Origin of the sequence: Corynebacterium pseudodiphtheriticum DSM 44287 (assembly GCF_000688415.1) — a bacterium.
Lineage (GTDB): Bacteria > Actinomycetota > Actinomycetes > Mycobacteriales > Mycobacteriaceae > Corynebacterium > Corynebacterium pseudodiphtheriticum.
Map to the genome: position 1 here is coordinate 403,701 of NZ_JIAH01000005.1, position 57,671 is coordinate 461,371.

The 57,671-nt window shown below is 56.4% G+C and carries 49 protein-coding genes and 2 pseudogenes (2 of these 51 cut by a window edge); 19 read left to right on the forward strand and 32 right to left on the reverse strand.

The features are described from left to right. Both O146_RS0102540 and O146_RS0102545 read right to left on the reverse strand, forming a co-directional pair. On the reverse strand, positions 1-835 hold the 5' portion of the coding sequence (locus O146_RS0102540) for a C40 family peptidase (RefSeq protein ID WP_021351853.1). 182 nt of this gene lie to the left of the window's left edge; only the first 835 of its 1,017 coding nucleotides appear in the window; its start codon is at positions 833-835; the stop codon falls past the left edge of the window. Between the two features lie 12 nt (positions 836-847). Next, positions 848-1,219: a hypothetical protein gene (locus O146_RS0102545; protein ID WP_021351852.1), complete on the reverse strand. Its 372-nt coding sequence runs from the start codon at positions 1,217-1,219 to the stop codon at positions 848-850. A gap of 89 nt (positions 1,220-1,308) precedes the next feature. Between O146_RS0102545 and upp the strand changes: the two genes are divergently transcribed. The 5 genes from upp (at position 1,309) to O146_RS0102570 (ending at position 9,117) form a co-directional block, all read left to right on the forward strand. Then, complete coding sequence (gene upp, locus O146_RS0102550) at positions 1,309-1,944, forward strand: uracil phosphoribosyltransferase (protein ID WP_027017579.1); 636 nt, start codon at positions 1,309-1,311, stop codon at positions 1,942-1,944. A gap of 210 nt (positions 1,945-2,154) precedes the next feature. Continuing rightward, positions 2,155-2,616 carry a helix-turn-helix domain-containing protein gene (locus O146_RS10860; RefSeq protein ID WP_064834571.1) on the forward strand — a complete coding sequence of 154 codons (462 nt, stop codon included), beginning with the start codon at positions 2,155-2,157 and terminating at the stop codon, positions 2,614-2,616. A gap of 107 nt (positions 2,617-2,723) precedes the next feature. Further along, entirely contained in the window at positions 2,724-3,914 is a 1,191-nt protein-coding gene (locus O146_RS0102560; protein ID WP_023019062.1) for an amidohydrolase, read from the forward strand. Positions 3,915-4,116: 202 nt separating this feature from the next. Beyond that, positions 4,117-5,523 carry an NAD(P)H-quinone dehydrogenase gene (locus O146_RS0102565; RefSeq protein WP_021351848.1) on the forward strand — a complete coding sequence of 469 codons (1,407 nt, stop codon included), beginning with the start codon at positions 4,117-4,119 and terminating at the stop codon, positions 5,521-5,523. Positions 5,524-5,688: 165 nt separating this feature from the next. Then, the gene (locus tag O146_RS0102570) at positions 5,689-9,117 is read left to right on the forward strand and encodes a pyruvate carboxylase (RefSeq protein WP_027017580.1); all 3,429 of its coding nucleotides are present in this window, start codon (positions 5,689-5,691) and stop codon (positions 9,115-9,117) included. Positions 9,118-9,148: 31 nt separating this feature from the next. Here O146_RS0102570 and O146_RS10865 read toward each other — a convergent pair whose 3' ends face one another. From O146_RS10865 to O146_RS0102590, 4 genes are all read right to left on the reverse strand, one after another. Beyond that, on the reverse strand, positions 9,149-10,255 hold the full coding sequence (locus O146_RS10865) for an ABC transporter substrate-binding protein (protein ID WP_155896218.1): 1,107 nt from the start codon (positions 10,253-10,255) through the stop codon (positions 9,149-9,151). A gap of 245 nt (positions 10,256-10,500) precedes the next feature. Continuing rightward, on the reverse strand, positions 10,501-11,001 hold the full coding sequence (locus tag O146_RS0102580) for a GNAT family N-acetyltransferase (RefSeq protein WP_021351845.1): 501 nt from the start codon (positions 10,999-11,001) through the stop codon (positions 10,501-10,503). Positions 11,002-11,059: 58 nt separating this feature from the next. Next, complete coding sequence (locus O146_RS0102585; protein ID WP_027017581.1) at positions 11,060-12,838, reverse strand: acetyl-CoA carboxylase biotin carboxylase subunit; 1,779 nt, start codon at positions 12,836-12,838, stop codon at positions 11,060-11,062. Between the two features lie 181 nt (positions 12,839-13,019). Continuing rightward, a complete protein-coding gene (locus tag O146_RS0102590) occupies positions 13,020-13,910 on the reverse strand; it encodes a sulfurtransferase (RefSeq protein ID WP_027017582.1) in 891 nt (296 codons plus the stop codon). A 120-nt stretch (positions 13,911-14,030) separates the two neighbouring features. Between O146_RS0102590 and O146_RS10870 the strand changes: the two genes are divergently transcribed. Continuing rightward, positions 14,031-15,194: a Cj0069 family protein gene (locus O146_RS10870; RefSeq protein ID WP_051619225.1), complete on the forward strand. Its 1,164-nt coding sequence runs from the start codon at positions 14,031-14,033 to the stop codon at positions 15,192-15,194. Between the two features lie 17 nt (positions 15,195-15,211). Here the strand turns inward: O146_RS10870 and O146_RS0102600 are convergent, their stop codons facing one another. From O146_RS0102600 to O146_RS0102650, 11 genes are all read right to left on the reverse strand, one after another. Beyond that, the gene (locus O146_RS0102600; RefSeq protein WP_023019069.1) at positions 15,212-15,694 is read right to left on the reverse strand and encodes a DUF3151 domain-containing protein; all 483 of its coding nucleotides are present in this window, start codon (positions 15,692-15,694) and stop codon (positions 15,212-15,214) included. A 59-nt stretch (positions 15,695-15,753) separates the two neighbouring features. Beyond that, a complete protein-coding gene (locus O146_RS0102605; RefSeq protein WP_024272631.1) occupies positions 15,754-16,392 on the reverse strand; it encodes a Maf family protein in 639 nt (212 codons plus the stop codon). Continuing rightward, on the reverse strand, positions 16,385-16,588 hold the full coding sequence (locus O146_RS0102610; RefSeq protein ID WP_021351839.1) for an acyl-CoA carboxylase epsilon subunit: 204 nt from the start codon (positions 16,586-16,588) through the stop codon (positions 16,385-16,387). The genes O146_RS0102605 and O146_RS0102610 overlap by 8 nt, the downstream gene beginning before the upstream one ends. Before the next feature lie 45 nt (positions 16,589-16,633). Beyond that, on the reverse strand, positions 16,634-18,226 hold the full coding sequence (locus tag O146_RS0102615; protein ID WP_023019071.1) for an acyl-CoA carboxylase subunit beta: 1,593 nt from the start codon (positions 18,224-18,226) through the stop codon (positions 16,634-16,636). A 52-nt stretch (positions 18,227-18,278) separates the two neighbouring features. Further along, positions 18,279-18,497: an acyl-CoA carboxylase subunit epsilon gene (locus tag O146_RS10875; protein WP_023019072.1), complete on the reverse strand. Its 219-nt coding sequence runs from the start codon at positions 18,495-18,497 to the stop codon at positions 18,279-18,281. Positions 18,498-18,550: 53 nt separating this feature from the next. Next, the gene (locus tag O146_RS0102625; protein WP_023019073.1) at positions 18,551-20,170 is read right to left on the reverse strand and encodes an acyl-CoA carboxylase subunit beta; all 1,620 of its coding nucleotides are present in this window, start codon (positions 20,168-20,170) and stop codon (positions 18,551-18,553) included. A 160-nt stretch (positions 20,171-20,330) separates the two neighbouring features. Then, a complete protein-coding gene (locus tag O146_RS12745; protein WP_023019074.1) occupies positions 20,331-20,504 on the reverse strand; it encodes a hypothetical protein in 174 nt (57 codons plus the stop codon). A gap of 5 nt (positions 20,505-20,509) precedes the next feature. Continuing rightward, positions 20,510-21,382, reverse strand: a complete 873-nt coding sequence (locus tag O146_RS0102635; RefSeq protein ID WP_023019075.1) for a carbohydrate ABC transporter permease — start codon at positions 21,380-21,382, stop codon at positions 20,510-20,512. Continuing rightward, on the reverse strand, positions 21,383-22,441 hold the full coding sequence (locus tag O146_RS10880; RefSeq protein ID WP_023019076.1) for a carbohydrate ABC transporter permease: 1,059 nt from the start codon (positions 22,439-22,441) through the stop codon (positions 21,383-21,385). It abuts the gene before it with no gap. 1 nt (position 22,442) lies between these two features. Continuing rightward, positions 22,443-23,675 carry an ABC transporter substrate-binding protein gene (locus O146_RS0102645; RefSeq protein WP_244266799.1) on the reverse strand — a complete coding sequence of 411 codons (1,233 nt, stop codon included), beginning with the start codon at positions 23,673-23,675 and terminating at the stop codon, positions 22,443-22,445. Between the two features lie 263 nt (positions 23,676-23,938). Next, entirely contained in the window at positions 23,939-25,060 is a 1,122-nt protein-coding gene (locus tag O146_RS0102650) for an ABC transporter ATP-binding protein (protein ID WP_023019078.1), read from the reverse strand. A 32-nt stretch (positions 25,061-25,092) separates the two neighbouring features. Between O146_RS0102650 and O146_RS0102655 the strand changes: the two genes are divergently transcribed. From O146_RS0102655 to O146_RS0102685, 7 genes are all read left to right on the forward strand, one after another. Further along, on the forward strand, positions 25,093-25,842 hold the full coding sequence (locus O146_RS0102655; RefSeq protein WP_021351829.1) for a biotin--[acetyl-CoA-carboxylase] ligase: 750 nt from the start codon (positions 25,093-25,095) through the stop codon (positions 25,840-25,842). Further along, positions 25,842-26,357, forward strand: a complete 516-nt coding sequence (locus O146_RS0102660) for a hypothetical protein (protein WP_021351828.1) — start codon at positions 25,842-25,844, stop codon at positions 26,355-26,357. Before O146_RS0102655 ends, O146_RS0102660 begins: the two co-directional genes overlap by 1 nt. A 158-nt stretch (positions 26,358-26,515) precedes the next feature. Then, on the forward strand, positions 26,516-27,763 hold the full coding sequence (locus tag O146_RS0102665; protein ID WP_027017588.1) for a 5-(carboxyamino)imidazole ribonucleotide synthase: 1,248 nt from the start codon (positions 26,516-26,518) through the stop codon (positions 27,761-27,763). Between the two features lie 76 nt (positions 27,764-27,839). After that, positions 27,840-28,388 (forward strand): 5-(carboxyamino)imidazole ribonucleotide mutase, encoded by a 549-nt coding sequence (purE, locus tag O146_RS0102670; protein ID WP_021351826.1) that lies wholly within the window; start codon positions 27,840-27,842, stop codon positions 28,386-28,388. 185 nt (positions 28,389-28,573) lie between these two features. Beyond that, positions 28,574-29,569, forward strand: coding sequence for a bile acid:sodium symporter family protein (locus tag O146_RS0102675; RefSeq protein WP_027017590.1), 996 nt, complete (start codon positions 28,574-28,576; stop codon positions 29,567-29,569). A gap of 59 nt (positions 29,570-29,628) precedes the next feature. After that, on the forward strand, positions 29,629-31,254 hold the full coding sequence (locus O146_RS0102680; RefSeq protein ID WP_023019081.1) for a succinic semialdehyde dehydrogenase: 1,626 nt from the start codon (positions 29,629-29,631) through the stop codon (positions 31,252-31,254). A 279-nt stretch (positions 31,255-31,533) separates the two neighbouring features. Next, positions 31,534-32,844, forward strand: a complete 1,311-nt coding sequence (locus tag O146_RS0102685) for an alpha/beta fold hydrolase (RefSeq protein WP_369707194.1) — start codon at positions 31,534-31,536, stop codon at positions 32,842-32,844. Positions 32,845-32,880: 36 nt separating this feature from the next. Here the strand turns inward: O146_RS0102685 and O146_RS0102690 are convergent, their stop codons facing one another. The 8 genes from O146_RS0102690 to O146_RS0102725 form a co-directional block, all read right to left on the reverse strand. Further along, positions 32,881-34,410 (reverse strand): ATP-binding cassette domain-containing protein, encoded by a 1,530-nt coding sequence (locus O146_RS0102690; RefSeq protein WP_244266794.1) that lies wholly within the window; start codon positions 34,408-34,410, stop codon positions 32,881-32,883. Then, complete coding sequence (locus O146_RS0102695; protein ID WP_023019084.1) at positions 34,407-35,243, reverse strand: ABC transporter permease; 837 nt, start codon at positions 35,241-35,243, stop codon at positions 34,407-34,409. The genes O146_RS0102690 and O146_RS0102695 overlap by 4 nt, the downstream gene beginning before the upstream one ends. Further along, positions 35,240-36,202: an ABC transporter permease gene (locus tag O146_RS0102700; RefSeq protein ID WP_035000479.1), complete on the reverse strand. Its 963-nt coding sequence runs from the start codon at positions 36,200-36,202 to the stop codon at positions 35,240-35,242. Before O146_RS0102700 ends, O146_RS0102695 begins: the two co-directional genes overlap by 4 nt. Further along, positions 36,199-37,731, reverse strand: coding sequence for an ABC transporter substrate-binding protein (locus O146_RS0102705; RefSeq protein WP_051619209.1), 1,533 nt, complete (start codon positions 37,729-37,731; stop codon positions 36,199-36,201). The genes O146_RS0102700 and O146_RS0102705 overlap by 4 nt, the downstream gene beginning before the upstream one ends. 30 nt (positions 37,732-37,761) lie before the next feature. Beyond that, a complete protein-coding gene (locus O146_RS0102710) occupies positions 37,762-38,814 on the reverse strand; it encodes an LLM class flavin-dependent oxidoreductase (RefSeq protein ID WP_081820539.1) in 1,053 nt (350 codons plus the stop codon). A gap of 53 nt (positions 38,815-38,867) precedes the next feature. Continuing rightward, on the reverse strand, positions 38,868-40,271 hold the full coding sequence (gene brnQ / locus O146_RS0102715; RefSeq protein ID WP_023019088.1) for a branched-chain amino acid transport system II carrier protein: 1,404 nt from the start codon (positions 40,269-40,271) through the stop codon (positions 38,868-38,870). Between the two features lie 106 nt (positions 40,272-40,377). Next, complete coding sequence (locus O146_RS0102720) at positions 40,378-41,526, reverse strand: MalY/PatB family protein (protein ID WP_027017596.1); 1,149 nt, start codon at positions 41,524-41,526, stop codon at positions 40,378-40,380. 104 nt (positions 41,527-41,630) lie between these two features. Next, positions 41,631-43,514, reverse strand: coding sequence for an ABC transporter ATP-binding protein (locus O146_RS0102725; protein WP_027017597.1), 1,884 nt, complete (start codon positions 43,512-43,514; stop codon positions 41,631-41,633). 232 nt (positions 43,515-43,746) lie between these two features. Here O146_RS0102725 and O146_RS0102730 point away from each other — a divergent pair, with 232 nt between their 5' ends. Continuing rightward, a complete protein-coding gene (locus O146_RS0102730; protein ID WP_023019091.1) occupies positions 43,747-44,310 on the forward strand; it encodes a hypothetical protein in 564 nt (187 codons plus the stop codon). A 117-nt stretch (positions 44,311-44,427) separates the two neighbouring features. On the opposite strand, the gene O146_RS0102735 is transcribed toward O146_RS0102730, so the two are convergent. Genes O146_RS0102735 through O146_RS12110 form a run of 3 tightly spaced genes read right to left on the reverse strand, consistent with a single transcriptional unit; the run spans position 44,428 to position 48,191 of the window. Next, positions 44,428-45,759 carry a carboxylesterase family protein gene (locus tag O146_RS0102735; protein WP_023019092.1) on the reverse strand — a complete coding sequence of 444 codons (1,332 nt, stop codon included), beginning with the start codon at positions 45,757-45,759 and terminating at the stop codon, positions 44,428-44,430. A gap of 3 nt (positions 45,760-45,762) precedes the next feature. Further along, positions 45,763-46,527, reverse strand: a complete 765-nt coding sequence (locus O146_RS0102740) for a hypothetical protein (RefSeq protein WP_023019093.1) — start codon at positions 46,525-46,527, stop codon at positions 45,763-45,765. A gap of 5 nt (positions 46,528-46,532) precedes the next feature. Next, on the reverse strand, positions 46,533-48,191 hold the full coding sequence (locus O146_RS12110) for an LGFP repeat-containing protein (RefSeq protein WP_051619210.1): 1,659 nt from the start codon (positions 48,189-48,191) through the stop codon (positions 46,533-46,535). Between the two features lie 450 nt (positions 48,192-48,641). Between O146_RS12110 and O146_RS13205 the strand changes: the two are divergent. Beyond that, a pseudogene (locus O146_RS13205) lies at positions 48,642-49,229 on the forward strand (transposase); the annotation flags it as partial. Here the strand turns inward: O146_RS13205 and O146_RS12715 are convergent. Further along, entirely contained in the window at positions 49,172-49,423 is a 252-nt protein-coding gene (locus O146_RS12715; RefSeq protein WP_021351808.1) for a helix-turn-helix domain-containing protein, read from the reverse strand. The pseudogene O146_RS13205 and the gene O146_RS12715 sit on opposite strands and share 58 nt — an antisense overlap. A 244-nt stretch (positions 49,424-49,667) precedes the next feature. On the opposite strand from O146_RS12715, the gene O146_RS13210 reads away from it, so the two are divergent. Continuing rightward, the gene (locus O146_RS13210) at positions 49,668-49,994 is read left to right on the forward strand and encodes a DUF6968 family protein (RefSeq protein WP_375543267.1); all 327 of its coding nucleotides are present in this window, start codon (positions 49,668-49,670) and stop codon (positions 49,992-49,994) included. 97 nt (positions 49,995-50,091) lie between these two features. Here O146_RS13210 and O146_RS12370 read toward each other — a convergent pair. After that, positions 50,092-51,371 (reverse strand): annotated as a pseudogene (locus O146_RS12370) (IS256 family transposase). A gap of 408 nt (positions 51,372-51,779) precedes the next feature. Between O146_RS12370 and O146_RS0102775 the strand changes: the two are divergent. From O146_RS0102775 to O146_RS0102790, 3 genes are all read left to right on the forward strand, one after another. Continuing rightward, entirely contained in the window at positions 51,780-52,034 is a 255-nt protein-coding gene (locus tag O146_RS0102775; RefSeq protein WP_023019099.1) for a hypothetical protein, read from the forward strand. 293 nt (positions 52,035-52,327) lie between these two features. Continuing rightward, positions 52,328-54,157, forward strand: a complete 1,830-nt coding sequence (locus tag O146_RS0102785) for an AMP-dependent synthetase/ligase (protein ID WP_023019100.1) — start codon at positions 52,328-52,330, stop codon at positions 54,155-54,157. A 320-nt stretch (positions 54,158-54,477) separates the two neighbouring features. Next, the gene (locus O146_RS0102790) at positions 54,478-55,161 is read left to right on the forward strand and encodes a hypothetical protein (RefSeq protein WP_027017600.1); all 684 of its coding nucleotides are present in this window, start codon (positions 54,478-54,480) and stop codon (positions 55,159-55,161) included. Between the two features lie 22 nt (positions 55,162-55,183). Here the strand turns inward: O146_RS0102790 and O146_RS0102795 are convergent, their stop codons facing one another. After that, the gene (locus tag O146_RS0102795) at positions 55,184-56,224 is read right to left on the reverse strand and encodes a CNNM domain-containing protein (protein WP_023019102.1); all 1,041 of its coding nucleotides are present in this window, start codon (positions 56,222-56,224) and stop codon (positions 55,184-55,186) included. A 3-nt stretch (positions 56,225-56,227) separates the two neighbouring features. After that, a protein-coding gene (locus tag O146_RS0102800; RefSeq protein WP_027017601.1) for a hemolysin family protein crosses the window boundary here: on the reverse strand, positions 56,228-57,671 show its 3' portion. It continues 17 nt past the right edge of the window; 1,444 of the gene's 1,461 nt are visible here — the last part of the coding sequence; its start codon lies beyond the right edge, outside the window; the stop codon is at positions 56,228-56,230.

Sequence of the window (57,671 nt, forward strand, 5' to 3'; positions counted from 1 at the left end):
CGGCCTGTTCATGTGCCAAACGGGGAATATCTACTCCGGCTTCGCCCCAGGCCCATTGAGTGAATCCAGAGCAATCGAATCCGACACCAGGTGTGGTTCCGCCCCATTGGTAGGGCGTTCCCAGCTGGCTTCGGGCAGCAGCAACGGCTGCGCGCCCGGCGGCGGCACTGGCATCATCTGTTGCGTTGTCTGTCGGGTTATCAGTTTCTGTGCCAGTTGGAGTGCCAGCTTGAGCGCCAGTTCCTTCGGTGGTTTCTAGTGCTGCTGGTACAAAATTTGCTTCAGGGAAAGCAGCGTTATTGTCCGGGCTGTAAGCAGTCCCATTGCCTCCGGTGCTGGCGTACTGCGCTGGACTAGGAGGTGTTGCAGTGGGTGAAGCATCATCGAGTGCAAACGGTTCTTCGGCGATACCGTGCAGCTGCATAGCCAATGCAGAAAGCTGTTCGTCCAACTCGTTGGCTGCCGTTTCCGCTTCCGCCATGTGGCTGCGTGCTAGGGCGTCAAGCTGCGCGATAGCGCCTGCAGCGGCACCTGGGACTGGTTGCAGTGCTGTCAGTGCTACAGGGGCAGCCTGTTGGAGAAAGGAGTGCCCAATTCCCAATAGATTTTCTGCAGTGGTAGTTATCGCTACTTGTGCCTCGGCGGTGATTTCTGCGATGTGGTGATTATTCCCGTCGATCAGTTTTGCAGCTGCCTCAATATCCGCAGCGCTCGCACCACTGATGGCGGCCAATTCACCAGCAGCGGAGACATCCGGCATGATGGGTGCAGAAAAATCACCTAGCTGCGCGGGAGCGAGCTCACTGATGCGGTTGATAGTTTCCAAGACGTTCATCAGCCCGCCTCCTTATCCATTAGAGGAGTGTTGGTTAGAGAAATTGTCGCTGGTTGAGGTACTTCGGCCAGGCAGGGCGTCGGCAAGCGTATTCGATTCGGCGATCGTGCTGGATTCTGCCAATTGGGCATCACGGACCATGGTGAAACCAGAATCCGCAGCTTGCTGTAAACGCCGTGCTAACCGGCGCGAATGTGTAGCAGTTATAGTCGTGGCGCGTTCTAAAGCGGTGCGGAATTCCTGCTGGCCCTGCTGGCCATCTGCTTTGGCGGCAACGGAAGGCTCGGCCATTGGTGGGGCAGGTTCACGGATGCTACCTGCGGCTTTTTCTAGGTCGTGGGATAGAGCAGTGGCATGGTCATAAGCAAAAGTGAACGTCGTCATGCCCCATTAGACAGCGGTGAATGCACAATGGTTCCCACGAGTTTCCACCGGCAGCCACAAAGCCAGCCCCATGGCATAGCATGGGCACTATGGATATCACCGTGGTAGAACACCCCCTGGCCGCCGCGCGTTTGAGCTTGCTGCGCGATCAACGCAGCGACAATGCAGCTTTTCGCGCAGCATTGAAAGACTTAGGCTCCATGCTGGTGTATGAAGCCGCACGCAACTTAGACATCGACGAGTTTGCCCTGCACACCCCGGTTGCCGAAACCACCGGCACCAGGCTTTCGAACCCGCCGATTATCGTGCCGATCATCCGCGCCGGGCTAGGCATGGTAGATCCAGCATTGGCAATGATCCCGGATGCACAAGTTGGTTTCATCGGGATGGCGCGGGATGAACAAACTCACGAGCCAGTTCCGTATTTGGAAGCTCTACCGGATGATTTGAGCGATCGCACGGTCTTCCTGGTCGACCCGATGTTGGCAACTGGTGGCTCTTTGCTGCATTCACTGCGCCTGTTGGCTGATCGAGGTGCGCGTGACATCACTGCGGTGTGCATCGTCTCTGCTCGCCCGGGTGTGCAGGCCCTCGAGGAGTCCGGTTTGCCGGTGCGTCTGGTCACCGCGGCCATTGACCCGGAGCTTAACGACGACGCCTATATTGTTCCTGGGCTTGGCGATGCTGGTGATCGCCTGTATGGTCCGCGCAATATTGATCTCTAATTCCCCGTGCCCGTGGGCTGTAGGCAAACGCAAAAACACTAGAGCGCTAAAACACTAGAACGCTAGCCCGAATTGGCGGCAACGCCAGCAAACGCGAGCAAATCCTAGCCAGCCCTAGGCCAAGCCTCACCCCGCGTGGCAGCTGCGCGTGTGGTTCCGCTCATACTAGAGTGGGAGCGCATTGCAGTTGTTTTCGGGGGAGGATACGCAATGGTGGAATATCACCGCTGGTATTGGACAAGCTACGGACACGCACTAGCTAATAATCTGCGGTCCTTGCGGGAAATGCGCGGGCTATCGCAGACCCGGTTAGCGCAATTATCGGGGCTTTCGCGCAACCTTATTTCTAACCTGGAACGTAACGAATCTGGAGCTAAAGCTGCTGATCCCGTGTTGTCCACGGTGTACAAGCTGGCACAGATTCTGTATGTTCCGCCAGGCGTGCTGTTGCCCGGGGTAGATGAGGTGATTGCTGGTCCGTGTGCGGCGACCACCCCGCATTTGCAGGGCAGGTGGCCCGTTGCAGAGCATGACACAGCCCCGTTTAGCCCGCTGTATTTGGCGCGGGCAGTCACCGATGAGCTTCCGGAATTCGCCGCACCAGAACCGTTAGGAACAGCGGAAATCACGCCACCCAAGCGGTCCCCGGGAGAACGTCGCAGGAAAAGATAACAGCGTATAATTCGGGCCTGTGTACTGTGCAGAGTAGGGTGCAAGAGTAATTGCGAGATTCGCAATTGGAGATTAGCTGTTAGATAGCTGAAGAAAGGACCGGGTTGATGGATATTGCCTCGTTCGTTGCTGAGTGGATCGAACACCATCACGACGAGGTTCTCGGGTGGCGTCGCCACATTCACCGTAACCCGGAACTATCCCACAAGGAATACGCCACCACGGATTTCTTATGCCAGGTGCTGGAAGAATACGGCCTGCACCCTCACCGATTCCCAGAAACGGGACTTTATGTCGACGTCGGTGAGGACCACGGTAAAGGTCGCATAGCCTTCCGTGCTGATATTGATGCGCTGCCCATTCAAGAGCTCACCGGTGCGGAATTCGCTTCGCAGATTGATGGGGTTTCGCATTCTTGCGGGCATGACATTCACACCACCATTGCGCTGGGCTTGGCGTGTTCTTTGGGACAGTTGATCAGTGCTTATCCCGGTGCTTTGAGCTTTGGCGTGCGGGTAATTTTCCAGCCGGCTGAAGAAGTTATGACTGGTGGCGCAGTTGATGTGATTGAATGGGGTGCACTCGAAGGGGTCTCGGCGCTGTACGCGGTGCATGCAGAACCCAAATTGAAAGTTGGCCAGATCGGAATCCGTACGGGTGCGATTACCTCGGCCTCAGATGTTATTGAAATTGCAGTCTCTGGCTCGGGTGGGCATACTTCCCGCCCTCATCTCACTAGCGACGTCGTCTACGCACTGGGCAAATTGGTGACGGAATTGCCAGCAGTGCTTTCGCGCCGAGTGGATCCGCGCACCGGCACCGTCGTAGTCTTTGGTGCTATTCACGCGGGATTTGCTCCGAACGCGATCCCAGAACAAGGTTCAGTGATGGGCACGTTGCGCACCGCGGATATCAGCGTGTGGCGTTGGCTGCGTCGGGAATTATCAGGAATCGTCGGTGAGATCCTGGCCCCAACCGGGGTGGATTACGCCATTACGCATGACCAAGGTGTACCACCCGTGCTTAACGACGAGGTGGCAACGGCCCTGCTGGCAGAGGCAGTGACCGGCATTGATCCGCAGGCGGCAGTGCAAGCTCCGCAATCGTCGGGAGGGGAAGATTTTTCCTGGTACCTCGAACACGTTCCTGGTTCTATGGCGCGCCTGGGGTGCTGGTCGGGTACCGGCGAAATGCAGGACCTGCATCAGGGAAACTTCCACCCGGATGAGCGCTCGTTGGCCGTCGGCATTCGTTTGTTTGGTGGCATTGTTGCGCGTTATGAGGAACAAGCGCGTTAGAATGGGTTAAATGTGATCTTTGCTGCGTTGTTCTGCACACCAAACCTGGTGTGTGGGCGTGCCGCTGAGGTCAAATCCTGCTAACCCTCTGATGGTTCCCACGACTACATCAGGCCGGAGAAATGCAGGCCGGACAACATCAAACCGCACATAATTTTCGATGAGAGTGTAAGGAGCCCGCGTGTCTCACACCGCAAAGCGAATGGTCATCATAGGCGGAGGGCCAGCCGGGTATGAAGCAGCCTCGGCGGCAACTAAATATGGTGCCAAAGTGACCTTGATTGATGATCTGGCTCCGGGTGGCAACTCGGTGCTGCTGGATTGTGTTCCATCGAAATCGTTTATCGCCGGCGCGAATATTAAAACTGACTTGCGCCGTGCCGACGACATGGGCTTGAACGAGGGGATTGGTGAAACCAACCTTTCGGTGAAAGCGCTGAACGAACGTGTGCAGGTGCTGGCTAATGACCAGTCCGCCGATATCGCCGAAGGCCTGGAAGAGCTGGGCGTGCGCGTAATTAACGGTCGCGCTAGCTTCGAGGAAATGGTTTCCGGCGTCACCCACCTGGTTACTGCTACCCATAAAGAAGATGGCCGCGAAGAACTTATCCCGTGTGACCTGGTGTTGCTGGCCACCGGTGCGAGCCCACGTATTTTGCCGGGTGCGCAGCCAGATGGTGAACGGATTTTGACGTGGCAGCAAATTTATAACTTGGAAGAGCTGCCAGAGCACCTCATTGTGGTTGGTTCCGGTGTTACTGGTGCCGAGTTTGTCTCCGCGTTCTCTGAGCTGGATGTGAAGGTCACCATGGTGGCCTCACGTGATCGTATTTTGCCGCATGACGACGCCGATGCTGCCGATACTCTGGAGGAAGTGCTGGCCGAGCGTGGCGTGGAACTGGAAAAGCACGCGCGTGTTTCCGAGATCAAGCGCACTGACGGTGAAGGTGGGCAAGGCGTTGTGGTGATCACTGACGACGGCCGTGAAATTCATGGCTCGCATGCGCTGCTGTCGATTGGTTCCATCCCGAATACCTCCAATATGGGTCTGGAGCGCCTAGGTGTGGAGATGGAAAAGTCTGGCCACATCAAGGTGGACCGCGTCTCGCGTACCAACGTGCCGAATGTTTATGCCGCTGGCGATTGCTCGAACCTGTTCCCATTAGCATCGGTGGCTGCTATGCAGGGCCGTATCGCGGCCTACCACGCACTAGGCGAAGGTGTCTCGCCATTGCGTTTGAAGACGGTGGCTACCGCGGTGTTCACTCGTCCGGAGATCGCGGCTGTGGGAGTGACAGAAAAAGAAATCGAAGATGGGGAAGTGCTGGCCCGGAAGTTTAAATTGCCGTTGCACACCAACCCACGTGCGAAGATGCGTTCGCTGCGCCATGGTTTTGTGAAGATTTTCTGCCGTGGGCAATCCGACCTGGTTATTGGTGGCGTGGTCGTTGCTCCGCATGCTTCGGAGCTGATTTTGCCGATCGCGGTTGCGGTGGCAAACAACCTCACTGTGACGGATCTGGCGGATTCTTTTGCCGTGTACCCGTCACTGTCTGGTTCGATCACCGAGGCAGCTCGTCGCCTGATTGCCCCAGATACGCTGACTTAAGCTGCGTATTTTCTATCGAGATATCACCCCTCCCGCCGTCACCCACGGCGGGTTTAGTATATTGAGACCTAGATTACCCAACAATCTGTAACGCTCAGCCGGTGAGGCGGTGTGTGACGATGTGGGTGGGTGATTTCTCATGTGTATATCCGAAAGGAAAATGACGTGCCACAGTCAGGCTTGCCAGCCTTCAACAAAATTCTTGTTGCTAACCGCGGCGAAATTGCCGTTCGCGCATTCCGCGCCGCTTTCGAGACCGGCGCGCGTACCGTCGCGGTGTATCCGAAAGAAGACCGCAACTCTTTCCACCGTGCTTTTGCCGATGAGGCAGTGCGGATTGGTGCGGAAGCTCAGCCGGTTAAGGCATATCTGGACGTCGACGAAATCATTCGCGCTGCGAAGAAATCTGGTGCGGACGCGGTTTATCCGGGCTATGGTTTCTTGTCTGAGCGTGCGGATTTGGCACGCAAGTGCGCCGAAAACGGAATCAAATTCATTGGGCCAACAGAAGATACTTTGCACCTGACCGGTGATAAGGCCGCGGCTGTTCATGCTGCAGAAGAAGCTGGCTTGCCGACGCTGAAGGATTCGAAACCGTCGTCGGATGTCGATACGCTGGTGGAGTATTCCGCAGACTTTGAATATCCGCTGTTCGTCAAAGCCGTGGCTGGTGGTGGCGGGCGTGGCATGCGCTTTGTGAAAAACGAGAAAGAGCTGCGCACCAAAATCTCCGAAGCTTCTCGTGAAGCCGAGGCCGCATTCGGAGACGCTAGTGTTTATCTAGAGACCGCGGTGATTAAGCCACAGCACATCGAGGTCCAGATCCTGGCGGATTCGCACGGCAACGTGGTGCACCTGTATGAGCGTGACTGCTCGTTGCAGCGTCGTCACCAAAAAGTTGTTGAAATTGCTCCGGCGCAGTTTTTGGATGCTGAGCTGCGGGAAAAGATTTGTGCCGACGCGGTGCGATTCTGTGAACACATCAATTATGAGGGTGCCGGTACAGTCGAGTTTCTTGTCGACGAAAACGGCAAGCACGTCTTCATTGAAATGAACCCGCGTGTGCAGGTGGAACATACCGTCACCGAGGAAGTTACTTCGGTCGATATCGTGAAATCGCAAATGCACATTGCTGCTGGTGCGACGCTGCACGAATTGGGTCTGACACAGGATTCCATCACACTTTCCGGTGCCGCGTTGCAGTGCCGTATTACCACTGAGGATCCTGCCAACGGCTTCCGCCCGGATACCGGCACGGTGTCGTCGTACCGTTCGCCGGGCGGTGCGGGTGTACGTCTGGATGGCGCTACCTCTGTCGGGGCTGAGATCACCCCGAATTTTGACTCGCTGCTGGTGAAAATGACTTGCCGTGGTGCGGATTTCCAGATCGCTGTAGCCCGTGCCCAGCGCGCACTGAACGAATTCACCGTCACCGGTGTCTCGACGAATATCGGCTTCCTGCGCGCCTTGCTGCGCGAACCAGAATTCGCGAATAAACGCATTAACACTGGCTTCATTGCGGATCACCCACATCTGCTGGAAGCGCCACCAGCTGATGATGAGCCAGGCCGGATCTTGGAATACATCGCAGATATGACCGTGAATAAACCACACGGTGAACGCCCAACTGCGCTGCGTGCTTTCGATAAGCTGCCAAAGAAATTGTCCCCGGAGATCCCGAAGGGCTCCCGTGATCGCTTGCTGGAGCTCGGCCCAGAAGGTTTCGCGAAATCGATCCGCGAGCAAGATGCGCTGGCGGTCACAGATACCACGTTCCGCGATGCACACCAGTCATTGCTGGCTACCCGCGTGCGTACCTCTACGCTGTTCGCTGCGGCCCAGCATGTCGCACGCATGACCCCGGATCTGTACTCCGTGGAAGCCTGGGGCGGTGCTACTTACGACGTCTCTATGCGTTTCTTGCATGAAGATCCTTGGCAGCGCTTGGATCTGCTGCGTAAAGAGATGCCAAACATCAACCTGCAAATGCTGCTGCGTGGGCGCAACACCGTTGGCTACACGCCGTACCCGGATGCCGTCGCTAAGGCCTTCGTGCAGGAAGCTTCCGATTCCGGCATCGATATTTTCCGTATTTTCGATGCGCTGAATGATGTTTCGCAAATGCGCCCAGCTATCGACGCTGTGCTGGAAACCAACAAGTCGGTCGCCGAAGTAGCTCTGGCCTACTCGGGTGATATGGCTTCGCCGAAAGAGAATATTTACACTCTGGATTACTACCTGCGCCTGGCAGAAGAGATTGTGAAATCCGGTGCGCACGTATTGGCAATCAAGGATATGGCGGGCTTGCTGCGTCCGGCAGCCGCCAGCAAGTTAATTACTGAACTTCGCAAGAACTTCGATTTGCCGGTGCACGTGCATACGCACGACACCGCTGGCGGCCAACTTGCAACGTATTTGGCAGCAGCCAACGCAGGTGCGGATGCGGTCGACGGGGCTTCGGCTCCATTGGCCGGCACCACGTCGCAGCCATCACTGTCGGCGATTGTGGCTGCCTTCGAAAATACTGACCGCGATACTGGTCTGGATCTGCAGGCTGTAGGCGATCTGGAACCGTATTGGGAAGCAGTGCGGCAAGTGTATGCACCGTTTGAGTCTGGTATTCCTGGGCCGACGGGCCGCGTGTACAAGCACGAAATCCCGGGCGGCCAGCTATCTAACTTGCGTACCCAGGCCAGCGCGCTGGGCTTGGCCGATCGCTTCGAGTTGATCGAAGACACCTATGCCGCCGTGAACGAGATGCTGGGGCGCCCTACCAAAGTCACGCCATCGTCCAAGGTAGTGGGCGACTTGGCGCTGCACTTGGTGGGAGCAAATGTCTCGCCGGAAGATTTCGCGGCTGATCCGCAGAAATATGACATCCCGGATTCGGTCATTGCGTTCTTGCGCGGTGAGTTGGGTACCCCACCAGCTGGTTGGCCAGAGCTGAAAGATAAAGCACTAGCGGGCCGCTCTGATTCGAAACCGGCGTTGACCGAGGTGCCGGAAGAAGAAGAAAAAGCGCTTGCCGACGACGACAAGTGGGTGCGCCGCGGTGGGCTGGATCGTCTATTGTTCCCGAAGCAGGTGGAAGAATTCGCAGAATTCAAGCGCCGCTACGGCGATACTTCCGCGTTGGATGATCGCGTCTTCTTCTATGGCTTGGTGGAAGGCGAAGAAACCGTGTTGCACTTTGCTCCGGACGAGACAGGCTCCACTCCGCCATCCATGGTGGTACGTCTGGATGCCGTGGGTGATCCGGATGAGAAGGGCATCTGCAATGTCGTGATGAACGTCAATGGACAGATCCGCCCGATCAAGGTCCGCGATAACTCAGTGGAATCGTCCGTCGCGTCTGTGGAAAAGGCCGATAAGTCTAACCCGGGCCACGTTGCAGCGCCATTTGCTGGTGTGGTGAACCCAACTGCACAGGTTGGTGACAAGGTTTCTGCTGGCGACGAAGTTGCCATTATCGAGGCGATGAAGATGGAAGCCCAGATTTCCGCGACCGTGGATGGCACCATCGAACGGGTTGCGATGGGCCAAGCCACTAGCGTGGAAGGTGGAGACCTGATCGTAGTGATCAAGGAAGACTAGTGCGAGACTAGACTAGCTAGTCTCTGTCTAGCTAGTCTGCGTCCACTTCGAAGTACTCGGCGATATCGTCGAGTACTTCGTTTGCTCCATAAATGCCGACGGCGCTCATCCAAATGGTGTCGTCGACATCGTGGATCTCACCTTTCAGTTGGTTCCAGAGCGGATTGCGCTGGAATTCTTCTTGTGTCTTTGCGGCTTCGCCATCGTTGTCGCCATACGCGCTGGTAAAGATGTAGTCTGCATCCGCTTTGGCGATTTCTTCTGCGGAAATTTCGGTGGTGAACCCAGTGCCGGTGGAAGCGTCATTTCGTGCGAAGCCGAGATCGGCAAAGATCACCCCGATATAGCTGTCGTCTTTATAGATCCGAGTCGGCCCATCGACGAATCGCACGGACGTCACGCTCGGGTTTTTCCCGAGCTTTTCGCGTACGCGATCACCGATGCGCGCAGCACGCTCTTCGTATTCGGTGATCAGCTCGTCGGCTTTTTCGGTTTTATCCGCTACTTCACCTACCAGGCGCAAGCTGTCTTTCCAGCCATGGCCTCCAGAATCAGAAAAAACCGTCGGCGCGATGCTGCTCATCCGTTCGTAGAGATCTTCATGCCGGACTTTCGACGACAAGATCGCATCGGGTTTCAGCGCAGCGATTTTCTCTAATGACGGGTCATTAAGTTCACCAACCGAGACCGCGTCACCTGCGTATTTCTCACCATCATCGCCGAAATAAGCAGGGATTTCGCTGCCCCCTTGGAGCTCGGTGAAGCCAACGACGTGCAAGCCCAGAGCGATAGCTGGGTCCAATACCGTGCGGTCGAGTGCTGCGACGGTGGTAATTTCTTCGCCCAGCTCCGTCGATCCCATTGCGTGCGAAATTGTCCGTGTAGCAGACGATTCTGTGCTGCCTGCAGTGCCGGTGGTTGTATTCTGGCCGGAGTGCGCAGAATCATCGGCTGGTGCGGTACATGCAGTCAGTAGCCCCAAGCTGCAGGCGACTGCGAGGAATGCGCTTCTGGCCTTCCGGCTGTGGAATGGGCTGCCGAGCGATTGTCTGCTTATCGACGTTGGGTGTGGGGAGAATTGCCTGTGGGGAAGTGGTGAGGAAACTGCTGCTGCTTCGGGCAGTGGGGATGCTGGCACTGTGGCTGTACCTCCTGGTCGCAAAACTGAAGTGCAGACCAGCAACGCCGAACTAGCGTACGGTGTTGCTAGTCCACCCTTATTACGACCAATAGGTTAGCATAGCCAAATTTATAAGTTATTGTGAAGCTGGGTGATGAAGCGGTGGTGATGATGTGGAGACCATGAAATAGCCACGGAGCCGTGGCGGGTTAAATCCCGCTCAACGTGCAGACCGGCCCCGCTAGACTCCCACAACGCCTCCGCTAAACGCGTGGAGTCGCGAACCACTTGACCATTGTGGAATCTGTCTTGTATTCGAAGCCGAATTTCTCATAGCGCGAACGCGCACGTGGGTTGTCCTTATCCACGAACAAAGAGATACCTGGGGCGCCTTGTGCGCGCGCGAGCTCCACACCGGCCTCCAGGAGACGAGTGCCCAACCCGAGGCCGGCATAGCGGCGCTCAACCGCGATCACGAGCTCCGGAACCTCTGGGTAGCCAACCCAGCCAGAACCAGGATTATTGGACTTCCAGTAGCGCAAAAACAGGCCACCGGCAGGCACCGCGTGGCTTGATACCGCGATGATGCCACCCTGGGTGTACGGATCCCACTGGTTGACGTATTTGTGGTGATCAGCGGCTTCGCTTTCCGGGAGATCGCGGGACTCGTCGCCGAAAACGTCAGCTAAGTAGTGCAGACGGGATAGGTAGGTGCGGTCCTCGTTGGTAGCCGGGCGCAGGGTGATAGTTGTGTCGTTAGTCATAGCTACCTAGGATAACCGAAATCTATATAGCGTGGGCTACACATTTTGGGAAGAAGACTTATTTGATCTCCAACATGACATCGCCTTTGCCGATTTGTCCACCTTCAGCGATTTGCAGGCCAGTCACTGTGCCAGCTTTGTGGGCTTTCACCGGGTTTTCCATTTTCATGGCTTCCAGGACGACGATGACATCGCCTTCTGCGACCTCTTGGTTTTCTTCCACAGCCACCTTGATCACGGTGCCTTGCATTGGAGCAGTGACGGCATCACCGGACACGGCGGCCTTAGAGCTACCGCCGCGACGTTTCTTTGCCTTCTTCTTTGGCGCTTCTCCGCCACCGCCAACAGTCAATGAGCCAGGCAGTGCAACTTCGATGCGACGCCCGTCGATTTCGACAACGTATTTCTGCGGTGGCAAGTCGGCTTCGGCTTCCGGTTCCACGTGTTCCCCAGAAAAAGCAGCGAGTTCGTTGTTCCATTCTTCTTCGATCCACTTGGTGTATACCGTAAAACCTTCGGCATCGGCGGATGCGAAAGCCGGATCGTCGATGATTGTGCGGTGGAAAGGGATGACCGTGGGCATGCCGTCGACCAGGAACTCATCCAGTGCACGGCGAGAACGCGCTAGGGCTTCTTCGCGGTTTTCCGCGTGCACGATCAGCTTGGCCAGCATGGAGTCGAACTGGCCGCCGATTACGGTGCCCTGGCGTACGCCGGAATCCACGCGGATACCGGGGCCGGCCGGCTCGGAATAAGTCGCCACGGTGCCTGGTGTGGGCATGAAATTTGCGCCTGGATCCTCGCCGTTGATGCGGAATTCAAAGGCATGGCCGACTGGGGTGGGGTCTTCGCTAAAGCGCAGTTTTTGCCCTTCGGCGATGCGGAACTGCTCGCGCACCAAATCGATGCCGGTGGTTACCTCCGTAACCGGGTGTTCTACCTGCAGTCGGGTATTGACCTCCAAGAAGGAAATCAGGCCGTCGGAACCCACCAAGAACTCGACGGTTCCGGCACCGTAATAACCGGCCTCACGGCAGATGCGTTTGGATGATTCGTGGATTTCTGCGCGCTGCGCGTCCGTCAAGAACGGGGCTGGGGCTTCTTCCACCAATTTTTGGAAACGACGCTGTAGCGAACAGTCACGCGTGCCGGCGACGATGACGTTGCCGTGCTGGTCGGCCAGCACCTGGGCTTCCACGTGGCGGGCACGGTCGAGGTAACGTTCGACGAAGCATTCTCCGCGGCCGAAGGCGGCAGTCGCTTCACGGGTGGCGGATTCAAAAAGTTCGGCAACTTCTTCGCGCTCGTAGGCGACTTTCATGCCACGGCCACCACCACCAAATGCGGCTTTAATGGCGATGGGCAGGCCGTGTGCGTCCGCGAAAGCTTCCACTTCTGCGGCGTCAGCGACTGGATCTTTGGTGCCCGGTGCCATCGGGGCTTCAGCTTTTTCTGCGATATGGCGCGCGGTGACTTTATCGCCTAGGTTCGCGATGGCTTCTGGTGAGGGGCCAATCCAGATAAAGCCGGCGTCGATGACTGCTTGTGCGAAATCGGCATTTTCGGATAGGAAGCCGTAGCCAGGGTGGATGGCGTTGGCGCCGGATTTCTTCGCGGCGTCGAGTACTTTGTGGAAGTCCAAATATGACTCTGCAGACGTGGAGCCACCCAAGGCGAAAGCTTCGTCGGCAAGCCCAACGAAAGGCGCGTTGGCGTCGGGTTCCGCATAGACGGCCACGGAGCCGATGCCGGCGTCCTTGGCGGCGCGGATGATGCGTACCGCGATCTCTCCGCGGTTGGCGATCAATACCTTGGTGATCTTTGTCTGTTCAGCCACGTTGGCCCTCCATAGCGCTTAAAGTAAAAAATCGTTGCACAATTCGTGAATCCGTCTCAGTCTATTCTTACACACCAAAACATGAGAAAACCATCAGGTTTTGGTTTGTGTTCCAAAATCATGCCGAAAATCGTGCAAAAACCAAAATCGCGGCATCGGCTAATTATTTTTCGGCGTCGCTTTATTCTTCGGCGTCACTGCCCGTTTCAATAGGCATGCCGACCATGTTGCCCCATTCGGACCAACCGCCGTCATAAATTCGAGTTTCTGTGTGCCCCAACAAGAACCGGCCAATGAACCACACTAGTGCGGCACGTGCGCCTACCTGCGAATAAATTACGCTTGACTGTGCTGGCCAGATTTTCTCGAGCTCCTTACGGGAACGGAACATGCCACTCGGAGTTATCAGCGATTTCCACGGTAAATGCTTAGCGCCAGGAACGTGACCTTGTCGACGCGCCGTCACCGCACCAGGGCCTGATCCCAGCTCCGAGTGCGCTGCTGCCTGCTCGCTAGGCAACCCGGAAAATTCCGCGGCAGAGCGCACATCGATTGCTGTTATGGAATCGTCGTCGGCAAGCTCATCCACAAATGCTCGGGCGTCGGAATCATCGCGTTCGCACACCGGATAATGAGATGGGCTCAGCACCAACGCCGGGCTAAGGGAAGTGTCCCGTTCTTCTTGCATCCAGCCTTCACGGCCACCATCTAAAATGCGCGTGTCCGGGTGCCCAAACAACTCGAAAACCCACAGCGCGAAGCACGCCCACCGGTTGCTCCGATCACCATAGAAAACCACGGTGTCATCCCGGCCAATGCCCAGGCGGGATAACAGCGCGGAAAAACCCTCACCGTCGATAATGTCCAAGGTCGTGGGGTCAATCAGCTCGTCGGGGTTGATGCGCAGGGCGGACGGCAAGTGCCCGATGTTATAAAGCACGGAGTCTTCATTACACTCAACGACGTGCAAACCTTTTACGCCCAAGCGTGCGGATAGCCACGAGGCGGAAACTAACCGTCCAGGTTCCGCATATTCCCGAAACGAGGGATGGTTATCGAATGCAATAGCCACGGGTTAGCCTTTCAGACGGCGGGAAAGTACACCATTAAATCTTATCGAAAACTTCCTATGCAAGGAGCAGCCATGAGCACGGACGCCCAGAAACCTGACACCACGCGCGCAGCAGACGCAATCCACCGGGCCGTCGTAGTCTTTGAAGTGGAAGGCGGAAACGACAAAACCATCCACGGCAACCGCGTCGATACCCAGCCCATTCTTGATGCTTTGCGGGCGCAAGGCTGGCACGCGGAAGTGGTTGTGTACCGCCCGGAGTGGTCCGATAAATTATTCGACTACGTGTCCGGCTCCTTCGATGCCTATATCTCGCGAGTAAACCCGGGCAATATCCCTGGTGGCGAGGAAGGGTATTTTGCCTTGTTAGAAAGGCTTGCCGACGCCGGTCTGGCCGCATTCTCCCGCCCAGCAGAAATGCTGGCGTATGGCGCGAAAGACGCATTGGTCAAGCTGAATGACACTCCGCTGGTTCCCGCAGACACCGCAGCGTATTACGACGTAGACAGCTTCCGGCAGGCTTTCCCAATCTCCCTAGCTAGCGGTGAGCGTGTACTCAAGCAAAACCGCGGCTCTACCGGGGAGGGTATTTGGCGCGTACAGCTTGCCGATGAATCTGCGCGGCCTGGGTCTGGGCAACCGGTGGCGGGCGATGCCCAGGTCACCTGTACCGAGGCGGTGGACAACCATACTGAAACCCACACGCTGGCGGAATTCATGACGCAGTGTGAGGCCTATCTGGAGGGCGACAACGGCATGCTCGTAGACATGCGCTTTTTGCCGCGCATTGTGGAAGGCGAGATCCGTGTCTTGGTTGTCGGTGATACTCCGGTTTCGGTGATTCACAAGAAGCCTGCTGCGGGCGGCAACAACTTCTCGGCGACGCTATTTTCTGGTGCGCACTACACCCATGATGCCCCGGAGGCATGGCCGGATTTGTTGGCCGTGTTTGATCGTTTCCGCCCGGTGCTTGCTGAGCGTTTGGGCGGTGAATTGGGTGGCACGATGCCATTGCTGTGGACTGCTGATTTTATTCTGGCCGACGGCGACGATGGAGCAGAAAGCGTGCGTACCGAAAACATGGGCGCCGAGAGTATTGGCCAAAACAAGCAAGCCCGCGATGCTTACGTGCTCGGTGAAATCAACTGCTCTTGCGTTGGTTTTAGCTCGCAGCTGGAATCTGGCATTCAAGAAAAAATCGCCGCCGAGGTTATCTCCCGTGTGGAGGCCCGGGCGGCGAAGGCAGCGAAGGCAGCGAAGGCAGTGAAGCCAGCGAACAGCTAAACGCTGCGCGTTGAGGTTCAGCTGCTTTCGCCCAGCAGCTTTTCGACGCTGCCAGGATCTGCATCAGAAAGCATCTGGCGGCAGCGATCGTATTCGTCGTCATCACCAATGGCCTTCGAGGCCAGTGCCAGCGCGGCGATCGCACGCAACACACCCTGGTTGGGCTCGTGGGAAAACGGAACTGGGCCCCAGCCCTTCCAGCCGTTCGCACGGAGACGGTCTAGGCCACGGTGGTAGCCGGTGCGGGCGCAGGAATAAGCAATTAGCTTAGTTTCGTTCCGGGATAAACCTTCGGAAGTAGATTGCGAAGCCCACAAGGAAGAAATGGACTCGGCTTCGTCGTCGCTGATCATTTTCAGCGTCTCTTCGGCGCGGAAGGCCCACACCAGGGGGCTTTCTGGGAATTTCAGTGCGGTTTCTGCCGCTTGTAGATCCTGTGCCTGTGCCGGATCTGCAGGCAATTTCAATGGCTCTGGGGCAAGCATGTCTTTCATTTCCATGCCCATAGACTACTGGAGATTCCGCAAGAAGATGCCGCAGGTTGCGTGGTTAAAGGTGGTTAAGCATTCCAGAAGTCAGAAACGCCAAAGCCAAAGCGATACAGCGCGCGGCGCACGACTGGCAGCGATAAACCAATTACTGATGACGGGTCGCCGTCGATACGATCAATAAACCAACCACCGAGTGCTTCGAGTGTGAAAGCACCGGCGCATTGCCATGGCTCACCGGTCGCCGCGTAGGCAGCAATATCAGCTTCACTGGCTTGTGCAAAGGCGATGTCAGTTGTGGCGGCCTCAGTGTATGCTTCGTCGCCAAATATCAGGCAATGCCCGGTCAACAGCTGGGCGTTGCGGCCGGCTTGGGCACGCCACCGCGCTATCGTGGCTTGTTCAGTGTGCGGTTTACCTTGCAATACGCCGTCGAGAAGCAGCATGGAATCACCACCGATGACCACATCATTCGGGTAAATTCGCGCGATGGCTTGTGCTTTGGCGTGCGCCAGTGCAGTCACGATTTCACTGGGGCTGGCGTTGCTAAGTTCAGCCTGGATGGCGTCTTCATCCACATCGGCGGGCTCTATCACGGGCTCGACGCCGGCCGAACGCAAAATCCCAGCGCGGGAAGGCGACTGGGAAGCGAGAACTATACGCGGTACGGGATGTGCAGGCTGTGCGGGTTGTGCGTTGTGTTTAGTCAAAGTGCGCATTCCGGTAGGCGGAAGGGTTATACACTGGGCGGCCAGCAAGGGTGCGTCCCGTGCCCCAGCGGTTATGCGGGGCATAGACCCCGGCGGCTTCCGCACGGGCCCGGGCATCGACTTGTGCGAGAACGGCCGACAAAGCAGTGAGCTCACTGTCGTTTGGGGTGCCGTTGACGATAGAAAAAGATTCCACAGCTTCTCCAGGTTCTTGTAGCACGAATGCTTGTAACGCGAATTTTTATAGTGCGATATTGCCGTGTTTTTTCGGCTGTGTCGTTACCACCTTGCGGCCCAGCATGCGGAGAGCTTCTACTAGTTGGCCACGGGTTTCATTCGGAGGGATGACAGCGTCGACGTAGCCACGTTCGGCGGCAGCGTAGGGGTGGATGAATTTTTCTTCCAGCTCTGTGGCCTTTTCTGCCAGGCTCTCGGCACCGTCTGCTGCGTCTTCGAATTGGGCACCATAAATACCGCGTGCAGTTTCCTCGGCTCCGGCGATGGCGATCTGGGCGGTTGGCCACGCATAGACCAGGTCTGCGCCCAAATCCTTCGAACCCATGAATACGTACGAGGTGCCGAATGCTTTGCGCAAAATCACTGTGACCTTCGGGACTGTCGCTTCGGCATAGGCATAAGCCAACTTAGCTCCGCGGCGCAGCAGCCCGGCGCGCTCTTCGTCGGCGCTATGTACGAAGTCTGCGGAGTCCACAAACTCAATGATTGGGGTGTTGAAGGCATCGCAGGTGCGGATAAAGCGGGCGGCTTTTTCGGCTGCTTGGGAGGTGAGAGCACCGGATTGGTGTGCGGACTGGTTCGCGATAATTCCCACGGCGCGGCCTTCGACGTGTGCGAAAGCGGTGACGATATTCGGTGCGTATTCTTCTTGCAGCTCGAAAATGCCATCATCGGTGACGATATTAAGTACCTCGCGCACATCATAGGCGGCGAAGGTGTCATCTGGAATGAGATCGTCCAATTGGTAATCGGTGTCTGTGACGTTGTCTTGTACGGAGCCGACCTGGATTTCTGCTTCGGTCCGCAGCGCTTCTGCCATGTTGTTTACTGGCAGGTAGTCGACGACGGTGCGTGCTAGTTCTAATGCTTGCGCGTCGGATTCAGCGCGCAGGTGGCAGGTGCCGGACTCGGTGGCATGTACCTGTGCGCTTCCCAACGCTTGTGTATCCAGGCGAGTTCCGGTGGCATGAGCGATGGCTGCTTCGCTCGCGTGGTGCAGGCTGGCGTCGCCATCCACCATGATCGTGACATCTGAAAAAGCTGGGCCAAATGCATGCAGCCCAGTGGTTTGCCCAGTGACCACCGAAATTTGTGGGATTACGCCCGATGCTGCGGTCATGTGCGACAAGATCTTGGAGTACATCGCGAGGGTGACAATCCCTTCGGCAAAGCGCGGGCCGGTGCCTTCGTGAATAGCGATGATTGGCTGGCCGGTTTTGGTGGCCAGCTGGTAAATCTTGCAGATCTTTTCGCCATAGACTTCGCCGAGCTGCCCAGAGAAAACAGTGTTGTCTTGGGAATAGACGCATACTCGACGCCCGCCGATGGTGCCGTACCCCGTGACTACGCCATCGGTGAGTGGCTTGTTGTGCTCTAAGTCGAAATCGCTGACCCGGTGTCGAGCAAGTGCGTCGGTTTCGACGAAAGAATCGGCGTCTAATAGGCGCTCGGCACGCTCACGTGCGGTGAGTTGCCCGGCCTCGTGGCGCTTGTCGACGGCCTCAGCCCCAACGGGCCGCGCTGCGTTTTCTAGCCGCTGGGCAAGGTCGGCGAGCTTGCCTGCGGTGGTAGTCATATCCGGTTGGGAAGCAGTCATAATCTTCTAGTTTAGAGAACAGGAACCAAACCAGGAAATGATACTGGAATATTTAGTAGAAACGTACATGCGGGAATTGTAGTGGCTGGTACTCGCGTCCAATGTCGGCCACAAGGCGTCGGGTCTGTGGGGTGCGGGCTGCTGTGGTGCGGGTGGGGCGTGCTGCCAGTGAGGATACGATTGCAGATAGCGCTGCTAGCTGGTCGTCAGAAGGGTTTCCTTTGGTGATGGAAAACAGTGGGGAGCCTGTGGGGGTTACTGCGGGGAACATGGATTTGATTATCCTTTCGGAAAGCTAATTGAAAATTACGGTGGATGGCGAAATTACAGTGGTATGTTGCCGTGTTTGCGTGCCGGGCGGGCGACAGATTTATCCGCGTATAAACGCAGATTGCGTGCGATCATGCCGCGTGTTTCGCTCGGCAGGATCACGGCATCAATCAAGCCGCGTTCGGCGGCCTTGTAAGGATTGAGCATGAAATCTTCGTACTCGCGCTCAAATGATGCGGCCAGGGCAGCGGTATCCAGGCCTTCGTCGGCGGCTTTTTTCAACTCTTTGCGGTGGATGAAGCCCACGGCTCCGGCTGCGCCCATGACTGCGATCTGCGCGGTTGGCCAAGCCAAGTTCACGTCGGCTCCCAGGCCTTTCGAACCCATGACGCAATACGCTCCACCGTAGGCCTTGCGCATGGTAACGGTGATCTTGGGAACGCTGGCCTCACCATAGGCGTATAGCAGCTTCGCGCCTCGGCGTAGAATGCCGCCGTATTCCTGTGAGGCACCGGGCAAGAAGCCCGGGACGTCGACAAGCAACACGATGGGGATATTAAAGGCATCGCAAGTGCGGATGAACCGCGCGGCCTTTTCGGAAGAATCAATATCCAAACAACCTGCATAGACCTGGGGCTGGTTGGCGACGAAGCCGACGGTTTGGCCTTCGATGCGACCAAAAGCAATCACCACGTTTTCGGCGCGCTTTTCCTGGATTTCTAGGTATTCGCCGTCGTCGGTGAGCGCTTCGATAACATCGCGGACCTCATACGGCTGGGTAGGGGAATCCGGGATGATGGAATCCAGCGCTTGGTCGGCAGCAGAAAGGTGTTCTTCGATAGCGCCAGTTTCCGGAATATGGTGTTCGCGCGGCGGGCTCACTCGGTTGGATGTCGGCAGGTAGCTAACCAGGTCATGTACCCAGTCGAGGGCTTCTTCATCAGTTTCGGCGGTGAAATGTGAATTGCCGGCCAGGCCCATGTGGGCGGAGGCGCCACCGAGTTCTTCTTGCGTGATTTCCTCGCCGGTAACAGTTTTGATGACGTCCGGCCCGGTGACAAACATCTTGGATTTTTTATCCACCATGACCACGAAATCTGTCAGGGCCGGGGAATAGGCGTTGCCGCCGGCACAGGCCCCCATGATGACCGAAATCTGTGGCACGACGCCGGAGGCTTGGATGTTTTGATAAAAAGTCTGCGCAATCCAGTCCAGCGAGACCACACCATCTTGGATGCGGGCGCCAGCGCCTTCGTAGAGACCGATGAGTGGGCGGCCAGTGGTGATAGCTAGTTCTTGAATTTTCACCATCTTTTCGCCGTAGACCTCACCGAGTGCGCCGCCAAAGACTGTGCCGTCCTGCGAGAAGATGCAGACTTCGCGGCCGTCGATGGTGCCCCAGCCGGTGACGATGCCATCGGTGACTGGGCGGCGTGCCCCCATGCCGAAGTCCTGTGTCCGGTGGCGGGCGAGTTGGTCGGTTTCGACGAAAGATCCTTCGTCGAGTAGGTAATCCAGCCGGTCACGTGCGGTCAGCCGCTCTTGCGAGCGCACCTTCTCATGCGCGGCTGGGCCCATCGGCGCGTGGGCTTCTTCCCGACGGCGTTTGAGGTCAGCGATCTTTTCCGCGGTGGTTTCCGCAGCCAAGTTCTCTAAAGGTGAGGAAATAGTCATGTTTAGACTATAGGCTGGTTTTGTAAGAGAAAGCACGTTTTTCTGTAGGTGAGTTTAGTCACAAAACAAAACTGTAGCGTTCGTGGTTTCGTAGTGGGGAAGGTGAGCCACGCCAGAATCGTGACTGGAGATATGTGGCTGGAGATGTGTGGCTGGCGGGTTATGGTCGAGTACGCCAGACCAAGAAACTCAGTACAAGCATGCCTGCAAACAAAAGTGCCGGCACAACCCCCGGTTCGTCCTGGAATATGTTCCAGACTGCCTGGATGCCGGACAGCACGGTGAAAAAACCGACAAAACCGGCAATGGCTTGCCACGCGAGGTCTTCCCGCATCAGGTTTAGGCTTTCACTCCGCCGGCAGTCAGTCCAGAGACGATGCGGTGCTGGAAGACTAACACCATGATGATCAGCGGGATTGTCACCAGTGCACCAGCAGCCATGGTGGCGGCGTACGGGTATTCGAACGCAGAAGGTCCGGAGAAACGCGCGATAGCCACGGTCACCGGTTCGGTATCGCGGTTGGAGAGCTGACGCGCCAGCATAAATTCATTCCAGGTGGTGATAAAAGCGATAATTGCCGTGGTAAACAGTGCCGGGGCAGCCAGCGGCAGCAGCACCAAGCGGAAAGCTTGCCCGCGCGATGCGCCGTCGACACGCGCAGCTTCTTCCAACTCCCACGGCAGTTGTCGGAAGAAAGACACCAGCGTGTAGACGGTTAAAGGGAGAGCGAAAGAAATATTCGGGATAATCATCGCCCGGTACATCCCGATCCACTCCAGATCGCCGAACAGTTGGAACAACGGGGTAACCAGGGCGATCGCGGGAAACATGGAAGCTGCCAGAATCAGGCCGGTGATAAAGCCTTTGCCCGGAAACTCCAGACGCGCAATCGCATAAGCAGTAAACACACCGACAGCGACGGCCAGGCCAGTCGTCGCCAAGGAAATCAACAACGAATTGAAGATCGCGCCTAGGAAGTCGTTGCCCTTGTCGGTGGCCAAAGCATCGGCAAAGTTATCCAGAGTGACGTGTGTGGGCCACGGTGTAGTGTCGAAGGTGTGTTTGGAATCGCGTAGTGCGGTAACCACCATCCAATAAAACGGTGCCAGGCCCCAAAAAATGATGAACGCTAAGCCCAGGTAGTGCCATAGTTGCGAAGAACCGCGGCGGGCACGTGCGCGTGGAACTGCCTGAGATCGTGCCGTGCTCATTTAAGACACCTCCTGCGGTGTTGCGGTGCGTTCCTGTTTTGCTTGCCCTTGTTTTGCTTGCCGACGGGCAGCCTTCGCGCGTGCGCGCCGACCACGGTCAGGGCTGGTTCGACCACGTGGGCTGCCGGAGACATTAGCGCCGAAAAAGCGGATCATGAAAAACGCCACCGCGAAGATGAGCAGGAAGATCAGCGTGGAAAGGGCAGAGGCGGAATTGAAGTTACCCTGGCGCATATCTTCCACGACCAGCTGGGAAATCACCGCCGTTGGAGAATTCGAGGAACCAGAAATCATGATCACTGGCAGATCGTACATACGCAGTGCGTCTAGGGTGCGGAACAATATCGCGACCATTAGTGCTGGTTTCACCAGCGGCAATGTGATGCGAACAAAGCGTTGCATACGGCTTGCGCCGTCGACTTTGGCGGCGTCGTAGACCTCATCGGGAATCATCTGTAGACCAGCGAGGATCAACAAAGCCATAAACGGCGAAGTTTTCCACACATCGGCGATGATTACCGCGAATCGTGCAGCCCACGGGTCCGTCGTCCAGTGAATATTGGCGTCCAGCAACGAATTGACTATGCCGTGGTCTGCGAACATAAACTGCCACAACTTCGCGGTCACAGCTGTCGGAATTGCCCATGGGATCAACACAGCAGCGCGCACTAGCCCGCGGCCGCGGTATTTCCCATTCATGATCAGCGCCATCGCCATGCCCAGAATGATTTCCAGGCTGACCGTGACGACGGTGAAAAAGAGAGTAATCCCCACCGCTGGCCAAAAATCCGTGGCCAAAGAACCCGGTGGGCAGGTAATCGCCGTGCCGTCTGAACCCATGCATCGGCTATTGACCCAGTACAGGTAATTCTCTAGACCGGCGAAACCGCCTTCGGTAAAAAGCCCGGTTTCCGGGTCGAGTCGGCGGTTACCTTGAAACGACAAGAAGATCGCGCGCACCACCGGATAACCAATCACGATGGCGAGCACGATCAAAGCTGGGGCAATGAGCCAACCAGCCTGCCGAAGTTGCGAACTCCAGGTAGTGCGTGCAGGCATTTTAGTTGGAAGCGGCCTCGATAGCCTTCTTCATGTCAGCAACAGCCTGGTCCACCGGCTTGTCGCCCTGCAACGCAGCATAAGCGTTGTCCTGGATAGCCTTCGAAATGGCCTCGTAGAACGGCGAAACCGGACGTGGTGCCGCGTTCTCCAGTGATTCCTTCAGGGCTGGCAGGTATGGGAACTTCTCTACCAGCGACTCATCTTCGTAGATCGATGCCAACACTGGTGGGAAGGAGTTTTCTGCGAATGAGGTCTGGTTTTCCTCGCTGATGATGAACTTCATGAAGTCCAAAGCAGTCTTCTTATGCTCCGAATTGACGTTGATGCCGTTGTTGTAGCCACCCAGCGTGGACACACCGACGCCATCCTTGCCGACGAGCGGGGATACCTCGAAGTTGTCAACGGTGGCGCTGGCTTCTTCAGCGTTGGTGTACATATATGGCCAGTTAATGGCATAGGCGGTCTCGCCACCGGTGAACGCCAGGTTGGTTTCTTCTTCGGTAGCAGACAGTGACGACGAGGAGATGGTGCCGTCTTCGAAGGCATCAACCAGTGCTTGCAGGCCAGCTTCGGCTTCGGCGCTATCTACGGTGACGTCGTCACCATCTAGGACAGAGCCACCCCAGCCTTCGATAAAGCCAATGGTGTTGACGGTCAAGCCCTCGTACTGCTTCAACTGCAGAGTCAGGCACTCGGCAGAATCGTCGAGATCGGCGCAGGATTGCGTCAGATCAGCAAAGTTTTCTGGTTCGGAATCCACCAGCTTGGTGTTACGGAACAGCAGTTGGCCGTTGGTGTTTTGCGGTAATGCGTACAACGTATCGCGGTACGTGGCGGATTCCACGGTGGCATCCAGCAGGTTCGAGGTATCAACCTCAAAGTCGCCCTCGAGTGGTTCCAGCCATTGGTTGGCAGCAAAATCTGCCGTCCAGACCACGTCCAGTGCCATAACGTCGTAATCCGAGTTGCCAGCCTGCAGCGACTGCACCAGGGTCTCGCGCTGGTCGTCGGCTTCACCGGCGAGTTCTTCTAGCGTGACCTGCTCATCGGGATGCTCTTCGTTCCACTTCTCGATGATGGGGGTGAGCTTGTCGGTATCGTTTCGGCCCATCGCGAAGGTGATCGGCCCGCGACCTTCTTCACCCGAAGCCGATTTCTCTGCCTTGCTGTCTGTGGAGTCTGTCATGGAGTCAGATTCTGCGGTATTTTCCACGGAACAAGCAGTAAGCATCAGCGACGATGCGAAAACCGTGGCAGCGACCTTTCCCGTGCGGCCGGTAGCGAGCGCGCGGAGCGATGGCAGCGTGGTGGTCTTGAGTGGCTGGGAAGTCATGGAAGAAGCACCTTTCTTATGGTTCTTGTGTGACGTGCCGTACGGGTGGCTCGCAAGTGGCTGTGTACACACAGGTGTGGTCTAACCTTAAGGCGAACCCACACGGGTACGAGAAGATTTCTGGCAAATCACCCCCGTGTGGGGTGTGTTGCGGTAGGAAACTAGTGGGGCTGTTGGAGCGCCTGCCCGGTTTTGGCATCGAAGCGGTGAGCTTTCGCCGGGTCAAAAGACAACGTGACCTTTTCGCCGCGTCTCGGGCGCGTATCGGCGGTCCATCGTGCGACAAAACACTCGGGGGCACCGCCCAGGGAAGCCGCAGGCCCGTCAGTTGGGGAGACATAAATATAGGATTCAGCGCCGAGCTCTTCGACAATCTCGATGGTGCCGGCGATGGTGTCATGTGCACCGGGAATCGTGCTCGCGCCTGCAACTTCTTTGCTTGCGTGAATGTGCATATCTTCCGGACGCACGCCGAAACGAATGCCGCCGCGCTCCCCGACGCTGCCGGTCGCGCCGGGGCTGTCGGCAGCGCTGCTGCCGGTGTCGGCTGAGAAAATATTCATCGCTGGTGAACCTATAAACCCGGCGACAAATTCGTTGGCCGGGTGCTCATAGAGCTCACGGGGCGGGGCAACCTGTTGTAACAAACCGTCTTTCAACACCGCCACGCGATCACCCATGGTCATGGCTTCTACCTGATCGTGGGTGACATATACCGTTGTAGTACCTAGGCGTCGTTGCAAAGCAGCCAACTCAGAACGTGTCTGCACCCGCAGCTTTGCATCCAGGTTAGATAGCGGTTCGTCCATCAAAAAAGCTTTCGGTTCCCGCACGATCGCCCGGCCCATGGCTACGCGCTGGCGCTGGCCACCGGAGAGTTCCTTCGGCTTACGCTTGAGGTATTCCGTCAGCCCTAAGATCTCCGCGGCGGCGGCAACCTTTTCGGCGATTTCACGTTTCGGCACTTTCGCCAGTTTTAACGCAAAGCCCATGTTTTGTTCGACGGTTAGGTGTGGGTACAAGGCGTAGTTCTGAAACACCATTGCTATATCGCGCTGCCCAGGTTCGGTGCCAGTGACGTCTTCTTCTCCAATGAGAATGCGTCCGGAGCTGATGTCTTCCAGCCCGGCCAGTGCGCGCAAGGTGGTGGATTTGCCGCAGCCTGATGGACCTACTAACACCAAGAATTCGCCGTCGGCAATCTCTAGATCCAACCCGGCGACCGATGGGGATGCTGCGCCGGGGTACTGGATAGTGACCGAATCAAACGTGACTTTTGCCATGCAAGCAATGTAGCACCAGTAGAATATTGACCATGAGTTTTGATGCCCACCAGCTTGCCGACGCACTCGAGTTCGCCACTGTTTCCTATGCGGAATCCACCGAATCGACGAATACCGATTTGCTTGCCGACGCCGACGCTGGGCCGTGGACTGTGCGTATCACCACTAATCAAACCGCTGGCAAAGGTCGTTTAGGGCGTGTGTGGGAAGCCCCAGCCGGGGCAAATCTGGCGATGTCGGTGCTGCTCACGCCTACCTCTCTGGACCGCATTGGCACTATCCCACTGGCTGCCGGGCTAGCAGTAGCAGATGCGATCGGTGGTACCCGGCTGAAATGGCCCAATGATGTGCTGCTAGGTGAAAAGAAACTGTGCGGCATTTTGGCAGAAGCTGGTGCCAGTGCGACGGCACCAACGGCAGCCCGCGTGGTAGTCGGCTGGGGCATCAACGTGGCCCTAAGCGAGGAGCAATTGCCTGTTCCGCATGCAACTAGTTTGCAGATTGCCGGAAAAACGACAGATCACACGCAGATCGCGGCAGATGTGTTGCGTAACTTCCACCAGCGCATGCAGCAATGGCAGGATAACGACCCGCAGTTGCTGGACGATTACCGCGCGGCATGCGCCTCAATTGGAGCGCGGGTGCGCCTGGAAACCCATTCGGAAGCCATCGAAGGCACTGTCGATACCGTCACCGATGATGGCCGCATCAGCATCGACGGCAACGCGTTTTCTGCCGGTGATGTCTCCCATTTGCGCCGTAAAGATGGGAACTATAGCTAATGGCGGGCATGCGGAAAGGCGGTAGCCGTGGCCTGTCCATAAAGCCAGACGAACAAGTGCTGGTAGATATGACCGCGCCAAACAGCAACCTGGTTTTCCCGTTTTTGGAAGTCGTGCTGCTTACCGGCCTGGCGTGGATGGGGATTGGCTGGTTGGACAATCCCCATAACCTCGCACAGTTGAATACCGAGCTGCTCGATCCGGCGCTGCTACACAACAGCGTGGTGGCGGTGTGGATGCTACTGGTGGTATGGCGTTTTGTGCTGCCACTGCTGCGCAACCGCAAACAACGCTTCATCGTCACTAACCAGCGGATCGTCGCACGCCCCGCGAAGCTGACCGCGAAAGTAGATTCTATTCCTTTGCATCAGGTATTGGATGTGGCGCGGCGTCGCAAAGGGATTTCTTTGGCAGTGCGCGGGTTTTCGTATCCGCTGTATTTCGGTGGGGTACCGAAATCGAAAAAGGTGGTTGGTGAAATCAAAAACGCCTTGCACCCGAGTCCATATTTTTAGGCCGAGTTTGTACGCGGGTTTGTACGCGGATTTTCCGCTGTCTTTTCCGCATAGTGCGAGCACGATTACAATGTGCAGTTGTGACTAACCCATCCCAGAATCACTCCTCCAATAACGTGCAAGAGAATCCGGGCGAGGCCGCCCGTGCCGCCCGGGGCGTGCCGACGCCTGCTGCTGATCTTCCTGTTGTCGCCGTCGTCGGTGATGGGCAATTGGCGCGCATGATGGCTCCGGCAGCTAGCGAATTAGGCCAATCCTTACGCGTGCTGGCAGGCAAACCTGATTCTTCGGCTGCACAGGTCACCAGCGATGTGTTTGTGGGGGATTACCGCAACCTGGATGACTTGCGCTCGGTTGCCCATGGTGTTGATGTCATTACCTTCGACCACGAGCATGTTCCACTTGCGCATCTGCGCACGCTGCAGGCAGAGGGTGTGAATATCCAACCAGGCCCCGAGGCTTTGGAAAATGCGCAGGACAAACTGGTAATGCGGCGTAACCTGGAAAAGCTTGGCGTGCCGGTGCCAGTCTTTGCGCCGATCACGGATGCCAAAACCGCCCGTGCGTTCTGGGATGAGCACGACGGCAAGGTCTGCCTGAAGGCCTGCCGTGGTGGCTACGATGGCAAAGGCGTGTGGTTCCCAGAATCGGTAGAGCACCTGGAAGCTCTTGTCGACGAATTGCTGGACGAAGCCGTGGAATTATTGGCAGAAACCAAGGTGGATTTCGTCGGCGAGCTCTCTGCCATGGTCGCGCGTGCGCCATCCGGGCAGGTGCAGACCTGGCCGGTCGTGGAATCGGTGCAATCTGGGGGAGTATGCGCCGAGGCCATCGCACCCGCTCCTGGAATCTCCGAAACACTGCGTCGGCAAGCTGAGCAGCTGGCGGTGACAGTCGCAGAAAAACTGGATGTCACCGGCGTATTAGCTGTCGAGTTGTTCTACTACCGGGATGCAACCGGTGCAGAGCAGTTGAGCGTCAATGAGTTAGCGATGCGCCCGCACAATACCGGCCACTGGAGCCAGGATGGGTGCGTGACTTCCCAGTTTGAACAGCACCTGCGTGCGGTGATGGACTATCCGCTTGGTGCTACGGAACCTACGGCGGCGGTGACTGTCATGGCTAATGTGCTGGGTGGGGAATCTGATCCCGAGATGCCGATGCGCGAACGTGTGCGTGCAGTCTGGCAGCGTTTTCCGCAGGCCAAGGTGCATTTATATGGCAAGGATTATCGTCCAGGTCGCAAGATGGGGCATGTGAACATCAGTGGTGCTGTTACTAACCCTGGCGATGCCGCAGATGCTAACCCAGGCGAAGCAGCAGACGTTGCGGAAGTTCGTCGGCAAGCCAAGCTGGCTGCTAATTTCGTGGTTAATGCCAGGTGGGACGACGGCTATACCGGCTAGTCTGAACATCAGCTAGACAGCACGAACACAGATACGGCGGAAAAGACGCCACTGTGAGCACAAGAAGGAGCCAGAGATGAGCCAAGAAGCTGCGCAGAAGGAAACGCCAAAGAATAATGGTCCTGTAATCGGGCTCATTATGGGGTCGGATTCTGATTGGGACACGGTGAAGCCTGCCGTAGAAGTCTTTGCGGAGTTCGGGGTGCCTTTTGAGGTCGGTGTGGTTTCCGCCCATCGCACCCCGGAAAAAATGTTGGCCTATGCGAAACAAGCGCACACTCGTGGCATCAAGTGCATCTTGGCCTGTGCTGGTGGCGCTGCGCATTTGCCGGGCATGGTGGCGGCGGCAACCCCGCTTCCGGTGATTGGTATTCCACGAGCGCTGAAGAACTTAGATGGTCTGGATTCCTTGCTATCTATCGTGCAGATGCCGGCCGGGGTTCCAGTGGCTACGGTCTCGATCGATGGGGCGAAAAATGCTGGTTTGTTAGCAGTGCGGATTTTGTCGGCGGGGCAGCCGGAACTTGTCGACGCCATGGCGGAATATCAGGAGAATATGGCCGCTGAGGTAGAACGTAAAGATCAACGCCTGCGCGAAAAACTCGAACGCATGGCCGATGAATAATGCTGATCTCGATTGACTCTGCAAAGACATCGTAGACAACCCGGGGGGGTGAGCACCGGGCAAGCCCAGGCATTACGGTGAGACCAAGCGTGCGCAACAAGGGGGATCGGCACTCGGTTGAATAAAAATACCCGGAAAATTGGCTGTGAACTGACACTGCGCGTGTGATCCGTCATACTATTTGAATGAAAACCTCCGAGGACCGCTCCGCAGCCATTGCCGTGACTGCCTTTCCGGCTTTTATTCTGGTCGGAACCATCATTGCGTATTTCTTCCCCGCACCTTTTGTACCTTTGAGTGGGGCGATTACCTATTTTCTGATGGTGATCATGTTTGCGATGGGGCTGACATTGACCATCCCAGACTTTCAAGAAATTGCACGTAGACCGTGGCCCGTGTTCATCGGTGTGGTGGGGCAGTTCGTGATTATGCCGCTATGTGCAATTGGTGTCGCCAAGCTATTGGGGCTGCACCCGGCCCTTGCCGTGGGGTTGTTGATGCTGGGGTCGGTGCCGGGTGGTACTTCGTCAAATGTGATCGCCTACCTTTCACGGGGCGACGTTGCGCTGTCGGTGGCGATGACATCCGTTTCCACGTTGCTTTCACCGATTGTGACTCCTCTGCTTATGCTGGCTTTGGCTGGGGAAGACATCGCTATCGATGGTGTCGGTATGGCGCTAACCTTGGCACAGACGGTGCTGGTTCCGGTGGTTGGTGGCCTGATTCTGCGCTGCATCTTTGACACTGTGATTGCGAAACTTACCCCTATTCTTCCGTGGGTATCCATTCTCGGCATCGGGGGAGTGGTGTTTCCTACAGTCGCTAATAACGGAGAGCGGCTTGCGCAGGTAGGCGTGATCGTCATTATTGCCGTTTTGTTGCACAATGTTTTTGGCTACCTCTTAGGCTATGCAGCTGGAGCTTTATTGAAGATGCCGCCATCCTATAACCGAACGATGGCGGTGGAAATCGGAACCCAATCAGCCGGATTGTCTTCGGGCATGTCTGCGAAATTTTTCACCCCTGAAGCAGCCTTGCCTGGTGCAGTCGCTGCTGTGCTGCACAACATTACTGGAGCTTTGTATTCTGCGATCGTGCGACGGTTTTCTAGCGAAATCCCGGAAAACTCGGGTAGCAACGATGCCGATGTGGTTGCTCCGGTAACACCTACAAGCAATTAAAGAAAAGTGCTTCATAAAAAATCCGGAGTAGTAGCTGGTGCCAGCTATAATTGCGGGGCATGACCTTCCAACGTGCCGTCCCGAAACGCTTGTCTTTAGAACCATTGCCGGAGAAATTCGCGGAACACCTACGTTCTTTTGCGTTTGCGGGTCACGATTCTGTAGACATGGCAGCGCCGGAGCGCATTGACGTAGCAGCGCCGGAGCGCATTGACATTGAATCCCCTTTATTGCAGCAGCCACTTGGTTGGGTGCCGAAAGTTGGTGCCGACGCCACCTGTGCTGCTTTTCGTGCCGCGCGTGCTGTGCAGCCCGAATGGCACCAATTGGGAGTGAAGAAGCGCGCGAAAATCATATCGAAGTTTCATGATCTCGTGTTCAGCAACCGTGAGCTGATCATGGACCTGGTGCAGCTGGAGACGGGCAAAGCCAGGGCAGGAGCGTTCGACGAAGTTACCGATGTGGCTAATAATGCTCGTTATTATGCCGGGCAAGCACCGAAATTGCTGCGCCCACAGAAAAAGCGTGGTGGAATGCCGGTCTTGACCAAAACCTACCTGCACCATGATCCGAAAGGCGTGGTCGGGCAGATCAGCCCATGGAATTATCCATTTAGCTTGGGTATTTCTGATGCAATTCCGGCGTTGCTGGCAGGCAATACGGTTGTTGCCAAGCCGGATTCACAAACTCCATTCACTTCCTTGCTGATTGCACATTTGTTGTCTGTAGCAGGGCTTCCCGACGGCGTGTTTACTGTGGTAATTGGCTCCGGCGGGGTAGTGGGTACCGCGATTGCCGAGAACTGTGACTTTTTGATGTTTACTGGATCGACCGCCACTGGGAAGGTTTTGGCGGAGCAAGTCAGTAAGCGCTTGGTGGGGTTTTCTGCGGAATTGGGTGGCAAAAACCCGATGATCGTCGCCAGTGATGCCCACCTGGATACCGCGGTGCGGGCGATAACGCACGCATGTCTGTCGAATACCGGCCAGCTTTGTGTGTCTATTGAACGTATTTATGTCGACCAGGATATTTACCAGGAGTTCTGTGAGCGGCTCGCAGATTCCTTCCGTGCACAAAAGCTCGGCGGCGCGTTGGACTGGAAAAACCAGGTGGGGTCGTTGGTTAGTGCAGGGCAGCTGGAAACCGTGGAAGAATTCGTCGCCGATGCCAAGCGCGCCGGGGCCCGCGTGCTCACTGGTGGGAAACCCCGGCCGGATTTGGGGAAGTATTTCTATGAGCCGACGATTCTGCTCGATGTCCCAGACAGCGCCAGGCTGCTGCGCGAAGAAGTCTTTGGCCCAGTCGTGTACATCCAGCCGGTGGCGAATGTTGACGACGCCGTCGCAGCGGCAAATGGCACCTGTTATGGGCTGAATTCTTCGATATTTGCTGCACCAAAAACTGCTTGGAAGCTCGCCCCACGTATTCATGCCGGATCGGTCAATATCAATGACGGTTATGTGGCAGGGTGGGCCTCTATTGATAGCCCCATCGGTGGGTATAAAGAATCGGGGGTGTCGCGTCGGCATGGTGCAGAGGGGTTATATAAATACACGGAGCCGAAAACAATCGCACAACAACGTGGTTTCCCCATTTGGGGGCCACAGTGGTTATCGCAAAAATCCTGGTCAAAAGTGTTGTGGAGGAGTCTTTCTTTAGGCAAGAAGACAGGTTTGCTGCGATAGCATCTTTTCGTTATAGTAGGAAATGTCTTCACAGGCCGTGGCCTTGGCCACCACCCCCCCGAGTGGCCCTGGCCCTCCTGTTGGAGGCGCTGCCCCGTGGAATTCACCCCCCCCGAAATTCCACGGGGCCCAAAAATTTCTCTGGCCTTCCGCCCCCAAGTATTCCCGGGGCGGTGCCGCAGAGGGCGAAGTGGTGCATACTGCAGGCTCGAAGAAGAGTCCGGGCCGAACTAAAACCTTGACGCGTCGCGTATGCATCACTAGACATAAGTTATGTCTCTGAAAACCACTTCCAGTCGTCATTTTGGTCATAACCTCAAAGAACACACGCTCACCGTCCCTTGGGACCCACAGAATGCCTCCGCTGGCAGCTTCGAGCTCTACGCCCGCGAAATTTACGCCGACGGCAATGAAGATAAACCCGCCATCGTCTACCTGCAGGGTGGCCCGGGATTTCCCGCCCCACGCCCCTTTGGTGGTGCAGGTAAAGTCGCCGGTTCAGATATCGGCGGGGTGATAGGCAAAGCCCTGGAAGAATTCCGTTTCATCCTGCTAGACCAGCGCGGCACCGGCCGCTCCCACCGCATCGATAGCGCCAGCCCAGCCGAAGACTTAAGCGTCGAACGCCTATCAAAACTCCAGCAAAACTATATCGTCGACGATGCCGAAGCCCTACGGAAAGCTCTGGGCATCGAAAAATGGTCCTTGTTCGGGCAATCCTTTGGTGGCTTCTGCATCACCTCCTACCTCTCGCGCTACCCGGGGGCAATCGAGCACGCGTACCTCACCGGTGGCCTACCCGCCACCAGCGTGGGCATCGATGATGTCTACCGTTCCACCTTCGACAAAGTGCGGGCTCGCCACCACGCCATGTATCGCGAGTACCCCTGGATCGATGAGCGCATCCGGGAGGTTTGCCACCACCTGGATCAGTCCCAAGAACTCTTGCCGACGGGCGAGCGGCTGAGTTCACGCCGCCTGCGCACCGTCGGTATTACCCTGGGGCAGGGTCCGGGATTCCACACCTTGGCATACTTATTCGAAGATCCATTCCGCACTGTCGGCGGCGAAAAGCGGCTGAAGACAGACTTCTTGACCAGCGTCGCCGGCATGGTATCTTTCGCTGATGGTCCGTTGTACGCCGCGATCCACGAGTCCATCTATGGCGGTGTGGTTACCCCAGGCGCTACCAACTGGTCCGCGCACCGCATCCGCGAAGAAATCCCAGGTTTCGAAGAAAATGCCGACCCTCGTTCGCAGGAACCGTTCTACCTCACTGGCGAACACGTCTTCCCGTGGCAATTCGATGAGGACCCTGCGTTGCATGCCTTCCGGCAAGGTGCGCACGACCTGGCGCAGCATGATTTCCAGACCTCGCCTTATGACCGGGAAATTTTGGCAACTGCCCCAGTCTCGGCCGCAGCTGCATATTTCGATGACATGTATGTGCCATTCGAGCTGTCGTATGACACCGCGCGTGCTTACGCGGACTGCCGCCTGCACGTGACCAACCTGTATCAACATGACGGCATCGGCTATGCTGGCGCAGAAATCTTTGACGTGTTACGCGATAAGGTGCGCGATTTTTAAAGCCGCTGTGCAAGCCTACTGTGCAGGCTATTCCGGCTATTTTCCGGCTGCTTTGCGGTATAGTGCAGCCGCTAGCAGACGGGCGGTGTAATCCTCAGCCGGATCCTGCCAGATCTTGTCGACGGCGCCGGCCTCCACAATCTGCCCGTCGCACATGACAATCACCTCATCGCAGATCTGGCGCACTACGTGCAGGTCATGGCTGACGAATACCAACGTTAGTCCGTAATCATCGACCAGCGAATCGAGCAGGTCGAGCACTTGGCAGCGCACAGAAACATCGAGTGCGGAGACAGCTTCGTCGGCAAGCAGAATATCCGGGTGACCAGCAACGGAACGGGCAATGGAAATGCGCTGACGCTGGCCGCCGGAAAACTCGTGTGGCAGACGTCCGGTGGCATCTGTTGGCAGACCGACCTCGGCCAGAATCTCGCCGCTGCGCTCATCGCTGCCGCCACCCTCGGCAATGATGCGGCCAATGCGTAGCCGTGGGTTCAGCGAAGAAAACGGATCCTGGAACACCATCTGCACCCCGGCTTTGACCTCGATATTCCCGGTGGTCGGGGCCTCTAATCCTGCTATGAGTTTCAGCAGGGTGGATTTCCCGGAACCGGACGCACCCACGATTCCTAGACGCTTACCTCGGCGCACCTGCAGGCTGATATTGCGCAGCACCGGAGTTGTGCCATAGGCGTGTGTGACTCCCTCCAGTTCGATGATCGGGTCGGCCTTGGCCAGGGCACTGAAGGAACCCTGGGAGCCCGATTTTGTGCCTGCCGTGCGGGCGGGGAGCTGATAACGAGACGCCGCCAACAGCTGTTTCGTATAAGGCTCACGCGGACTCTGGAATACCTGTGTGCTTGCACCACGCTCCACGACGTGTCCTTTGTGCAGAACCAACACGTCGTTGCACATGCGCTGAATAACATCCAAGTCATGGCTGATGAATAACAACGCCATGTCACGTTCGCGAACCAAGCGTTCGATAACACCGAGTACCTCATCTTGGGCAAGGACATCCAGTGCCGTGGTCGGCTCATCACAGACCAGGATGTCCGGATCCTGGGATATAGCCAGTGCCAACAACACCCGCTGACGCTGACCACCGGACAATTCGAAAGGGAAACGGGAAACAAAATCCGGTTCTAGACCCACCTCGGCCAACAGCTGGCGGGCATTGTGGCCTAGCATCCGACCGATTTTCATCAAAGGATCCAATGCGCTCATTGGTTCCTGAAAAACCATGCCGATGCGTGTCCCGCGTAGCTGACCCCAGCGCTTCTCTTGCCTACGGGCACGCCTGCGCACAGCCAGCATTTCCTCACCATCGATGCAGATCGAGCCGGTAGCTTGTACGCCACGCGGGCACAGCCCCAGCAGGGCCAAAGCCGTCAGTGATTTTCCCGACCCAGACTCCCCAATGATCCCAAGACGCTGACCCGGTCTAAGAGAAAAACTGAGGTCGTTGACCAGAACCTTATCCCCAGCGTGAACCTGCAGTGCATGCACGGCTAACAGACTTGGTGCCTGCGCCCGGCTCATCGTGCTTTCTTGTGCACTCATCATCGCGTCCTCCAATGTGCTGCACGGCGTGGATCCAGAACGTCGCGCAGGCCGTCGCCAAGCAGGTTAAAGCCCAACACGGTCAGAGCAATTGCCAACCCCGGCCAGACCGCCAGCAGTGGAGAAGTACCCAGTTGGGTCTGCGCTGCCTGCAGCATTAACCCCCATGATGGATGCGGTGGGCTGACACCCAGGCCTAAGAAACTTAGTGCGGCCTCGGCCAAAATCGCCAGGGAAAACGCCACCGACGCCTGCACAATGGCCATCGCGCGAATATTTGGCCAAATATGGCGCCATGCGATGACCAGCTCTGGAACCTTGGAAATGCGCGCCGCCGAAATATAATCCTGCGTGAGCACTTGCAGCGCGCCAGCACGCGCGACGCGAGCAAAGCCTGGAACCCCAGAGACCCCAATGGCCAACATCGCGGTAAGCACCGATGGCCCGAACACCGCCGCAGCAACAATCGCCAACAACAGCGCCGGGAAGGCAAGCAGTAAATCCGCACCTCGCATAATCACCACATCTGTCCAGCCACCACGCATGGCTGCCCACACCCCAAATGGAATACCCAGTAATCCAGAAATGCTCACGGCAATGACCCCAACGAATAGGCTCACCTGCGCGCCCACGAAAAGACGGGAAGCAATATCGCGGCCGAAGCGGTCCGTGCCCAACCAGTACTGTGCCGATGGTCCGTGCAAGCGATCAGCTGGGACAGCCTGCACCGGGTCGTGTGGAACCCAAAACAACGAAACCACCGCCAGCACCACGACCACACCTACAATGCTGGCCCCCAAGTAAAGGGAGAAACTTTTCTGTATGGCTGGATTCATGATGCACGCACCACCTTGCCACGCCGCAACCGCGGATCAATAAACCGGTAAGCGAGGTCCACACACAGGGTGACCGCTAAAGTGAAAAACACCAACACCATCACCAGCGATTGCACAGTTGGTAAATCCCGGGAATTGACCGCATCCAACAACATGGAACTCAAACCGGGAAGGACAAATACCCGTTCTATGACCACAGCGCTGGCCACTAGCGTCGCAAGTTGCACCCCGGCTACCGTCAATACCGGCAGGGTAGCGTTGCGCAGGCCATGCCTGCCTAAAGCCTGCAATTGGGTATACCCACTGGCCCGGGCGGTACGCACGTAGTCCTGTTCGATTACTTCTAACACGGCAGAGCGCACATAGCGCGTCAAAATTGCTGCCTGCACCAAAGCTAAAGCCACCACCGGCAACCCCAGGCGTGCCAGGAAACCAGCAAAACCATATTCCGGCGGTAACCAGCCACCAGCCGGTAACCAGCCCAAATGCACAGCAAAAATAGCGACGAGCACAACCGCTAAAAGAAACGACGGCACTGCGATGCCCAATTGCACCAGTCCGGACAACACCGCGGCATCCGGCTTACCATGCCGATATGCCAGCCAGGTGCCCACTGGTACCGCGATCACCAAGGACAACGTCATGGCCAACCCCACCAAAATCAGCGAGACCTGCGCACGGTCCCAGACCAGGGGAGTGATGTTTTCTTGCGGCACCAGCGAAGTACCGAAATCACCACCGAGCAAACCGGTGATCCAATCGAGGTACTGCACCAGCAATGGACGATCCAGCCCGAGTGCCGCAGAAAGCTTCGCGACGTCTTCGTCACTAGCAGAAACCCCAAGGGCCACCCGCGCCGGGTTGCCGGGGGCTGCGCGAAGCAACAGGAAAATTAGCACTGACGCTAACGCCAACAAGACCGCGAACCGTGCGAAAACCCGGGCCAGGGCACGAATCATGATGCCTCCCGAAGGCGAGCTAACTCAATCGCATCGGTGACCATCGTTGGCTGCACCCCAGAAATTGCTGGAGAAGAAAGCACAATATTGGGCAAATTTGCAATGCTCAGTGCACCGGCATCTGCCATGATCTGCGCGATAGCCTCGGTTATTTCTTCCGCAGGGGCGGAGCTACGTCCTGCGGCGTCGAAAAGCTCGCGGACGCGAGCATTGTCATAGCCCAAATAATAATCTGGGTTGCCGAACATGTGCTCAGTGTCCCGGGCTTCCATATGCGCGATGATGGAGGCCTGATAATCCGCCGCGCCATGCACCTGGTTCAGCCACACCGCGGGAAATTCGACGGTTTCCACCGCCACGTGAAAACCCACCTCGCGCAACTGGGAATACACCAATTCTGCCAGTAATTTCGCATACGGTAGCGACGGTACAGTCAACGTCACTAGCTCTCCGTCATAGGAACTTGCAGCAAGTAATTCTCGCGCACGGTCTGGGTCGAAAGGATAAAAATCGCCAGGAGCGGAGCTTCTGGCAAGCACATCGGTGAACCACGGGTCCGTGGGCGAGACCGGCGCGCCCGCAGTATCGGTGGCATAACCAGAAAAGACCACCTCGTTGGCGGCTTGCCGGTCGATCGCGAAAGCTACAGCCTGACGCACGAGAGGATCGTCGAAAGGCACGGCGTTGTTATTCATTGAGAAAATGACCTCGCCATTGGTAGTGCCGATATCGACGTTGATCTCACTATCGAGTGAGTCCAATAGCTCGGGAGCCTGCATTGCCCACACCAGATCGACTTGCCCGGACTGTAAAGCGTTTACTGAAGAGATGGCATCGGAAAAATAGCGGATCTCCACCGACGAGCTGGCAGGAGTGCCCCAATAATCATCCCGTGGGCGGAATCGAATTGATTCCCCCGTGGCAAAACTCTCCACGAGCAAAGGGCCCGTGCCGACGGGATCGCTGGCTAATGATTCCACCCCGGTAGGCGACATCATAGCCCCGATAGTGGTGCCCATTGACCACAGCCATTGCGAATCCGGATGCTTTAGCTGCACGCGCAAAGTGTGCTCGTCCAAGGCTTCGGCCGCAGCGACGACATCCATGCCGGACTTCAAACCATTCGTCCACTCATTTTGCACATAGTGAATGCTAAAAGCTGCTGTTTCGGCAGTAAAAGGCGTGCCATCCGAAAACTTTACGTCGTGGCGCAGCTGAAAAACATACTCGGTGCGATCATCTGAAACCTGCCAATCGGTGGCCAAAAACGGGGCGATTTCGCCTGCGCTATCGATGCGTACCAGGGTTTCGTATACGTCGGGAAGCAGTGCGCTCGGAGCCGCAGAACCACCGGCGTTGGTGAAATCAAGAGAGCGTGCTGCAGAGGTGGAGGCCAACACGATCGCATCCGCGCTTCCGGGTCGCGCATAATTGGCGGTGCTGCCAGCGGAGCACCCCGCTACTAGCAGGGCAGTGCTAGCTAAGACAGACAACCAGCGAAAGCTGCCGGTGCTGAATTTCTGTGACATTGCAGATGATTCTGAGTTGATGACTCTGAGTTACAGCTTCCACGTATTAGCCAAATGCTGCATGCTAGCCGCTGTGTGCTCGTAGCTCGGGCCTTGTAAGGAAACCATCAACTCGTCAGCAGATGCGGTGGCAGCGAACTCCTGCAGATAGGCACGTACCTCGTCTTCAGTACCCACGGCTGTGTAATGAAGCATCGAGATAATTTGCTGGCCCTGCGGTGAGTTCACCAGATCGTCGAGCTGGGTATCGGTAATTTTTGCGCCCCGGGCCGCGAACATCCGCACACGTTTTCGCGCAACCTCTTCGAACTGAGCCTGGGCGCGCTCTGTCGTCTCATCAGCAACGACGTTAACTGCAGCGATGACATAGGGTTCGGCAAGATACTCGGAAGGCTGGAAGTTCTCGCGGTAGTAGCGCGTGGCATTTTCCAAATGCTGTGGCGCAAAATGCGAGGCGAAAGCATACGGCAGGCCATATTTCGCGGCCAGGGAAGCGCCAAATAACGAAGAGCCCAAAATATAGAGCGGAACGCGGGTGTTCCTCCCCGGAATCGCGACGACTCCGGGCACCGGGGAATCTTCCGGGGCACCCAAATAGCCCTGCAATTGACGGACATCGTCCGGGAAGTTTTCTGCTGCACGAGGGTCGCGTCGTAAAGCACGGCCCAAAGTGTGCATATCAGTGCCCGGTGCGCGGCCGAGGCCGAGGTCGATCCGGCCAGGATACATCTCAGCCAGGGTTCCGTATTGCTCGGCGATGGAGTACGGCGCGTGGTTTGGCAGCATCACGCCACCAGCGCCTAGCCGAATGGTCTCGGTATGTGCGCCCACATGCGCCATAATCAGCGAAGGCACAGAAGACGCAATCTGTGGCATGTTGTGGTGCTCGGCGTACCAAATACGTGAAAAGCCCAGTTTTTCTGCAGAACGCGCAAAATCCACCGAACGCCTCATAGTGGCGGCGGTGGATTCGCCGGGGTACATCGTGCAGAAGTCGATCAGGGACAGGGGAATGTTGTGCGCGGAATCACCAGAAGTAGTGGTTGGATTAGCGGCAGCGGAGGTAGATTCGGGCTTAGACATAGTGTCCGCCAAATTAGTCCGTGTTTATGCTCCGCGCAATGTTGCACAAAGTTTTAGGCTTCGTGTACTGCTTCCTGGCGCACAGGAGCTTGCTCGCTGGCTTTGCGAGGTTTCGACATGTCCAGAATGACACCGATGATTACAGCGACAATAACCGGCAACAGCCAGCCCAAGTTCACGCCGTGCAGTGGGGTCCAGCCGATGATCGGCTCCAGGCCCTCGGCGCCCTGGGAAACAGCCACCATGATCGCGGACCATACAACTGCGGTCCACAAACCGAGGCGGAAAGTGAAATAGAACTTCAGCTTGCCGGCGAAGATTGGCTCGATCAGAGTTAAGAAAATCAGGGTGATTGCTGGCGGGTACAGGAAGATGATGATTGGGACGGCGATGTTCAGCACGAAATCCAGACCCTGTGCGGCCAGTACCAGGGAGATCACGGTGAAGATGATCGCCCATGTGCGGTAGCCCATCTGTGGGGTCAGCGTGGAAAAGAACTCAGAAGTTGACGAGATCAGGCCGACGGCGGTGGTCATACAAGCCAGCAAAACGATGAAAGCCCAGATGATCTGGCCGGGGGTGCCCAGCGCGGATTCCGCAGCAGCAGACAAAATTGCAGCACCTGAATCATGGTCTGCCGCACCGGGAAGCATTTGGCCGATATAGCCCAGGCCAATGTAAATGACGGCCAAGAAAGCACCCGCGATGATACCCGTGGTGATTGTGCCGCGAACCAGCTGGCCACCTTCGGAAAAACCTCTGGTGCGCAGCGTGGAAATGATGACGATGCCGAAAGCCAGACCGGCGATGGAGTCCATCGTCAGGTAGCCTTCGAGCAGGCCGGTGGTGAATGCGGACTCCGAATATTCTTCGGAAGCCGTCAGATTTTGCGCATCAAAACCGGTGATCGCAGAGATCACCAGGATAACCAGCAAGATTGTTAAAGCTGGGGTCAAAATACGCCCCAGGGTGTCCATGATGGTGGTTGGGCGCCAGGCCAATGCCAAGGCCACACCGAAGAAAATTAGGCAGAAAACCCAGTTCGCAGCAGTGCCTTCGAAACCCAAAATCGGGGTGATCGCGGTTTCAAAGGATACGGCTGCGGTACGAGGTAATGCATAGAACGCACCGATAGAAAGGTAGGCCAACAGCGAAAAGACCAGGCCGAAGATTGCTCCGCCACGAGCAGCTAGGTCGCGGACGCTGTGACCGGAAATGGCGATGGCGATAATTGCGAGCACCGGCAAAATCACACCAGAGCCGACAAATCCGAGGATCGCTGGCCAGAAGTTTTCGCCGGACTGTACGCCTAGCATCGGCGGGAAAATCAGGTTGCCGGCGCCGAAGAACATCGAAAACAGCATCAACGAACTGAAGATGATGATGCTGATGCCCGGACCGGACTTCGCAGAACCCCTGGAAGAGCCCTGCGGAGCCTGGGTAGCAGCTGTAGCCATAGTGTGTCACCTTAACTTTTTGGGTGAGTAGTGATGAAGAATATTCAGAATACTGTACACAGACCCTAATCAGTGTGCGGTGATGGGACTAACAGATTGCCATATTTTATTCAGCAGCCCGCTTGTCGACGGCTGTTTTGATGCGAGCGATTGCCTCTTCCAAGATTTCCCGCGAGGTCGCGAAGTTTAGGCGTGCGTGCCCAGCGCCACCGGTGCCGAAGTCCGTGCCTTCATTCAGACCGACCTTCGCGTGCCGACGCAACCACTGCGCTGGGGTATCCAGATCGCCTAACGCGGTGTCACGGAAATCTAGCCACATCAGGTAGGTAGCGTGCGTGGCAGAAACCCGCAATCCTTCGACGGCCTCCGGCAAAGCCTGCACTAACCAATCGCGGGTGGCACGCAGATACTCCACCTGCGCGTCCAACTCGCCACGGGCGTCGCGGTAACAGGTTTGCGAGGCTACGATGCCTAACGTGCCGGTGCCGTCTTTGGCGACGCCGGTTAACTGTGACCATTGTTCGCGGTCTGCGTCATTGGAAAAGATGATCTGCGCGCACTTTAGCCCGGCGATATTCCAGGCCTTTGATGCGGCCGTGACGGTGAAACACACCCGGGCGGCTTTCTCAGATAGCGAGGCCGCCGGTACATGTTCGCCGTCATAGACCAGCGGTGCATGGATTTCGTCGAGTAATAACCGTGCGTCGTAGGCGTCGGCAAGCTCTACCAAGCGGGTCAGGGTTTCGCGGGAAAAGACCTCGCCCAGCGGGTTATAGGGGTTCGACAGCACCAGTGCACCGGCGCCGTTGCGGAAGGCACGTTCGATCTCATCGAGATCTAGCCCTCCATAGGCAGAGACTTCAATTTTCTCGCGGCCCGCGGTGCCCGGCAGTTCCAGCAGCGGCGGATAAGACGGGGTAGGGATAATGACCGCGGAATCCTCGCGCGTGAAATACTGCAGTCCGAGCAGCAAGCCACGCACGACATCCGCGCACCAGACGATATTGTGCGGGTCGGGCCGCCAACCAAAATAATCGGCATAAAAATCCGCGACGGAATCTGCCAGATGTGTTGTGTGCGGCGCTGGGGAATAGCCGAAGGTTTCTGCTTCTACCGCATCCCGGATGCGCTGGTGCACCGGCGCGGCGGTGGGAAAATCGCTCTCGGCGACCCACAACGGCAGCACGTCGTTATCAAAAACCGTCCACTTGCGGGTGCCACGAGCCCGGAGCTGCTCCAGATCCGGGAAGTTCAACTGGGGTTTTTCTTGCTGGTTTAGCTGTTGTTTCTGGTGTGTAGTCATGCATTCCAGCCTAGTGACAGTCGCGCATGAGCTCAGCTGGGAAGCGCTGCCACCACTTAGTTAGTGCTGTCGTGCACCATGCCGTAGCGCTGAAAATGCTGGCGTTGTTCCTCTGTGACCTGCTTATCTGGGTTTGCAGAGACCGATTCTGAAAGCTTCAACAACTGTGCATATATTCCACCACTGCGCGCCAATTCCAGCGGCGAACCTGACTCGACCACCTTGCCTTTTTCCAAGGTGAAGATCGTATCGACGTCCGCGATGGTGGACAGCCGGTGCGCGATAATGAGCGTGGTGCGATCTTTCATCAGCTCTTCCAACCCGGCCTGCACGCTGCGTTCTGCCTTGGTATCCAGCGCAGAAGTGGCCTCATCCAGGATCAACAGCGGGGCATCTTTCAACATGGCGCGCGCGACGGCCACACGTTGTTTCTGCCCGCCGGATAGTCGCAGGCCACGCTCGCCGATCACGGTGTCGTAGCCATCCGGGAACTCCGAGATGAAATCGTGTGCATTGGCCCGACGCGCCACCGCAACAATCTCGTCGTCACTGGCATTAGGCTTGCCGTACGCAATATTTTCGCGGATAGTGCCGGAAAACAGGGATGGTTCCTGGAACACCACGCCGACGGACGAACGCAATTTCTCCGGGCTTAACTCTGCGGTCTCGTGGCCAAGCACGGACACGCTGCCAGCTTGCGGCTGGTACAACCCCAGCAGCAAGTTCACCACGGTGGATTTACCGCCGCCGGATTCGCCGATCAACGCGATCTTGCTACCCTGCGGTGCCGATATGGAGATATCGTTGAGCACGGGTTTGCCTTCTTCATAAGCGAATTTCACGTTGCGGAATTCGAAACCGGGCTCGGTTTTTTGCTGCTGCAGCGGTGCCGGGATTGCCGGATCCACCTCGGGTACGTCTGGTGCGTCGATGGTGTTGCGCAGTTGCGGGTTGGCGCTGTCGTCAAGCTCTTCGTCCATGATGCGGAAATAATCCCGCGAATTGGCCATGGCTTTTTGCGCGGCGTCGACCAGAAACGACAGCATAAACACCGGGGTCTTCGCCATGTTCATCAGCTGAATGAGCATGACCATTTGGCCGAGCGAGAAATGACCTTCCAGCGTGCGCCAGAAAATCAGGGCGTAAATGCCGAAAAACAGCACGGCGGTGGTCAACCCACGCGCAATATCCATCGAATGCCACCAGCGCGACTGTGGGCGAGTGATAGAAACTGTACGACGATAACCGTTGCCGAAACTGGCCAGCTCGCGTACCTCAGAAACGAAAGATTTGGTGATTTTCACCTGGCCGATGGCCTCGGCAAAGCGCGAGTTTGCAGTATCGATTTCTTCGTTTTTCTCGTGTTCATAGCTTTGCCAGCGCTTGGACGTCAATGCGGTTAGCCACAGGTACGTGGGGAACAACAGCGCCAACAACACCGCCAATGGCCAGTAATAAAAAATGGTGATGCCCAAAATCACGAACAACTGAATGATGATCGTGAACATGTTGTTCGAGAAATACTGGATAAACTGCGTGACCGCGTGGATGGAACGATCCAGCCGGGCGATAATTGCGCCGGTGTTCTGGTTATCGTGAAAGCGCTGCGGTAATGCCAACAGCTTCGCGTAGTAGCGCGTCGACAAGATCTGCCGCAGGCGTGCCGACATCATGTCTCCCCAGTATCCGCCGAGGTTGTCGACCAGCACGCGCACCGCATCGGCGGCAAACAGCGCGACGGCCAGCCAGAGTACCGTCGTCAAGATTGCGGAGGTATCGCTGCCTTCGCGGATCCCCTCGGCGATCACGTCTGTGGCCTGGCCGACCAAAAACGGCCCGATCATCGAGACCACCGCGACCACGACTGCGGATACGATAACGCCTAAATACAGTGGCCACAGCGCCGAGGCACTGCGCATGATGCGGAAAAGGGAAGACACGAAAAATTCACGCTTTCATAAGGGTTTGCTGATCAGTCAGGGTGCAGAACTTACCATTGTGCCACTGTCCGCGAACATCTGTTGTGCTGCAGTATCCGGTTATAGCTTTCGGTTACCATAGACGGGACGTAGGAAGACATAAGACACTCGGGCGGCGAGCCCCGCCGGGGTCTCCGGCCCTCACAGTTACCTAGCAGGTGCTGAGAGGCAGTGGAAAGGCAGTGGAAAACCAATGGTGAAACCAATCGCGAAGCCACAGACAACGACGCGGGCCTGGTTCGTCGGTGTCCTTGGCACCCTGACGTTGGGCCTGGCGGCCTGTGGGGATCCGAATGGTGGTAGCAGCGCAGACCCAGCCAGCACTATTGAAGTGGAAGAAACCGAGGAACCGGATTACAAATCCAAAGATGTCGATCCGATCACACCCGACAACGTCAATGCCCAGGTGGAAGACCCAGGCTACGGGGTGAGCTTCACTTACCAGGGCGCGGTGTCGGCCTCGAATGGTGGCACGGTGGTGACCATCGCTGTGCGCAACGACAATGATGTGACCCTGCCGCCGGATGCGTTCGACGAGCCGACCCTGGAAACCGGCAACGGCGGTGGAAATTACAGCAAGGTGGATTTATTGCAATCTAACCCAGAGGACGGCGAGGCGCTCGGCGGGTTGGATCTGCCGCTGGGCGTTGGCGCCACGACGAACTTGCAGTATGTCTTCGACACCACCCCTGGCGCGCTGTGGGACGCGCGCCTGACCATTGGCAACGTGGTGTATGAAGGAAACCTGAGCAACTAGTGGCTGGTGCCTGGTGCCTAGTGGCTGGTGCCTGGTGCCTGGTGCCTAGTGGCGGGTGCCTGGTGGCGGGAGTCCAGCATCTAGTGCCTGGCGCGCCGGGGTTGTTCCGTTCTAGCCTTACTGCCCCCGGGATTCCGTAGGGAAGTATTCGGCTAACCGCGGGATGCGAGATTCTGCCATGATGGCTTGTCCAGTGCCGAAATCCAGCCGCCAGGTGCGCCCAGTGGTCGAATAACTGTCAAAGCCGGGGTTACCGGTGCGGGCGAACGACAATAAAGCCTCGTGTAGTCTTCTGCGCCCGGCATGTTCACTGGCGCTGTCATTGTCGCCGTCACTGACACCAAATAAGTACGCGATATCAGAAGAATGCTGCACGGCACCCGCGGTGCTGCGGTAGTACTCGGACAACCAGACTGGCCCGGTGGCTTTGGTGATCGCGCTGGCCGCCCAGCGTCCAATGAGAGCATCCGTGAGCAACCGGCCCATTGGGCGGTAAGGATCCAGCGCGAGCACACCTTCCATCCACGCGTCAAAATTACGGGAAAGTTGCAGATCCCGTGCGGTCTTTTTAAACAGTGCTTTGGAGCCTGGCACACTGCGCACCCACGGCTTGCTGTCGGTGGCCGCCAGCGGGTGGTGGTGAAATTCATCGTGGGTGGTAGATACCCACAGTGGGACGTCGGCAAGCTCGCCTAATTCGCGCAAGTCCGGGCCCAGTGCGACATCATTAATGTGTAGGTATTTGAAGCGCTGGTAGCCGCGGTCGAGTTTTTTCTGCGGCAGTTCGGCCAAACGGCGGCGAGTCAGCGGGACTTGCATGGCCATACGCAGGGTAGAAGTGCGGGCTTCGATTGGTTCACGCGGTGAGGCCGGCGACATAGCAATTGCCCGGCGGAACCCACCCCGATAATGATCTGGGCGGCAGAGCCACAGCACTAAATTGGCCCCAGCGGATTGTCCGGCCAGGGTAACGTTTGTGGGATCACCGCCAAAAGATTCAATATTGCGCTGAATCCATTCTAGGGCCAGTAGACAGTCGTGTACCCCGCGGTAATGACCGGGGGCATCGTTATTGAAGCGTGCAAATCCAGGTAATTTCTTACGGTAACCAATATTGACCTGCACGCAGCCAGCCTGCACGTTGGCGGTGGCATCGTGGCGCGGGTCATCGTGCGAACCAGTTTCGAATGATCCACCGTGGATAAACACGATGACCGGAAGATCGTCGTGATCGTGGGCATCGGCCGGGGTTGCGACCGTCAATGCCACAGCATCTGGGGAGGGTGTGCTGGCATCCACATCGCCGTTGGCAGTGCGCAGTTCGGCGTCGTCAAATTCCCCGGAGAAATTTGCATACGGAATGGAATAAAAGCGCCGCACCGTGTGGTTGTTGCTCCAGGCCCCGGTGATCATGCCAGTGGGAGTAACGACGTGTGGTTGTGATGTCATAAACTAAGACACTAGCTTTATCCAGTTAGGATCGTTAGCGATGTGGGAGGGATCGTCCTGGATGGCTTTCTTCTCCGGGAAAATGATTGGGGAATAAGGAAAATTATTCTGCAAGAAGTCAGATTTCCAGGGGAGCTTTACTTTGATGTAAAACATATCTCTACTGCGCACAGTATATTGAGGAGAATAATGCTGAGTAATGTTGCCTTCAAGATCTTGGTGATAAGAGGTCTCTCGTGGAGAAATTATTCCACGTTTATAGCACCGCAATAGATGCCTAATATAATCCTCATCGAAAGATGCAGCATAAGGCGCTAACGAAAATAGGTCGAAATCTTCATCTGACCGATTATCAACTTTCTCGTTTAGTTCGTCGAGGGTGGTTATGTTCTGTAAGTATTGGTTGAATCGTTCCAGAAAGTAATCAATCCGTTCTTCCTGTATTTGTTTGCCCAGAGCCCCTGCGCGTAACAATAAAGAGATTTCTTGTTTTTCCCTGTTTTGCTTCTCACAAGCTGTTGGAGGCGCAATTATCATGATGTATTCGCCTAGCTCGATGAGGAAATCCGAATCAGGGGTTTCCTCATCGAGCAGTGCGTGACCTTGGGCACGTGTGGTATAGCCGCATTCGAACATGCACCGACTGGATGTCCATCGCGGAGCTAAATCCACGACGCAAATCCGTTCGCTCTGATCCAGAAATTTGCTCTCGTAAGCCTGAATATCTTTCGTGGTGCGAAAATCTGGGTAATTTGCAGAAGTAGACATGGAAATTACTTTCTTCCTATACATTTGGTTTTGTGGGCTTTCGCAGTTTCAGCTACCGCATGAAGTGGGTCACCATAGGCTTGTTTTATTACTACCTTGGTAATGCCTTTATATGTAATTTTACCTTCTCTTATACAACGATATTCAATATCCTTTTGTTGGAATTTGATTGCGGCACCGCTGGCTACGCGTCCGCTGTCCAGCGGGACTTGCAGCCAGAGTTCTTCACTGTCTCCTAAATACTTGAGTGTATTAGTGTGTGTGACCGTGATTGCTCTGTCTGTTGTGCATGTGGTTTGGGGCTTCCAACCGATTTTCCAGTCTGGTCCGCTCTGCGGTGAACGTTTATGTATATTGTCCATCCTTACAGTGCAACGTCCGCCGAAAAGATATCCACCCATAAGGTTCGCTATCTCGCCGAGGAGTTGTCGCCGTCGCGGTTGATCACGATCATTGCGGGTATTGCGTGGTAGGAATTCATCCCGCAATTGTTCAACTTGATTGAGTGCACTATAAGCGAATTCAAAGAATTCATCGGCTGCTTCCTGAGTTTTGAAAGGCAGGAAAACGTGAGACATGACATCACTCGCTAAGTTACCAAAACTTTTTCCGTTTAGGGTTTGGTGCTCAAACACCTGGCTAACCCTATTGCGTGCGGTTTTTTGTGGTGCTTGAGTGGGGAGGCCGATCAATTTATCGTTCTCAAAATCCGTGATCCATTGGTCGAAAACTTCACCATAAACAGGTAGGGCATCACGGTGTTGGTCGGAAATGGTGATTCCTCCAGTGAAAACCTGTGTCCGCCCTTCAGGGTAAATGGTTTCGTTGGGTAAGCCGAGTGGGTAGCCAAGTGGGCCTCGTTCGGCGCCTTGGAGCTCCCAAGTTCTGAAGGCATCGTTGAACATGGCAGATGCTCCGGCCAGAGTGAGTAATGCAGCCCCATGCTGGAAACGTTGAGAAATTGCTAATCCTTCGGTCCGGAGAATCTCTGAAGAAGTAGGATAACCTAGCATTCCAGTTTCCCAGCCGAGGTTGCTCCAGATTAATGAGGCATGGGTGCTCACAGGGTGTGCCCCAGTGTTGGGGTGCCAGTATATGAAACCATTTGCAAAACGTTGCCGGTACCCCTGAAGATCAGGGTTTATCGACTCAGCTTCAATAGGGAACAGTAGCCAACTTGTCATTCCGCCGAGTTGTTCATAAGCCTGTAATATGGCACCGCACACGCGGTGGGGTGATGGCCAAAATATCCTGCACCGTGGGGCTCGTGATTGCCAGCGACTAGCTACACCGGATTCTTGTTCTTCTGCGATCATTAATTCCGCTTGGTCTGCATCTTCCTTATCTACTGCATCGGGTAATTCAATGGAATCAGACCACATTTCACCTGGAGTCAAAGTTTCTTGTGCAGTTGTCTCATCAATATTTTGCTCGACTGTGCGAAAGAACTCTTGCATTTCTGCAACTTCTTCTTCTGAATAGCCGCCTACTCCGTCGACCGAAAGCGGGGGAAGATCACTGGCAAGGGTGACGGTCTCTGGGTCTTGGCTAGCTGGGACTGAAGGATCCGCATAAGCGATATTTGTCGTTGTTGCAGACCCGATAAGCGCTAGGAGCGCCGTGAGCGTTGTGAAAAGATGCCGTTTTAACATGTGATCCCTCATGTCTGCTTGTTATCTGTATCTCAGTTTATTTAAGTATGCCAGATGGAGCACATATTGTGTTGAAAAATTACAGATTTATGCCAGCTGCTTGGTGAAGCCCTAATGCTGGCGAGGGGCTAATGGCAGCCTTTAACAGCTCGTTGGTGTCGCGTAGCTTGTGATTTTCACGACGGTAGCCTCGCGTTCTCAGCGGCTGAATTCTTCAGGCACAGGTTCTGGATGTTTCCCGCACAGCGGGCAGGTTTAAGTCCAGTGACGGGCCGTGTGTCATGAAACTCCCAGCTTTAAAGCTACTGCCTAGCACGTGGCGTGCATTGAGATGTTTTCTGCCAAGATGCGGTCTTCTGCGAGACGGACCACACGGTCTTTGGCATCCTGGTCAATTTTTCCTTGGCATGTTCGAAGATTTTCCTATCTATTCAAACGGAACAAAACCTAGGGCACTTCACGGTGATGGATCCGTTCCACGTCGTGGATCTAGCCGCGGGCAAGCTCAACTGGCTGCCGGCAAAGACTCCAACGTGAGACCACCGAGGCGGCGTGGACGCAAAAGGAACGATCCGCTGTACACGCACCGGCGGGTCCTGCTGCCCCAGGAGGAACTACCTCACCGAGCGGCACAGCAGACAGCTGGGCCTTGTTGTGAGCCACCGATGACGAATACGTAGCACTCAAGATCACGTGGATGTTCTATCAGGACATGATCCAGGCCTTATGGGCACCCGAGGAAAACGGAGGGCAAGAAGTTGATGGAACGGATCATCAACACCCTGTATAAAAGGGCGTGCCGAAAAGGTCTGGAGGAGCTGGCACAGCTGGGCTCGGGCGTTGCGGCGTCGGCGCGAGGATGTGCAGGCTTACTTGAGGCATCGCAGCGTCCAGATGAACCGGTCGAGGCCATCAATGGCCGGTTCGAGCATCTACGGCGGAACCGCCCTGGGGTTGTGCAACCTCGAGCACTACATCGTGCGGTGCTTGATTCACTCCGGGCAGCTGCACACTCGGATCAATGCACTCCAAAACACGAAGAGCTCGTAAATAGTGGACTTGCTAATGCCCAGCATTTTCGCCACTTCCATCACCGTGTACGTCTCCGCACCCGGCTTTGATACACTCATGGCTAGTTCTCGTTCCAAAGAGCTTCCAACCCCGGTCTGCTGCCACAGGCTGGGGGCCTTCATGATTGAGGGGTGCAGGTGTCGCTTCAGCCCAGAGTTGGTACGGGCCGTCATGGGCGGACCTTGGCGCGCAGCGCCCTTCACGCTTAACACCCCAGCGTGCGTGCGAGGACTCGAACCCCGAGAAATGTACCTGTCACGCACCACCCCCGAAAATCACTCCACTAGACAGGCAAGGATGCCTTGCCGCACCATCGACTCCAAGAGACATGAACCACAGAAAAGGGGAACACATGTCTACCGCACTCAAGTCCACAACGGCTGTGGCTATCGCCACCTACCGAACCTGCATCGAGTGATGCAGGTTATTCGTACGCTGGAATGCAAAGGTGAAGCGGCAGTTACAATCAGTATGTCGCCACCCGTTCAGGACGGTAGTGAATGGGTATGCAACTGGAAAATTGACGGCTTAGATGTCCCAGCAGATTCACTTCGTTGCGTCGGCAGTGACCCAATGGAAGCGATGATATTCGCGCTCGCAACCATTGGTTCAACCATAAAAGCGTCCCCAGATGCCAAGCATCTAACATTCCTTCATCACCCAGCCTTGCGAATGTTAGAGCTAGATAACTCAGACCCTAGCCGACTTAAGGTAGGTGGAGAATTTCCCACAGCCACCTCATAGAATGCACACGGGGCAATATTTATCTATTACCCCCGTGTGCATCATCTCAAGTTCGAGCCAAGCAAGGGCGTCAGTCCGTTTGTGTACGAGGACTGATTTACAAGTATGCGGTGAACCTGTCGGGGTAGGCCACGGATAGCTGATTGATTGCCTGCTTCCAGTTGCTGGTTTTGCTGCCTTCGACAAGTTGCCTGGCTGAAGCAGACACCTTGGCACTTTCTTTAGTGCGGCGGGCAGCACGACGGTCCTCGATGTTACAGATCATTAACCACAGCGTCTTCACTGCCGCTGAATCCGACGGGAACTGAACTCGGTTTCGCGTTGCTTTCCGCAGCTTACTGTTCATCGATTCGGTGGAATTCGTGGTGTAGATAACCTTCCTTGCCGCTGGCGGGAACTGCAGGAACGCAATGAATTTGTCCCACCCGTCGCGTCAGACGTTCACTGATTACGGATACTTCTGGCCAAGCTCGCTGGCCTCAAACTCATCGAGTGCACTTCGAGCTTCATCCTCGTTGACGAGCGGTATAGATGCCTGGTAGATGCTTCGAGACCTCTTTCCGGTTGCCGTAGGCTACCCACCTGTTAGCGGCACGAATCAGATGCACCATGTTGGGTGTGGATCATGGAGTCCGGCCAGGTTGCCTGGATTGCTTCGGGAAAGCCTTTCAGTGCGTCACAGTAGATAATAAAGACATTGTTGACCCCGCGGTTGGCGATTTCTGCGCACACTTGCGACCAGAATGCTGCACCTTCATTGGTAGCTACCCACAAGCCCAAGATGTGCTTGATGCCTTCCATGTCCACACCGACAGCCATGTAGACCGCCTTGTTGACGACGCGTTCGTTGTCACGGATTTTTACACGTAGGGCATCAAGGAAGATGACTGGATAGAACTCGTCGAGTTGCTTGGTCTGCCACGCGGTGACTTCCTCTCAGACCGCATCGGTGACCGCGCTCATGGTATCTGGCGACACGTTCACGCCGATGGTGGTAGCTAGATGATGTTCGACGTCACGCACGGTCATTGCGCCCGCATACAAACTAATGATCATGTCATCGAGGTCGGTAAGTTTGCGGCTGCTCTTGGGAACCATGCGCGGCATATAAGTGCCTGCTCGATCTCAAGGGACACTGATATCAACTGGTCCGTATGCCGAGTCCACGGTTTTGGGATAGGAGCCGTTACGGCTGTTGGCTTGGCCGGCAGTTTCCTTAGCAGCCCGGTCGCTATTGGCGTAGCCTAGGTGTGCATCCATTTCCGCGCTGAGCCCACTGTTAATCGTGGCCTGCAGCAAGCCACGTACTAGCTCGTTGGCGTCGGTGGTTGATTGACCTAGCTGCTGGATCAGCTTGGCGGTTTCTGGGTTCTCCATCAGTCGGCGGCTGATATCGGCGACGCGCTCAGCGTCACCATGTTTCTTCGGGGACTTAGGCAGTCGTTGTTGCGCACTCTTCTTTGTGATTGAGGATTAAACCTCATACACAAAGCTTCCGACACCCTCGGTGCATCAACAGGGAGATTTCTTGTTTTTCCCGATTCTCTCTTTCGCACGCTGTCGGAGGTGGAACTATGTAGTATCCACCATGTTCCACAAGGAAATCTGAGTCGGGAGTTTCCGAATCATATACGGCTTGTCCTTGGGACCAGGTAACATATCCGCATTCAAACAAACACCGACTGGATGTCCACCTTGGTGCGAGGTTAACCACCCAGATGTTTTCGGAGCCGCCAGGACCTCCGTCCTTCCACCGTGTGGGGCCCTATGTCTAGAATAAGTGCAATGGACGATGCACTGATAGCCAGCACATCGCTAGCTGAGGGGACGCTAGCAGGAATAACGCAGCTGCTGGTATCGCTATCGCCGTGGTTGCAGATGCCGATTGTCGTGGTGGTCGCAGGAATCGTGGCGGCGGTCTTGGCGACGGTAATCGTGCGCGGTTTGAACTTTGTGGTAGCTGCCTGGCTGTCATTGCGGGGCAGCGCACGTGGTAAACCAGCAGCGAAAGCACAGGACAGCCAGTCGGCTGCCAGGTGACGGATTAAGCAGTGACAGGTTAGGCTAGTGGCATGGCGAAGCAGAAGAAGTACCCGCGTTCTCGTGTGCGTTTTGCACTTATTACCTTGCTGGTACTGATTGTCCTGGTGTATTTGTTCAGTCGTATTTAAGTTGTTTTTAACTACGGGCGTTTTTAACTACGAGTTTCAGTGCGAACGCCCGGTATGCGGGTGTCGGCCCGCACTAGCACGTCCGACTTCGAGGCAACGCGGGGTGGGGAGTACAGTTGCCCTGAGAGTAAGTGGAACGGCGCGTAACCACCTAGGAGAACTGTGCGAGAAGCCTTCAGCCCCGCGAAATACACCATTGAACCAGGCCAGACACTATTGACCCTGACCATCGATGCGGTGAAAGCCCAGCCGAAAGCGGAGATTTTCAGCCGTCCGAAAAACCACACTTGGGTTTCGGTGTCGCGCCAGGAATTCCTCGATGAGGTCTACGCGGTGGCCAAAGGACTAATCGACGCCGGGGTGGAACAAGGCGATCGCGTGGCGCTGATGTCCAATACTCGCTACGAGTGGATGCTCAGCAATTACGCCATCTGGGCCGCCGGTGGTGTGGTGGTGCCGGTGTATCCGTCGTCGTCCCTGTCGCAGGTCCAGTGGATCATCGAGAATTCCGGCGCAGTGCTAGGCATTGGTGAGACCCAAGAACACACCGAGATCCTGCGCATGTTGCAGCTTGCCGACGACGGCGAGCCGCGTGTGAAAGATTCCACGTCGCAGATGCGTGCGTTCTTCGAAATCAACGGCGGCGCAGTCGATGTGTTGCAAGCGGCAGGCAAGAATATCGATGATGAGGTCGTCGACAAGCGCATAGCTGCGACAGCGACGGATGATGTGGCTTCACTGGTCTACACCTCGGGTACCACGGGGCGGCCAAAAGGTTGCATGTTGACCCACCGCAACTGGAATGCGCAGATTCTAGGGCTGCTTAGCAATCCGATTGGTGGGATCGCGCGCCCCGGCAAACACGTGTTGACATTCTTGCCGCTGGCTCACGTGCTGGCGTTTTCAGTGTCCGCAGCTGCGATGATTAGCGGGTCGACGCAGAATTTTTGGCCAGATTTTGCGACCTTAGCGACGGAATTTCAGCGGTCCAAACCAAACCTGATCCTGGGCGTGCCACGGGTATTTGAAAAAGTTCGCAATGGTGCGCGGGCGAAAGCACATGATTCTGGTGCTATCCAAGGAGCATTGTTCGACCGGGCAGAAGCGACTGCAATTGCTTATTCTCGTGCGTTGGATACAGAAAAAGGCCCATCGCTGGCGCTGCGCAGCGCCCACAAAGCCCTGGATAAATTGGTGTTGTCCAAGATCCGCGCTGGCATGGGCGGCGAAGTTGACTACTGCATTTCTGGAGGCTCGGCAATGAGCCCGGAATTGATGCACTTCTTCCGCGGAATCGGAGTGCCGGTGTACGAAGGCTACGGTCTGACAGAAACTGCCGCGGCAGCGACAGTGGATTTTGAAGAGCAAAAAATCGGCACCGTGGGCCCGCCGCTGGGGGGAACCCGTGTTCGTATTGCACCAGATGGTGAGCTGCAGTTGGCCGGAGACTTAGTCTTCGCGGGATACTGGCGCAACGCGGAAGCTACCGACGAAGCCTTCGACGGCCAGTGGTACTGCACCGGTGACCTAGGTGAGATTCTGCCTTCCGGGCACGTAAAAATCGTCGGCAGGAAGAAAGACTTGATCGTGACTGCCGGCGGAAAAAACGTCGCGCCGGGTGGAATGGAAGACGGCTTGCGGTCCCATCCGCTGATTTCGCAGGCGCTCGTCGTCGGGGATGGTAAGCCGTTTGTCGCGGTATTGGTGACCTTGGATGAAGAAGCACTGGGACGTTGGAAATCGCAGCACAATATTGATGCTTCCCGCAGCGTTGCGGACGTAGCGCATGATGCCTCACTGCGTGCAGAGATCCAGGACGCCATTAATGCGGTGAACGCCACGGTTTCACACGCGGAAGCGATCAAAAAGTTCTACATTCTTGACGACGACTTCACCGAGGAATCTGGCGAGTTGACTCCGACGATGAAAGTGAAGCGCAACGTGGTGGTCGAGCGTTATTCGGAGGTTCTGGATAAACTGTATTCGCGGTAAAACGCGGAATCGCGGGTTGCGTATTTTGGGCTGTATATTTCGGGTTGCGTATTTCGGCACCGTGAAAGCCTGCCACCAGCCCCTTTCGAAGCCAGTCTCCCGCAGCCGTCGGCAAGCTTATAATCTGCTGAGTTTTTTCCGGCGAGTCGAACCGTTTTTGCGCCGCTGCTGCAATAGGCTACAGCGCAGAGAAACTCTCAACCAGTACTTCAGGTTGCGAGGTTTGCAGGCTGCCTTGTGTGGCGTTGCGGGTCGAGCAGCGAGTGCGGTTGGGGATTAGGGTATTCGGTCGCGACGGTCTAGAAGGAGGCAGCCCCCTAATGCGCAAAATTGCTGCTGAACTGCGCCATCGTGAGCTCACCCAAGAGGTGTACAACATTGGCGACGAAGTGGCCGAATACATTGAGCACGTGATCGAAGCGATCGAGGATTACGACGCGGAGCTCGTCGAGGATTGCTTGGCGGAGTTGGCAGAGATCGTGGAAGATGCGCGCCGTGATTCCCGGGACGTCGTCGGTGAGCTGATTGGTTTGCGGCAGGCATTGGTATCCGGGGTAGCGTCGGGAAGTATCTCTGCGGCTGCGGATGGTATGAAGCGTTTGCGCGAGCCAGAAGCGGTGACGGTGGATTTGCTGGAGGCGTTTTTCCCACTGTCTGGCCCACCGGTCGTGGTCAACGAGCTCGTGCACACCCTGCATGAGCGCACCACACACACCGTGGATTTCCTGCGCGAGTTGGTGGAATACGTACTCGAACAGACTGAGGCCGTGGCCCGCGATTTGGATGCGGTCTCCCTGCCGCACCTATACAATAAAGTTGGGCGGATGGCTGCGACGGCGGCGCATGCGTGGGAAACCACCGCGGTTACCGCACACCCTGCTTTTGCCCGTAGCATGCGTGGGCGCAAACCACCGGAATTTTTGGAAGAACGCGCCCGCATTGACCGGATCGTCGCCAAGGTTGCCGCAAAGCGCGCGCGGTTGCGCGCCGCAAGCGTAGGCTAGCCAGCGGCGGGCAGCCGAAATTCTAAGCCTCGCGCTCCAGCTGTTTCGTGATCTCTGGCCACAGCTGGCCCATGATGTCGTCCCAGTTCAGAATCCACAGCGATTCGCTGTTGTTACCGCGACCAACCACCACGATTTGCTCGCCGAGTGCGCGCATGTGCTCGATAGCGTGCTGCACCTTCGTGGAACCAGCCAGCGACAAGGCCGGGCGGGCGACATCGGCGGCTGGACTATCTGGGTCCTGTAGCAACGTATCCCGTACGTGTACCACCCGGGGCACGGCAGATTCCGCATCCGAGATCACCACGCGCAAACGATTCATCGAGCGGCTCGCCTCTTGCACATCACGCACCGTCGCATCATGCGGCAGGGGAGTGATCTCCACGCCATGTGCCCGGGCCAATGCCGAAACCGTGGAGTTCTCCAGCTCAATCACACCACTGATTTGCTGCGCGGATTTCTGATCCATCGCGCCTGTCTGCCCGGAATGCTGCACCAACGTGCGCAAGGTATCTGTGTCGTAACCCTGCGCTCCAGCACGATCGACCGGCTGCACACCCGTAGCTGCCACCAATTTATTCGCGATCAGGTTGATCCATTTCAACAACGGCCGAAAGATCCAAATGAATCCGCGAGCTGGCAGCGCAATTACCCGTACAGCAAGCTCCGGGTGTGCAATTGCCCACGACTTCGGCGCCATTTCACCAACCACCAGGTGCAAAAACGTCACCAGCAGCAAAGACACCAGAAACGCGATGGTGTCTGCCAGGCCGCCGGAAATCCCGACAGCCGCAAACCCGGGCATCAGTAAATGATGCATCCACGGTTTGGTGATGGCACCCAACGCAAATGTCGCCGCAGTAATACCCAGTTGCGCGCCAGCCAACATGATGGTCAGCTCATTCAAACTCCGCAACGCCGCGCGCGAGGCTGCCGAGGTTTCCGCGGTATCCTCCAGGCGGTGCCGTCGCGCGCCCATCAAAGAAAACTCAATGATGACGAAGAACCCAGACAGCACGACGATCGCCAGGCTCAGCGGGCCAGCGATATACCATTCCTGCATTGTCTAGCCCCTCTCAGCTTGTCGACGATTGTTAGCTGCAAGATCTGTGTCCGCCGCATCCTTGTTCGCACGGGTGCTGCGACCGCCTTCGCCTTCTGCGCCCTCGAATTCTTCAACCAATTCCAGTGACAAACTCGACGGCACGTGCCGCTCCACCTCGTCCACGGTGATGATCAATTGGCGGTTCGGTGCGGCATCTGCATCCACCCAGTCCTCGGGCTCTGCATCCAACTCAATGGTGTGAGTTTCGCCTTCTTCGACCAATGAACCCACTTGTGCAATCAGTAATCCGGCGACGGTCTCGTAGTCGCCTTCCGGTAAGTCGTGCCCGATAGCGCGTTCCACCTCATCCAGTGGGGTATCGCCATCAACGGTCCAGTGGTCTTCGGCGGTTTCGGTAATCTCTTCAGATTCTTCCAGGTTAACGTCGTGCTCATCTGTGACGTCGCCCAGGATTTCTTCTGCCAGATCTTCCAGGGTGACGATGCCGACGAAGCCACCGTATTCATCAATCACACAGGCCATTTTCTCGTCGTTTTCCTGTAGCTCGACGACGACGTCGGGAAGCGGCATCAGCTCCGGAACCACTAGTGATTCGCGCATGAGCTCGGTGGCCAACGTGCTATCAGGTTTGTCGGTCAGCAAAATATCCGTCAGATGCACCACGCCGATCGGGGTGTGTTCGTCGTCGATGATGGGATAGCGGGTGTGCGCGATTGCCATGAGCTCGCGCAGCTCGCCGAGGGTGGTTTCGGGATCGATGACGTCGACGCGCGAGCGTGGGATCATGGCGTGCTCGACATCGTGGTCTGGGAAATCCAACAGGCGGTCAAGCACCATGAAGGTCTCGTCGTCGATATCACCGGAATCGTGGGAGCTTTCCACGATGGATTCGAATTCTTTCGTGGTTGCAGAAGTATCAATATCGGCGACTGGTTCGATACGCAATAGGCGCAGCAACGCGTTGGAAGAAAAATCAAAAAATTTGATGAGCGGTCCGAAGATGCGCAGATACCAAGCCGTGGACCGCGACAGGAATAATGCCGATTCCATGGGGGCGGCAATGGTGTAGTTTTTCGGCAGCAATTCACCGAAGATCATTTGCACGATTGTGGATACCGCCAGGGCCGCTACCGTACTGATGGCCACGGCCGCGGTCACGGATAGCCCGGTGGCGCTCAGCAAGGTGCCCAGTGATTCACCAACTAGCGGTTCTGCCACATAACCGACCAGCAAGCCAGTGACGGTAATGCCCAGCTGGGCGCCGGATAGCATGAATGAGGTGCGATTGGTGATCGCCAACGCTCTTTTACTGGCTTCGTCGCCGCGTGCGGCATTGGTGTGCAACTGTGCGCGGTCGACGGACATGAAAGAAAACTCTTGGGCCACAAAATAGCCATTGGCCACGATGATGAGAAAAATCACCGCTAAGCCAAGAATGAGGAAG

Bases quoted from the DNA above. Each gene is read 5' to 3' on its own strand.
- O146_RS0102695 (WP_023019084.1), bottom strand. From the start codon at position 35,243: ATGAATCCAGCCATACAGAAAAGTTTCTCCCTTTACTTGGGGGCCAGC.
- O146_RS0102700 (WP_035000479.1), bottom strand. From the start codon at position 36,202: ATGATTCGTGCCCTGGCCCGGGTTTTCGCACGGTTCGCGGTCTTGTTG.
- purE (WP_021351826.1), top strand. From the start codon at position 27,840: ATGAGCCAAGAAGCTGCGCAGAAGGAAACGCCAAAGAATAATGGTCCT.
- O146_RS0102600 (WP_023019069.1), bottom strand. From the start codon at position 15,694: ATGGAAATGAAAGACATGCTTGCCCCAGAGCCATTGAAATTGCCTGCA.
- O146_RS0102625 (WP_023019073.1), bottom strand. From the start codon at position 20,170: ATGACTATTTCCTCACCTTTAGAGAACTTGGCTGCGGAAACCACCGCG.
- O146_RS10860 (WP_064834571.1), top strand. From the start codon at position 2,155: ATGGTGGAATATCACCGCTGGTATTGGACAAGCTACGGACACGCACTA.
- O146_RS0102560 (WP_023019062.1), top strand. From the start codon at position 2,724: ATGGATATTGCCTCGTTCGTTGCTGAGTGGATCGAACACCATCACGAC.
- O146_RS0102790 (WP_027017600.1), top strand. From the start codon at position 54,478: ATGCGCAAAATTGCTGCTGAACTGCGCCATCGTGAGCTCACCCAAGAG.
- O146_RS0102635 (WP_023019075.1), bottom strand. From the start codon at position 21,382: ATGAGCACGGCACGATCTCAGGCAGTTCCACGCGCACGTGCCCGCCGC.
- O146_RS0102580 (WP_021351845.1), bottom strand. From the start codon at position 11,001: ATGACTAACGACACAACTATCACCCTGCGCCCGGCTACCAACGAGGAC.
- O146_RS0102645 (WP_244266799.1), bottom strand. From the start codon at position 23,675: ATGCTTACTGCTTGTTCCGTGGAAAATACCGCAGAATCTGACTCCATG.
- upp (WP_027017579.1), top strand. From the start codon at position 1,309: ATGGATATCACCGTGGTAGAACACCCCCTGGCCGCCGCGCGTTTGAGC.
- O146_RS13210 (WP_375543267.1), top strand. From the start codon at position 49,668: ATGCAGGTTATTCGTACGCTGGAATGCAAAGGTGAAGCGGCAGTTACA.
- O146_RS0102795 (WP_023019102.1), bottom strand. From the start codon at position 56,224: ATGCAGGAATGGTATATCGCTGGCCCGCTGAGCCTGGCGATCGTCGTG.
- O146_RS0102690 (WP_244266794.1), bottom strand. From the start codon at position 34,410: ATGATGAGTGCACAAGAAAGCACGATGAGCCGGGCGCAGGCACCAAGT.
- O146_RS0102545 (WP_021351852.1), bottom strand. From the start codon at position 1,219: ATGACGACGTTCACTTTTGCTTATGACCATGCCACTGCTCTATCCCAC.
- O146_RS0102710 (WP_081820539.1), bottom strand. From the start codon at position 38,814: ATGTCTAAGCCCGAATCTACCTCCGCTGCCGCTAATCCAACCACTACT.
- O146_RS0102775 (WP_023019099.1), top strand. From the start codon at position 51,780: ATGGACGATGCACTGATAGCCAGCACATCGCTAGCTGAGGGGACGCTA.
- O146_RS0102615 (WP_023019071.1), bottom strand. From the start codon at position 18,226: ATGACTGCTTCCCAACCGGATATGACTACCACCGCAGGCAAGCTCGCC.
- O146_RS12745 (WP_023019074.1), bottom strand. From the start codon at position 20,504: ATGCGGGAAGACCTCGCGTGGCAAGCCATTGCCGGTTTTGTCGGTTTT.
- O146_RS0102740 (WP_023019093.1), bottom strand. From the start codon at position 46,527: ATGTCTACTTCTGCAAATTACCCAGATTTTCGCACCACGAAAGATATT.
- O146_RS0102735 (WP_023019092.1), bottom strand. From the start codon at position 45,759: ATGACATCACAACCACACGTCGTTACTCCCACTGGCATGATCACCGGG.
- O146_RS0102660 (WP_021351828.1), top strand. From the start codon at position 25,842: ATGGCGGGCATGCGGAAAGGCGGTAGCCGTGGCCTGTCCATAAAGCCA.
- O146_RS0102680 (WP_023019081.1), top strand. From the start codon at position 29,629: ATGACCTTCCAACGTGCCGTCCCGAAACGCTTGTCTTTAGAACCATTG.
- O146_RS0102675 (WP_027017590.1), top strand. From the start codon at position 28,574: ATGAAAACCTCCGAGGACCGCTCCGCAGCCATTGCCGTGACTGCCTTT.
- O146_RS10880 (WP_023019076.1), bottom strand. From the start codon at position 22,441: ATGCCTGCACGCACTACCTGGAGTTCGCAACTTCGGCAGGCTGGTTGG.
- O146_RS0102705 (WP_051619209.1), bottom strand. From the start codon at position 37,731: ATGTCACAGAAATTCAGCACCGGCAGCTTTCGCTGGTTGTCTGTCTTA.
- brnQ (WP_023019088.1), bottom strand. From the start codon at position 40,271: ATGGCTACAGCTGCTACCCAGGCTCCGCAGGGCTCTTCCAGGGGTTCT.
- O146_RS12110 (WP_051619210.1), bottom strand. From the start codon at position 48,191: ATGAGGGATCACATGTTAAAACGGCATCTTTTCACAACGCTCACGGCG.
- O146_RS12715 (WP_021351808.1), bottom strand. From the start codon at position 49,423: ATGACGGCCCGTACCAACTCTGGGCTGAAGCGACACCTGCACCCCTCA.
- O146_RS0102650 (WP_023019078.1), bottom strand. From the start codon at position 25,060: ATGGCAAAAGTCACGTTTGATTCGGTCACTATCCAGTACCCCGGCGCA.
- O146_RS10875 (WP_023019072.1), bottom strand. From the start codon at position 18,497: ATGTTCCCCGCAGTAACCCCCACAGGCTCCCCACTGTTTTCCATCACC.
- O146_RS0102565 (WP_021351848.1), top strand. From the start codon at position 4,117: ATGGTCATCATAGGCGGAGGGCCAGCCGGGTATGAAGCAGCCTCGGCG.
- O146_RS0102730 (WP_023019091.1), top strand. From the start codon at position 43,747: ATGGTGAAACCAATCGCGAAGCCACAGACAACGACGCGGGCCTGGTTC.
- O146_RS0102655 (WP_021351829.1), top strand. From the start codon at position 25,093: ATGAGTTTTGATGCCCACCAGCTTGCCGACGCACTCGAGTTCGCCACT.